Annotated in this window: 45 protein-coding genes, 5 tRNA genes and 1 pseudogene (1 of these 51 cut by a window edge); 26 read left to right on the plus strand and 25 right to left on the minus strand. The window is 68.6% G+C overall.

From position 1 onward, the window contains the following. Together C7H75_RS16025 and C7H75_RS16030 are read left to right on the plus strand one after the other, a co-directional pair. Positions 1 to 412 carry the 3' end of a LysR family transcriptional regulator gene (locus tag C7H75_RS16025; protein WP_064077176.1) on the plus strand. Its footprint begins 545 nt before the window's first position, so 412 of the gene's 957 nt are visible here — the last part of the coding sequence; its start codon lies beyond the left edge, outside the window; it ends in the stop codon at positions 410 to 412. 48 nt (positions 413 to 460) lie between these two features. Then, a tRNA-Arg gene (locus C7H75_RS16030) sits at positions 461 to 537 on the plus strand. Positions 538 to 566: 29 nt separating this feature from the next. Here C7H75_RS16030 and C7H75_RS16035 read toward each other — a convergent pair. Further along, positions 567 to 1,529 (minus strand): esterase/lipase family protein, encoded by a 963-nt coding sequence (locus C7H75_RS16035; protein ID WP_081120743.1) that lies wholly within the window; start codon positions 1,527 to 1,529, stop codon positions 567 to 569. Between the two features lie 139 nt (positions 1,530 to 1,668). Next, entirely contained in the window at positions 1,669 to 3,081 is a 1,413-nt protein-coding gene (locus C7H75_RS16040) for a glycoside hydrolase family 183 protein (protein ID WP_081264291.1), read from the minus strand. A gap of 356 nt (positions 3,082 to 3,437) precedes the next feature. On the opposite strand from C7H75_RS16040, the gene gdhA reads away from it, so the two are divergent. After that, complete coding sequence (gdhA, locus tag C7H75_RS16045) at positions 3,438 to 4,781, plus strand: NADP-specific glutamate dehydrogenase (protein WP_172504590.1); 1,344 nt, start codon at positions 3,438 to 3,440, stop codon at positions 4,779 to 4,781. Positions 4,782 to 4,849: 68 nt separating this feature from the next. On the opposite strand, the gene C7H75_RS16050 is transcribed toward gdhA, so the two are convergent. From C7H75_RS16050 to C7H75_RS16060, 3 genes are read right to left on the minus strand one after another with little or no spacing between them, the layout of a single operon-like run. Further along, positions 4,850 to 5,062: a hypothetical protein gene (locus C7H75_RS16050; RefSeq protein WP_013416549.1), complete on the minus strand. Its 213-nt coding sequence runs from the start codon at positions 5,060 to 5,062 to the stop codon at positions 4,850 to 4,852. A 14-nt stretch (positions 5,063 to 5,076) separates the two neighbouring features. Continuing rightward, positions 5,077 to 6,261 (minus strand): fatty acid desaturase family protein, encoded by a 1,185-nt coding sequence (locus C7H75_RS16055; protein WP_106851585.1) that lies wholly within the window; start codon positions 6,259 to 6,261, stop codon positions 5,077 to 5,079. 33 nt (positions 6,262 to 6,294) lie between these two features. Further along, a complete protein-coding gene (locus C7H75_RS16060; RefSeq protein WP_175280041.1) occupies positions 6,295 to 7,380 on the minus strand; it encodes a ferredoxin reductase in 1,086 nt (361 codons plus the stop codon). Between the two features lie 133 nt (positions 7,381 to 7,513). Between C7H75_RS16060 and C7H75_RS16065 the strand changes: the two genes are divergently transcribed. Together C7H75_RS16065 and C7H75_RS16070 are read left to right on the plus strand one after the other, a co-directional pair. After that, entirely contained in the window at positions 7,514 to 8,161 is a 648-nt protein-coding gene (locus C7H75_RS16065) for a TetR family transcriptional regulator (RefSeq protein WP_044991252.1), read from the plus strand. Between the two features lie 21 nt (positions 8,162 to 8,182). Beyond that, complete coding sequence (locus C7H75_RS16070) at positions 8,183 to 9,028, plus strand: alpha/beta fold hydrolase (protein WP_106851587.1); 846 nt, start codon at positions 8,183 to 8,185, stop codon at positions 9,026 to 9,028. Positions 9,029 to 9,035: 7 nt separating this feature from the next. On the opposite strand, the gene C7H75_RS16075 is transcribed toward C7H75_RS16070, so the two are convergent. Further along, positions 9,036 to 9,605, minus strand: coding sequence for a TetR/AcrR family transcriptional regulator (locus tag C7H75_RS16075; protein ID WP_037084038.1), 570 nt, complete (start codon positions 9,603 to 9,605; stop codon positions 9,036 to 9,038). A gap of 89 nt (positions 9,606 to 9,694) precedes the next feature. Here C7H75_RS16075 and C7H75_RS16080 point away from each other — a divergent pair, with 89 nt between their 5' ends. Beyond that, the gene (locus tag C7H75_RS16080; RefSeq protein WP_106852024.1) at positions 9,695 to 10,522 is read left to right on the plus strand and encodes an acyl-CoA thioesterase; all 828 of its coding nucleotides are present in this window, start codon (positions 9,695 to 9,697) and stop codon (positions 10,520 to 10,522) included. Between the two features lie 60 nt (positions 10,523 to 10,582). On the opposite strand, the gene C7H75_RS16085 is transcribed toward C7H75_RS16080, so the two are convergent. Continuing rightward, a complete protein-coding gene (locus C7H75_RS16085; RefSeq protein ID WP_064078607.1) occupies positions 10,583 to 11,929 on the minus strand; it encodes an MFS transporter in 1,347 nt (448 codons plus the stop codon). A gap of 577 nt (positions 11,930 to 12,506) precedes the next feature. On the opposite strand from C7H75_RS16085, the gene C7H75_RS16090 reads away from it, so the two are divergent. The 7 genes from C7H75_RS16090 to C7H75_RS16115 all read left to right on the plus strand — a co-directional run bounded on the left by C7H75_RS16090 (position 12,507) and on the right by C7H75_RS16115 (position 20,628). Further along, entirely contained in the window at positions 12,507 to 14,195 is a 1,689-nt protein-coding gene (locus C7H75_RS16090; RefSeq protein ID WP_106851588.1) for a sodium:solute symporter family protein, read from the plus strand. A 47-nt stretch (positions 14,196 to 14,242) separates the two neighbouring features. After that, positions 14,243 to 14,374 carry a putative transporter small subunit gene (locus C7H75_RS26080; protein ID WP_037084035.1) on the plus strand — a complete coding sequence of 44 codons (132 nt, stop codon included), beginning with the start codon at positions 14,243 to 14,245 and terminating at the stop codon, positions 14,372 to 14,374. Between the two features lie 100 nt (positions 14,375 to 14,474). After that, on the plus strand, positions 14,475 to 15,029 hold the full coding sequence (locus C7H75_RS16095) for a PadR family transcriptional regulator (protein WP_005512143.1): 555 nt from the start codon (positions 14,475 to 14,477) through the stop codon (positions 15,027 to 15,029). A gap of 19 nt (positions 15,030 to 15,048) precedes the next feature. After that, entirely contained in the window at positions 15,049 to 17,079 is a 2,031-nt protein-coding gene (locus tag C7H75_RS16100; protein ID WP_106851589.1) for an NADPH-dependent 2,4-dienoyl-CoA reductase, read from the plus strand. 45 nt (positions 17,080 to 17,124) lie between these two features. Beyond that, complete coding sequence (gene cmrA, locus C7H75_RS16105; protein WP_084845796.1) at positions 17,125 to 17,928, plus strand: mycolate reductase; 804 nt, start codon at positions 17,125 to 17,127, stop codon at positions 17,926 to 17,928. 140 nt (positions 17,929 to 18,068) lie between these two features. After that, on the plus strand, positions 18,069 to 19,412 hold the full coding sequence (gene lysA / locus C7H75_RS16110) for a diaminopimelate decarboxylase (protein ID WP_081182134.1): 1,344 nt from the start codon (positions 18,069 to 18,071) through the stop codon (positions 19,410 to 19,412). A 97-nt stretch (positions 19,413 to 19,509) separates the two neighbouring features. Further along, complete coding sequence (locus tag C7H75_RS16115) at positions 19,510 to 20,628, plus strand: NDMA-dependent alcohol dehydrogenase (RefSeq protein ID WP_013416558.1); 1,119 nt, start codon at positions 19,510 to 19,512, stop codon at positions 20,626 to 20,628. A gap of 19 nt (positions 20,629 to 20,647) precedes the next feature. On the opposite strand, the gene C7H75_RS16120 is transcribed toward C7H75_RS16115, so the two are convergent. Then, positions 20,648 to 22,252, minus strand: a complete 1,605-nt coding sequence (locus tag C7H75_RS16120) for a helicase HerA-like domain-containing protein (protein WP_106851590.1) — start codon at positions 22,250 to 22,252, stop codon at positions 20,648 to 20,650. A gap of 83 nt (positions 22,253 to 22,335) precedes the next feature. Between C7H75_RS16120 and orn the strand changes: the two genes are divergently transcribed. Beyond that, complete coding sequence (gene orn / locus C7H75_RS16125; RefSeq protein ID WP_013416560.1) at positions 22,336 to 22,935, plus strand: oligoribonuclease; 600 nt, start codon at positions 22,336 to 22,338, stop codon at positions 22,933 to 22,935. Between the two features lie 83 nt (positions 22,936 to 23,018). Next, positions 23,019 to 23,091: transfer RNA gene (locus tag C7H75_RS16130), tRNA-His, on the plus strand. A 663-nt stretch (positions 23,092 to 23,754) separates the two neighbouring features. Here the strand turns inward: C7H75_RS16130 and C7H75_RS16135 are convergent. Both C7H75_RS16135 and C7H75_RS16140 read right to left on the minus strand, forming a co-directional pair. Then, the gene (locus tag C7H75_RS16135) at positions 23,755 to 23,982 is read right to left on the minus strand and encodes a hypothetical protein (RefSeq protein ID WP_005512131.1); all 228 of its coding nucleotides are present in this window, start codon (positions 23,980 to 23,982) and stop codon (positions 23,755 to 23,757) included. A 52-nt stretch (positions 23,983 to 24,034) separates the two neighbouring features. Further along, the gene (locus C7H75_RS16140; RefSeq protein WP_390892591.1) at positions 24,035 to 25,279 is read right to left on the minus strand and encodes a L,D-transpeptidase; all 1,245 of its coding nucleotides are present in this window, start codon (positions 25,277 to 25,279) and stop codon (positions 24,035 to 24,037) included. A 272-nt stretch (positions 25,280 to 25,551) separates the two neighbouring features. Here C7H75_RS16140 and C7H75_RS16145 point away from each other — a divergent pair. Both C7H75_RS16145 and C7H75_RS16150 read left to right on the plus strand, forming a co-directional pair. Next, a tRNA-Lys gene (locus C7H75_RS16145) sits at positions 25,552 to 25,624 on the plus strand. Positions 25,625 to 25,659: 35 nt separating this feature from the next. Further along, a tRNA-Lys gene (locus C7H75_RS16150) sits at positions 25,660 to 25,732 on the plus strand. Between the two features lie 145 nt (positions 25,733 to 25,877). Here the strand turns inward: C7H75_RS16150 and C7H75_RS16155 are convergent. Next, positions 25,878 to 26,099 carry a DUF3618 domain-containing protein gene (locus C7H75_RS16155; protein ID WP_013416562.1) on the minus strand — a complete coding sequence of 74 codons (222 nt, stop codon included), beginning with the start codon at positions 26,097 to 26,099 and terminating at the stop codon, positions 25,878 to 25,880. A gap of 144 nt (positions 26,100 to 26,243) precedes the next feature. Between C7H75_RS16155 and bcp the strand changes: the two genes are divergently transcribed. Continuing rightward, positions 26,244 to 26,714 carry a thioredoxin-dependent thiol peroxidase gene (bcp, locus tag C7H75_RS16160; protein ID WP_022596838.1) on the plus strand — a complete coding sequence of 157 codons (471 nt, stop codon included), beginning with the start codon at positions 26,244 to 26,246 and terminating at the stop codon, positions 26,712 to 26,714. A gap of 11 nt (positions 26,715 to 26,725) precedes the next feature. Here bcp and C7H75_RS16165 read toward each other — a convergent pair whose 3' ends face one another. The 3 genes from C7H75_RS16165 to C7H75_RS16175 all read right to left on the minus strand — a co-directional run bounded on the left by C7H75_RS16165 (position 26,726) and on the right by C7H75_RS16175 (position 30,643). Next, a complete protein-coding gene (locus C7H75_RS16165) occupies positions 26,726 to 28,096 on the minus strand; it encodes a dipeptidase (protein ID WP_106851591.1) in 1,371 nt (456 codons plus the stop codon). A gap of 77 nt (positions 28,097 to 28,173) precedes the next feature. Continuing rightward, the gene (locus C7H75_RS16170) at positions 28,174 to 29,880 is read right to left on the minus strand and encodes a DEAD/DEAH box helicase (protein WP_084923058.1); all 1,707 of its coding nucleotides are present in this window, start codon (positions 29,878 to 29,880) and stop codon (positions 28,174 to 28,176) included. A gap of 1 nt (position 29,881) precedes the next feature. Continuing rightward, positions 29,882 to 30,643 (minus strand): TetR/AcrR family transcriptional regulator, encoded by a 762-nt coding sequence (locus tag C7H75_RS16175; protein WP_005512123.1) that lies wholly within the window; start codon positions 30,641 to 30,643, stop codon positions 29,882 to 29,884. Between the two features lie 110 nt (positions 30,644 to 30,753). Here C7H75_RS16175 and C7H75_RS16180 point away from each other — a divergent pair, with 110 nt between their 5' ends. The 3 genes from C7H75_RS16180 to C7H75_RS16190 all read left to right on the plus strand — a co-directional run bounded on the left by C7H75_RS16180 (position 30,754) and on the right by C7H75_RS16190 (position 33,253). After that, positions 30,754 to 31,707 (plus strand): ATP-binding cassette domain-containing protein, encoded by a 954-nt coding sequence (locus C7H75_RS16180; RefSeq protein ID WP_084923059.1) that lies wholly within the window; start codon positions 30,754 to 30,756, stop codon positions 31,705 to 31,707. Beyond that, positions 31,704 to 32,492: an ABC transporter permease gene (locus C7H75_RS16185; protein ID WP_049799549.1), complete on the plus strand. Its 789-nt coding sequence runs from the start codon at positions 31,704 to 31,706 to the stop codon at positions 32,490 to 32,492. Before C7H75_RS16180 ends, C7H75_RS16185 begins: the two co-directional genes overlap by 4 nt. 107 nt (positions 32,493 to 32,599) lie before the next feature. Continuing rightward, a complete protein-coding gene (locus C7H75_RS16190; protein WP_013416568.1) occupies positions 32,600 to 33,253 on the plus strand; it encodes a TetR/AcrR family transcriptional regulator in 654 nt (217 codons plus the stop codon). Between the two features lie 110 nt (positions 33,254 to 33,363). Here the strand turns inward: C7H75_RS16190 and acpS are convergent, their stop codons facing one another. Beyond that, positions 33,364 to 33,777, minus strand: coding sequence for a holo-ACP synthase AcpS (gene acpS, locus C7H75_RS16195; protein ID WP_005512119.1), 414 nt, complete (start codon positions 33,775 to 33,777; stop codon positions 33,364 to 33,366). Continuing rightward, positions 33,777 to 43,076 (minus strand): type I polyketide synthase, encoded by a 9,300-nt coding sequence (locus tag C7H75_RS16200; RefSeq protein ID WP_106851592.1) that lies wholly within the window; start codon positions 43,074 to 43,076, stop codon positions 33,777 to 33,779. The genes acpS and C7H75_RS16200 overlap by 1 nt, the downstream gene beginning before the upstream one ends. Before the next feature lie 444 nt (positions 43,077 to 43,520). On the opposite strand from C7H75_RS16200, the gene C7H75_RS16205 reads away from it, so the two are divergent. Together C7H75_RS16205 and C7H75_RS16210 are read left to right on the plus strand one after the other, a co-directional pair. Beyond that, the gene (locus C7H75_RS16205; protein ID WP_106851593.1) at positions 43,521 to 44,186 is read left to right on the plus strand and encodes a DUF8548 family protein; all 666 of its coding nucleotides are present in this window, start codon (positions 43,521 to 43,523) and stop codon (positions 44,184 to 44,186) included. A 77-nt stretch (positions 44,187 to 44,263) separates the two neighbouring features. Further along, positions 44,264 to 44,348, plus strand: a tRNA-Leu gene (locus tag C7H75_RS16210). A gap of 20 nt (positions 44,349 to 44,368) precedes the next feature. On the opposite strand, the gene C7H75_RS16215 is transcribed toward C7H75_RS16210, so the two are convergent. Beyond that, on the minus strand, positions 44,369 to 44,977 hold the full coding sequence (locus C7H75_RS16215) for a TetR/AcrR family transcriptional regulator (RefSeq protein ID WP_233281780.1): 609 nt from the start codon (positions 44,975 to 44,977) through the stop codon (positions 44,369 to 44,371). 71 nt (positions 44,978 to 45,048) lie between these two features. Between C7H75_RS16215 and C7H75_RS16220 the strand changes: the two genes are divergently transcribed. Both C7H75_RS16220 and C7H75_RS16225 read left to right on the plus strand, forming a co-directional pair. Continuing rightward, positions 45,049 to 45,984, plus strand: coding sequence for an aldo/keto reductase (locus tag C7H75_RS16220; protein ID WP_084866360.1), 936 nt, complete (start codon positions 45,049 to 45,051; stop codon positions 45,982 to 45,984). 29 nt (positions 45,985 to 46,013) lie between these two features. Continuing rightward, complete coding sequence (locus C7H75_RS16225; protein ID WP_175280042.1) at positions 46,014 to 46,721, plus strand: hypothetical protein; 708 nt, start codon at positions 46,014 to 46,016, stop codon at positions 46,719 to 46,721. A gap of 44 nt (positions 46,722 to 46,765) precedes the next feature. On the opposite strand, the pseudogene yidC reads toward C7H75_RS16225, so the two are convergent. Then, a pseudogene (gene yidC, locus C7H75_RS16230) lies at positions 46,766 to 47,624 on the minus strand (membrane protein insertase YidC); the annotation flags it as partial. Positions 47,625 to 47,747: 123 nt separating this feature from the next. Next, entirely contained in the window at positions 47,748 to 48,068 is a 321-nt protein-coding gene (locus tag C7H75_RS16235; RefSeq protein WP_005512109.1) for a DUF6412 domain-containing protein, read from the minus strand. A gap of 152 nt (positions 48,069 to 48,220) precedes the next feature. Between C7H75_RS16235 and C7H75_RS26085 the strand changes: the two genes are divergently transcribed. Further along, the gene (locus C7H75_RS26085) at positions 48,221 to 49,207 is read left to right on the plus strand and encodes an ester cyclase (protein ID WP_233281781.1); all 987 of its coding nucleotides are present in this window, start codon (positions 48,221 to 48,223) and stop codon (positions 49,205 to 49,207) included. Position 49,208: 1 nt separating this feature from the next. Here the strand turns inward: C7H75_RS26085 and C7H75_RS16245 are convergent, their stop codons facing one another. The 6 genes from C7H75_RS16245 to C7H75_RS16270 all read right to left on the minus strand — a co-directional run bounded on the left by C7H75_RS16245 (position 49,209) and on the right by C7H75_RS16270 (position 57,608). Then, positions 49,209 to 50,435: a winged helix DNA-binding domain-containing protein gene (locus C7H75_RS16245; RefSeq protein ID WP_233281782.1), complete on the minus strand. Its 1,227-nt coding sequence runs from the start codon at positions 50,433 to 50,435 to the stop codon at positions 49,209 to 49,211. A 124-nt stretch (positions 50,436 to 50,559) separates the two neighbouring features. Beyond that, on the minus strand, positions 50,560 to 51,654 hold the full coding sequence (locus tag C7H75_RS16250; protein ID WP_064078423.1) for an amidohydrolase family protein: 1,095 nt from the start codon (positions 51,652 to 51,654) through the stop codon (positions 50,560 to 50,562). A gap of 6 nt (positions 51,655 to 51,660) precedes the next feature. Further along, positions 51,661 to 53,241, minus strand: coding sequence for a signal recognition particle protein (ffh, locus tag C7H75_RS16255; protein WP_013416574.1), 1,581 nt, complete (start codon positions 53,239 to 53,241; stop codon positions 51,661 to 51,663). Positions 53,242 to 53,365: 124 nt separating this feature from the next. After that, a complete protein-coding gene (locus C7H75_RS16260; RefSeq protein WP_106851595.1) occupies positions 53,366 to 55,903 on the minus strand; it encodes a [protein-PII] uridylyltransferase in 2,538 nt (845 codons plus the stop codon). After that, the gene (locus tag C7H75_RS16265) at positions 55,893 to 56,231 is read right to left on the minus strand and encodes a P-II family nitrogen regulator (RefSeq protein WP_005512103.1); all 339 of its coding nucleotides are present in this window, start codon (positions 56,229 to 56,231) and stop codon (positions 55,893 to 55,895) included. The genes C7H75_RS16260 and C7H75_RS16265 overlap by 11 nt, the downstream gene beginning before the upstream one ends. Positions 56,232 to 56,234: 3 nt before the next feature. Next, positions 56,235 to 57,608, minus strand: a complete 1,374-nt coding sequence (locus C7H75_RS16270; RefSeq protein WP_013416576.1) for an ammonium transporter — start codon at positions 57,606 to 57,608, stop codon at positions 56,235 to 56,237. Positions 57,609 to 57,671 lie beyond the last annotated feature (63 nt).

Below are 57,671 nucleotides of genomic sequence, written 5' to 3' on the forward strand. Positions count from 1 at the left end.
GCGGCAACTGCGCGAGCAGCAGTGGTTCCTCGGACCGTCCGCGGCCGGCGGCGACGGCGTGATGCGGCACATGCTCCGCGCACTCGACATCCCCCACGAGCGGCAACGGATCTTCCAGAGCGACGCCGCCGCGGTGGAGGCGGTCCGGCGGTCGTCGGCGCTGACGCTGGCACTCGGCTTCGCGATCGACGACGAACTGTCGGCCGGCTCTCTCGACCTCGTCGAAGGTCCGGAACTGCGCGCGGCGGGCGAATGGTGCGCCACGACCCTGCACCACCAGCACCTCCAGCCCGCCGCGACCGAACTGCTGCACTTCGTCAGCACACCGCGATGCATCCAGGCGATGATCCGCGGCACCGGCGTCGACGTCGCCCACTTCAAACCCAAGGTGCACGTCACACTCTGGAGCTGACCCCGGATGCGCGAATCACCCCGAATCAGCAGGTATGCTCTTGGCCGCGCCTCCGTAGCTCAGTTGGATAGAGCAAGAGCCTTCTAATCTCTAGGTCGCAGGTTCGATTCCTGCCGGGGGCACCACAAACTGCAGCGACCGAACCGGCATGTGATCATCCCACCGGCGTACCGGTGAACGGGGCAACCATCACGCACGGCACCGGTTCCGGGTACTGCGGATCGAGCGCGTTGAGCACATATCCGGCTGCGACGGGCGAGGCGGCCAGCGCTGCATGCTCCGAGTAGTCCTGTGGGCACCGATCCTGGACGACGATGTTCGTCACGTTCGGACCGGGGACGAGACCACTGGTGTACGGCACGACGAGCTCGTCGTACCTGGTGGCGATGTTCGTGTACGCGACGCCGGGCGCATACGGACTGCCGCCCTCGTTCATCTTCTCGATGAAATCGGCGCCCGGCGCCATGTCCAGGCAGGACGCGCACAGCCGTCCGAACGTCTGCTCCTGCAATGCCTTCAGCCCGAACTGCTCGACGAGGGCCGTGATCTCGCCGGCGCCGAAGGAGCCGGCCCCACCCCAGAGCGGAGCCAGTGACACGTACTTGTCCACCTTCGCCGCGCCGCCGAGGAACTTCACGTAGTAGTTCGGCATCAGGGTGCCCTGCGAGTGGCCGACGATGTCGACGTTGCTCGCGCCGGTGGCGGCAAGCACCTCGTCCACGAAGACCGACAACTCCTGTGCGCTCTGCTCGAGCGGCGTGAGTGCGCCGAAGGCACTCATCGGCCACGTCGCGTCCGGACGCGTGCCGTAGGTGGGCGCGAAGACGCAATAGCCTTCGTTCTTCAGCAGGGGACCGTATGTGGCCCAATTCGTCTGCCGATTCGCACCCGTGCCGTGGACGAGGATCACCGGATTCGGGTGGGCCTCGGTCGGCACACAGGCCCAGTCGTTCGAACCCGGAATCGAGCCGCCAGGGTTTGCCGTCTCGAGCGCGATACCTTCGAAGAAATTGTGCGGCACGGGTAGCGGATCGGCCCCGACGCCTGGCGTCGCCACAACGGACAGGGCGAGCGCCCACAACGCTGACGCACAGACCGCGGCGAAGAACGCACGCATGTAGATCCCCCTCGGCTGTTCCACCAGAACCCCGACCGACCGACCGAAACCTAGCACCCGCGTGAGGTTTCGGACGCGAACTGCAAGCGGCCCGCCCCCGGTGGACGGGGACGGGCCACTTGCTACGAACTGCGATCGATCACTCGACCGCGTCGGGCTCGACGAAGCCCTCGGGGGTCTGGAAGCCCTCGAGCCTCTGCTCGCCGGTGATCGCCGGGTCCGGGCGATCGAACGTGTCGGTGGACGCCACCCGCATGCCGCTCAGATCGGTCTTCATGTAGATCACGTTGTAGCGGTCCCACGTGGTCAGCACGAAGTAGAGATTCTTGTCGGTGCCGTTCTTGTTCGTCCACGGATGCATGAAACCGCCGTACAGCGACGGCAACGCAGTCGAGCCGATCAACGTCTGCGTGCCACTCCAGTTGATCAGGTCCGACGACTGCCGGATCTTCAGACCGCCCATGTCGGTGTACATCGCGACGTACTTGCCCAGGTACGGATTCCATTGCACCGACAGTTCGCTGACGTTGCCGCGGATCACCGGAACGGCGTCGGCGATGTCCTGGCTCCACCCCGAACCGGTTCGGTACTCGTAAGCGTTGAGGTTACGAATGTCCGCCTTCGGTACACGGGCGAGGCGCGCCTCCCCCGATCGACCGGAGGGCGTTCCGAACTCGTAGACGTAGTTGCTGTCAGCACCGCGCCCCGGAACAAAGGCACTCATCTGCCAGTTCTTGTTGCTGGTCGCCAGATTCGGGACGCCGGGCAGGTCGAGACCGTCCAGCACGCCCTCGCGGTTGAGGCGGACGGTGGCCGGATCCGTGGTCCAGTTCTCACCGTTGTCGGTGGAGAAGGCCAGGCCCGAGTAGTTGGTGGTCCACTCTCCCGGCACGTCCCACGAACGGACCGACATCCAACGCACGTACTGCACGCCGTCGACCGCGACGCCGCCGGTCGGGATCACCGTGAACTCGGGCATCGTTCCCGGAGGCAGGTTCAGCAAACCCTTGATGACCTGTCGCGAGAAGTTCCCGCCAGGGGTGTCGAGCGGAGAACTGTCGATGCGCATGCCGTCGGCCAGATTGGCGTCGTTGCTGCGGAACAGGACGTTGCTGCGCCACTGGTCGCCGTCGATACCGCAGTCGCCCACGGTGTCACCGAAGGCCATCAGCACCTGACCGGCCCCGTTGTCCCACATGATTCCGAGGTCGGTGCCGGCGACGCTGAAGCGGTCGATCGTGTCGTTCGGGCTGCCCGGTCCCGTCACCATCTCGAGTGCCTTGGTGGGGCCGGACAACACCGGTAGCGCGCCGTTGGGCGCGCCGGTGATCCACGGCAGCGAGTTGGCCAGCGATCCCGTCGCGCTTCCGAGGCTGCCTGCGCCCAGACTGCCCATCAGGCTGCCCGTCAGCCCAGAACTCCCGAGGCTGCCGCCGCCCTGACCACACGGGCCACCGACGGCAGCGGCCGGCGTCGCCATCGCGACCGACAGTCCGGCGGTGACCGCGGCGGCCGACAGGGCTGCCGCCCACCTCCGATTTGCTTCTCTCACAGACCGATTCCCTTCCACAGGTGGAGACGGAGGGAGACAACCCCAGTGCGGCCCGACCGCTGATTCCCCCGAATACGTTCGTCGGTCAATGATCAAACCACGGAAAAGCCCCGATCACGACGTTTCCTGTGTGACTGCTGGGGAAACTGTGACTCTGCCCGACCCTCGGACGCCGGACTCGAACTCGTGCCACCGGCCCCGACACGGGTCTCCTAGCAATCTTCGCAACCACGTAACACGATGTTCACACGTGGCTAATCTCACTTTCCGCAGGTAACCGTCGAAGTCGTGCAGCCTCGCGGACTATCGTGTAACGGAAAGATTAATAAGTTCTCACGGAATCAGGTAGGTGAATGTTGTCTGTACGCGACCGCGTTGAGGAGATCTACAAGCAGGTACTCCTTCGCAATGCTGGCGAGCCGGAGTTCCACCAGGCGGTCGCCGAGGTCTTCGAGTCGCTCACCGTGGTTCTCGATCGGCACCCGAACTACGCCGACGGCGCCCTGATCGAGCGTCTCTGCGAGCCCGAGCGGCAGATCATCTTCCGTGTGCCGTGGCAGGACGACAACGGCAACATCCACGTCAACCGTGGTTTCCGCGTGCAGTACAACAGCGTGCTCGGCCCGTACAAGGGCGGCCTGCGCTTCCACCCGAGCGTCAACCTCGGCATCGTGAAGTTCCTGGGCTTCGAGCAGATCTTCAAGAACTCCCTCACCGGCCTGCCCATCGGTGGCGGCAAGGGTGGCTCGGACTTCGACCCCAAGGGCAAGTCCGAGTCCGAGATCATGCGTTTCTGCCAGTCCTTCATGACCGAGCTGCAGCGCCACATCGGTGAGTACACCGACGTCCCGGCCGGTGACATCGGCGTCGGTGGACGCGAGATCGGCTACCTGTTCGGCCAGTACAAGCGCCTCAACAACTCGTACGAGTCGGGCGTCCTCACGGGCAAGGGCCTCACGTGGGGCGGTTCGATGGTCCGCAAGGAGGCCACCGGCTACGGTGCCGCCTACTTCGTCGCCGAGATGATGGCCGCCAAGGGCGACTCCATCGAGGGCAAGAAGGCCGTCGTGTCCGGCTCGGGCAACGTCGCCATCTACGCGATGGAGAAGATCCACCAGCTCGGTGGCACGTCCATCGCCTGCTCCGATTCCTCGGGCTACATCGTGGACAACGCCGGCATCGATCTGGAACTGCTCAAGGAGATCAAGGAGGTCCGTCGCGGCCGCATCTCCGAGTACGTCGACGAGCGTCCGGACGCGCAGTACTTCCCGGGCGGCAACATCTGGAACGTGCCGTGCGACATCGCGCTGCCGTGTGCCACGCAGAACGAGCTGGACGACGTGTCGGCGAAGGCCCTGGTGAACAACGGCGTCAAGGCCGTCGCCGAGGGCGCCAACATGCCCACCACGCCGGGTGGTATCGCGGTGTTCCGCGAGGCCGGCATCGCGTTCGCGCCGGGCAAGGCAGCCAACGCCGGTGGCGTCGCGACCTCCGCGCTGGAGATGCAGCAGAACGCGTCGCGTGACTCCTGGAGCTTCTCCTACACGGACGAGCGCCTGTCGAAGATCATGCGCGGCATCCACGAGCGTTGCTCCACCACGGCCGAGGAGTACGGCAAGCCGGGCGACTACGTCCTGGGCGCCAACATCGCCGGCTTCGTGAAGGTCGCCGACGGAATGTTCGCCATGGGCGTCATCTGATCGACCCGCAGACAGAAGTCGGGCCCGGCACCTGTGACAGGTGCCGGGCCCGATTCGTTTGTCAGGGATCAGCTCTCGTCGGCGTCCGGCCGCTCACCGTCCTCGCGCGCTTTCCGTGCTGCCTCGCGCATCTCGATGCCGTCGGTGATCCAGTCGCCCACCTCCCGGGTGACGTCCCGGACCGCACCGGCGATGATCACCGCGATCGCGCCGACGTGTGTGGCCGCGGACTCGGTCAGTTCCTGCACCGTGTCCTTACCTCGCTCGAACTTCCCCACCATGTTCGACGTGCCTCTCATGCAGCGGTCTTCCGACGCTCGACGATAACACCGCTCACCGGCGCCCGGCCGACGAGCGACGGCGGCAACGCGAACCGGAAGATCTTGGCCCACACGGTGCCGATCTGCCGGAAGAAGCCGCCGGTGTTGTACGGCAGGTCGTAGCGTTCGCACAGTTCCCGGACCCGCGGCGCCATCTCCGGGTACCGGTGCGCCGGGATGTCCGGGAAGAGGTGGTGCTCGATCTGGTGCGACAGGTTGCCCGACATGATGTGGAACAACGGGCTTCCGGTGATGTTGGCGCTGCCGAGCATCTGCCGCAGGTACCACTGGCCGCGCGTCTCGTCGGCGGTCTCGTCCTCGGTGAAACTCTGCACGCCGGACGGGAAGTGACCACAGAAGATGATCGAGTACGCCCACACGTTGCGGACCACGTTGGCGGTGACGTTACCGAGCAGGGTCGAGACGAACAGCGGGCCGGTGAGTGCCGGGAACAGCACGTAATCCTTGAGCACCTGACGGCCGGCCTTGCGCCACCAGCCCCGCACGAGCGGTTTGACGTCCGACCACCTGCGCTTGCCCTGGATCACGTTCTCGGCCTCGAGGTCGTGCAGCATCACGCCCCACTCGAACAGGAACATCAGTGCGGTCGCATACAGCGGATTGCCCAGGTAGTAGGGGTTCCAGCGCTGCGCCTCGTCCATCCGCAGGATGCCGTACCCGATGTCGCGATCGCGGCCGACGATGTTCGTGTAGGTGTGGTGCATGTAGTTGTGCGAGTGCTTCCACTGATCCGCCGGGCACACGGTGTCCCACTCGAACACCCGCGAGTTCAGGCCGGGCTCACGCATCCAGTCGTACTGGCCGTGCATGACGTTGTGCCCGATCTCCATGTTGTCGAGGATCTTCGAGATCGACAGTGCCCCCACTCCCGCCAACCAGAACGGCGGCAGGAATCCCAGGTACATCAGGCCGCGGCCGGCGACCTCGAAACCGCGCTGCGCCTTGATGATCCGGTAGATGTACTCGCGGTCTGCGGCGCCGAGATCGGCGACGACCTCGTCACGCAGCGCGTCGAGTTCCCGGCCGAGTGCCTCGACGTCGTCGTAGCCGATGACGGTGACCTCGGGCTCGGGGTCGCGGCCACCGAATTTCAGAAACCCGGGCAGGGCCAGGAACCCGGGAACGCTCAGTCCTAACATGGGTTTCTCCTCTGGTCGTGGTGGACCGGTAGGTCAGACATCGATCTCGACGTCCCCGACCGGCGCCGAGATGCACAGTTGGATCGACTGCTCCGGGTCGTCGTGGGTATCACCGGTGCGCAGGTTGCGGGTGCGCCCGGACCGTTTGACCGCGGTGCACGAGAAGCAGATGCCCATCCGGCAGCCGAATTCCGGCTGCAGACCCGCGGCCTCGGCCTGGTCGAGCAGGCTGGCTCCGGTGTTCTCCGCGGTGACGCCGCTGCGCGTGAAGGACACGACGCCGTCCGCCGGTCCGGAGGCCGCCGGCGGGTCGCTCCGAAACCGTTCGGTGTGCATCTGTTCACCGAATCCATCGGCGTCGAGCATCTCCTCGACCGCCGCCGAGAGCGTGTCCGGACCGCACACGAACACCTCCGATTCCGGCCCGAACCACGGCGCCACGGCGTCGAGGTGCTCGCGCCGGAACCGCCCGTCGACCGAGGTCTCGACGACGCGGACAGTCACGTTGTCGTGCGCCCGGTCCATCGCCCGCAACTCGCCCGGGACGGGAACGTCGTCGTGCGTGCGGGTGTAGTGCAGGAACGCGACAGACCCGGCGAACCCCTCGTCGACGAGGGTGCGCAGCATCGACAGCACCGGAGTGATCCCGCTACCGCCGCTGACGAGGACCACCTGCGCCGGTCGCGGCTCGGGCAGTGTGAATTCGCCTGCCGCCGTAGACAGGTCGAGCACCATGCCCACGGCCGCCTCGCGGACGAGATACTGCGAGACCAGCCCGCCGGGGTGCGCCCGCACGATCAGCCGGATCGAGTCCCGCGCCCCGCCCTGGGCACCGGTGGGCGAATAGCACCGGGTGTGCCGCACGCCGTCGATGACGACGCCGAGTTGCACGAACTGGCCCGCCGCGAAGCCGCGCCACTGCCTGGTGGGCCGCAGATCGAGCACCACCGAATCCGATGTGGGGCGCTCGACCCGCACGACGCGGGCCCGCATGTCGCGAGCGGTCGCCATCGGGTCGAGCAACTCGAGGTAACGGTCGACCGTATGGGGGGTGGCGAGCGCCTCGAGCAGCGACAGCAGCGGCCGTCGGCGCGCTCGCTCCGGGGAAGTCGTCGTCATGATCATCTCCTCACGAGAGATTTTCAGTGCACACTCGTACACTGATTAGTGTGAACGCGATTACCCCCTACCTGTCAATCCCGGAGGAGCGTGACGGCGATCACTGCACGACCCGGACGGTGCCCGGGACCCGATGCCTAGACTCGACGCCGTGACCGAACCGGTGGAGACCCGCGCACAGCGCAAGGAGCGCACGCGGCAGGCCTTGCTGGACCGGGCACTCGAACTCCACGCCGACCGCACTTTCGCGAGCGTGAGCCTGCGTGAGGTCGCGCGCGCCGCGGGCATCGTGCCCACGGCCTTCTACCGGCACTTCGCGTCGATGGACGAACTCGGCGTCGTGCTGGCGGAGGACAGCATGCGCGTGCTGCGCCGAATGCTGCGGGACGCCCGGCGCACTCCGAGCAGCAGAAACGCCCGCGACTCCCTCGACATCCTCGTGCGCCAGGTGCGCGCCCACGAGGCCGAGTTCCGGTTCGTCGCCCGCGAACGGTACGGCGGCGTCCCGGAGGTGCGGCGCGCGATCGCGACCGAACTGCGCCTGTTCGTCAGCGAACTCACCATCGACCTCGGACGCATGCCGGCGCTGGGCGACTGGGATGCCCCGGACCTCGAGATGGCCGCAGACTTGATCGTGCAGGCGATGCTGGCCGCGGTCGTCGATCTGCTCGAGGTCGATCGCCCCGGTTCGGCCGACGAACGGGCGGTGATCGACCGCACCGCGAAGCAACTGCGGCTGATCACGATCGGCATGGGCGGGTGGAAACCGGCGCGCCCATAGCGATTCCGCTACCGTGGCGCAATGACCGACGACTCACGGACCGATCGCGTGCGCCTGGGCGAACTGACCTTCGATGTCACCGTCGCGGGCCCCGACGACGGAACCCCGATCCTCCTGCTGCACGGTTTCCCGGAGAGTTCGGCGTCGTGGCGCCCGGTCACCCCGCGCCTGGTGCGCGCCGGTCTGCGGGTCATCGCCCCGAACCAGCGCGGTTACTCCCCCGACGCCCGGCCGGAGCGGGTGGACGAGTACCGCTTCGACCGTCTCGTCGGCGACGTCGTCGGACTGCTCGACGCCTACGACATCGAGTCGGCGCACCTGGTCGGCCACGACTGGGGTGCGGCCGTCGCCTGGCAGGTCGCCGGGGGCCATCCGGAACGGATCCGCAGCCTCACCGCGGTCTCGGTTCCGCACCCGGCCGCGTTCGGGTGGGCGCTGAGGGAGGATGCCGATCAGCAGCGCCGGTCCGGCTACATCGGCCTGCTCCGCCAGGAAGGGAAGGCCGAAGCCGTTCTGCTCGAAGACGATTCGCGTCGCCTGCGCGCCATGTTCGGCGACGGGAACGACCCGGAACTGGTGGAGGAGCACGTGCGTCTGCTGTCGCAGCCAGGTGCGCTCACGGCAGCGATGAACTGGTACCGCGCTATGACCCGGGCGTTCGGCGATCTACTGCCCGTCCGGGTGCCGACGACGTATGTGTGGAGTACCGCAGACCCGGCACTCGGGCCGGCGGCCGCCAAGCGGTGCGCCGAGTTCGTCGATGCGTCCTACCGTTTCGTGGTCCTCGACGGCGCGAGCCACTGGATCCCGGAGGAGCATCCGGACGCGCTGGCGGACGCGATCCTCGCCCGCGTGGCGCAGGCCTGACCTACGGTCACGCGCGCAGCAGCACCTCGAGTTCGTCGACGACGGCGTCGAGTGGCGCCGACGTGCCCTGCGCCTGGGCCATCACGAGCGCGCCCTCGAGAGCACTGACCACCAACACCGCCAGCGACGCCGACCGGTCCTGAGGCACCCCGTCCTCGACGAGACTCGCGGCGATCAGCTCGCACCACTCGGCGAAGGTGACGCCGGCGACCTCACGCGCGCCGCGCTCGGTGCCCAGAGCCGCCGCGACGATGGGGCATCCCGCCTCGTAATCCGTTGCCTCGAGCCCGCGGCGCCACAGATCGACGAGCGCCCGCAGCGCCGACACGGTGTCACCCGACTCGAGCACCCGGGCCACACCGCGGCCCAGGTAGGCGGCGGCGGACCGGGTGGCCTCCTCGACGAGCTGCGACTTACCGCCCGGGAAGTGGTGATAGATCGAACCGCGGGGCGCGCCGCTGTGCGCGAGCACGTCGGCGAACGACGTCGCAGCGACGCCCTGCTCACGGATGAGCGCGACCGCGCTGTCGATCATTGCGGCCCGGGGCCCGGCCCCGGGGTCCTGCCGCCTCGCCATGTCGTCACCTTCCGCCGTCGCACGGTTGCCGTCCGCTTCTATGTATGTTGTCATACTTAGAACCGGATCGTCAGCCGTCAGGAGTGGTCGTGACCCAGATCGTCGCACCTACGCACCCGTTCGACGTGGCCGTCGAACTCTCCCCCGAGTTGGGCGCACCCGGCGTCTTCCTGGGCCACACCTCCCCCGCGTACGCGAACATGGTGGGTCCGTTCGGTGGCATCACCGCCGCGACCCTGCTGCGCGCGGTCCTGCAACATCCCGAACGTCTGGGCGACCCGCTGTCCCTCACGGTGAACTTCGCGGGTCCCATCGCCGACGGCGCGTTCGAGGTGTCCGCCCGCCCGACGCGGACGAATCGGTCCACGCAGCACTGGAGCATCGAACTCGCCCAGGACGGCGTCGTCACGACGACGGCCACCGCGGTATTCGGCAATCGCCGGGATACGTGGGCGTCCACCGAGATCGAGGCGCCCCCGGCCCCGGCCGCCGACGACGTGGCCGCTGCAGGTTTCCCCGACTTCATCGCGTGGGCGCGCAATTACGAGATGCGGTTCGTCACCGGGGAGCTCCCCACTCCCGAAGCGGGCGGACAGCCGGATTCGACGACCACGATGTGGGTGCGCGACGCCCCGCCGCGAGCGCTGGACTTTCCGGCACTGACATCGCTGTGCGACGTCTTCTACCCGCGCGCGTTCCTGCGTCTGGGTCGGTACCTGCCCGCGGGCACGGTCTCACTCACGGTGTACTTCCACGCCGACGCGACGTTGCTCGCCGCGCAGGCCGACGACGCCCTCCTCGCCACCGCCCGAGCGCAGCGGTTCGGGAAGGGCTACTTCGACCAGTCCGGTGAGATCTGGGGCCACGACGGAGCCCTGCTCGCCACCACCCACCAGCTGGTGTACTTCAAGGACTGATCTCCGGTGACCGCATGTCACACACGGTCAGTTGAACTGGACGCGTGTGACATCCGGCCGTCACGTGGGGAGGGACTCGGCCGTGTCGCGCTCCGGTGCCCGCACCGCGGCCAGCGCGGCGAGGCCGATCCCCAGGACGACGAGCAACCCGACGATGCCCGCCCGGTCGGCGCCGAACCACCAGGCGAAGAAACCGAACAGTGTCGGCGCGAGGAACGACACCGCGCGGCCCGTGGTGGCGTAGAGACCGAACAACTGACCTTCCCGGCCCGGCGGGGTGATGCGCGCGAGGAAGGTGCGAGCCGACGACTGTGCGGGCCCGACGAAGAGGCACAGCAAGAGGCCGAAGATCCAGAAGAGCAGCGTCCCCGAGACACCGATCAGCACGACTCCGACCGCGATCATGGAGACCAGTGACGCGACGATGACCGCCTTCGGGCCGACCCGGTCGTCCAGACGCCCGGCGACGATCGCGCCGAGTGCGGCGACGACGTTGGCAGCGACTCCGAACAGCAGGACGCTGTCCGACGCCATCCCGTACACGTTGACCGCGAGCACGGCACCGAACGTGAAGACTCCGGCCAGCCCGTCGCGGAACAGTGCACTGGCGATCAGGAACCAGACCGTCCGCCGGTCCGCCTCCCAGAGGTCCTTCAGATCGCGCCACAGGACGCGGTACGACTCGACGAATCCCGCCTTGGCGGCGCCGGGATCGGCGGCACTGCGGGGAAGTTCCGGCACCGCGAAGAGAACCGGCAAGGCGAACACCGCGAACCACGCTGCCGCGAGGAGCGCGACGAGCCGGATGTTGAGGCCACCTTCGGTGGTCAGCCCCAGCAGTCCGCGGCTGTCGCCGTCGCCCGCGATGAACCCGAGATAGCACACGAGCAGCAGGACGATGCCGCCGAAATAGCCCATGGCCCAGCCGAAACCGGATACCCGGCCGATGTTCTCGGGGGTGGACACCTGCCGCATCATCGCGTTGTACGGCACACCCGCCAGCTCGAAGATGACAGAGCCGACACCGAGCAGCACCAGTCCGAGCCACAGGTAGTGGTAGTCGTCGACGACGAGGAACATCGCCGCCATGGTCGCGACCGTCAGGAACGTCAGCACGGCGAGCGACCGTTTGCGGCGCCCGGTCGCGTCGAACCTCTGGCCGCTGACCGGCGCGAGGACGGCGATGAAGAAGCCTGCGATGCCGAGTGACCACCCGAGCCAGGTGCTCGCCGAGATCGATCCCGGGAGGTCGTCACCCACCGCGTCGGTGAGGTAGACGGAGAAGACGAACGTGACGATGACGGCGTTGAAAGCCGCGCTGCCCCAGTCCCACAGTCCCCACGCCGCGACCTGCCGGCGGGACGCCGCCTGCCCGATGCCTGCTTCGCCGACCACTTCCGCACCCATGGCGGTGAGCCTACGTAGTCGGGCGAGAACCGCAGGACGACGTGCGCGTCCGTGTCGCCGACCGACGTCGGCGCCCGATCACCCGCATCCCGGAACCACCCCCAAAAAGGGAATCCATCCTTCTATCAAATTTCTGCAGGCCTTTCAATTTCGCGGGACGAAATCCCGGAAACAATTTTGTGCGTGTTACACTTCACGACGACTGATGGGAATGCTTCGACGATTCTGTGCACAATACGCGCGGACTCCTGATCCGGAACTCGTCGATCCTCGCGCACGACCTGCGAATACCGCACCTCGTGCGCATCCGCACGCCCGTCGGCGCAGGCAACTCCCGCGCCGACGGGCGTCGTGTGCCGCCTCGGCCCCGTCGGTCCACGAGCCGCGTCGAGGGATATGACCCGCTCGGACCGAACAGATTTCGCACTCCCGGAGTCGCGAACACGGCTGCGCACCGGCACCGGCACCGCCCCGTGCGCAGCGCCACCGCGCGGCCCACGGCACCCCTCGCCGGCGCCGGCTCGCGTCGGAATTTCGCGACCCGTTTTTGTGCGAATAGATGTCAAGGAGGTAACGAATGGACGTTCCCGAACTCGTCCAATTCAGTGCCGTGGCAATTGTCCTGCTGCTGCTGTTCTTCTACGGAGGAACATTTCTCATATCCCTTCGCATCGGCAGGAAGAACGAGAACGCCGACAACTTCATGACCGCCGGAAACCACGTCGGTTTCGGCATCTCCGCCGCCAGCATGACGGCCACCTGGATCTGGGCGTCGTCGATGTACGCGTCGGCGACCTCCGGATACACCTACGGGATCTCCGGCCCCATCCACTACGGGTTGTGGGGCGCACTGATGATCCTGTTCATCTATCCCTTCGGCCGGCGGATCCGGACGCTGGCGCCTCGGGCGCACACGCTCGCCGAGATCATGTACGCGCGCCACGGTCGGTCCAGCCAGCTCATGCTGGCCGGCTCCAACGTCGTCGGCAGCCTCATCAGCCTGATGTCCAACTTCATCGCGGGCGGCGTGCTGATCTCGTTGCTGTCGCCACTCAACTTCATCCAGGGCGTGCTCGTCATCGCGGGCGGCGTGCTGCTGTACACGCTGTGGTCCGGATTCCGCGCGTCCGTGCTGACCGATGTGATCCAGTTGCTGGGAATGCTCGGCGCCGTCGTCGTACTGATCCCGATCGTGTTCTTCGCCGCCGGGTTCCCGGCCGCGTTCGAGACGGGCGCGGCGAATCTGACTCCCGCCCAAGGCAATTTCTTCTCCAGCGAAGCCTTCTTCAACCAGGGGGCGCCGTACATCGCCGCGGTACTCGCGTACGCGATCGGCAATCAGACGATCGCGCAACGGTTGTTCGCGGTCCGCGAGGACCTCATCAAACCGACGTTCGTCACGGCCGCCGTCGGGTACGGCTCGACCGTGATCGGGATCGGCATGTTCGGCGTGCTCGCGCTCTATCTCGGCATCGAACCGCTGGACGGCGATGTCAACAACCTCATCCCGCAGATGGCCGGCACCTACCTGCCCGCGATTCTCGTCGCTCTGTTCTTCCTGCTCGTCCTCGGCGCGTTGTCCTCGACCGCCGACTCGGACCTGGCGGCGCTGTCGTCCATCGTGATGACCGACGGCTACGGCCACACGGTCGCCGGCAGGTCGAAAGCCGATCCGCGCCGAATGCTGCTGATCGGCCGCGCGACCATGATCGTCGCGACCGCACTGGCCGTCGCGTTCGCCAGCATGAGGCTGAACATTCTGGATCTGCTGGTGTTCGTCGGCGCACTCTGGGGCGCACTCGTCTTCCCGGTCATCGCCAGCTTCTACTGGAACAAGGTCTCCAACAAGGCGTTCACGGTGGCGACGATCTCCGCCGTCGCAACCTTCCTGCCGGTGCGGTTCGGCTGGCTTCCCACGGACGGCGCGTCCGGGTTCCTCATCGACGTCGCTTCGATCGTCGGCGTGGGTGTGGTCGCGGGATTGATGGCGTTCGGCTTCTTCGGACTCCGAATCGCCAAGATCGTCGGCATCGTCGCCGTCGTCGTCACCGCGCCCTTCGGCATCGGATTCCTCCACGACTACGCGACCCTCAGCGGCTCACTCGTCGCCTACGCCGTGAGCACGGTCGTCTGTTTCGCGATGTCGGTGCGCAATCCCGACACTTTCGACTTCGCGACGATCGAGCAACGAGTGGGCGACTTCGATCGGCCGACCGGCGCAGACGACGACCGCCCGACGCGGGACGAGACGCCGGCGGGCAACTGACCACCGCGTCTCGTCCGATCCACTCGATTCGCCCCAGGAGGCTTTTCGTGAATGCTGCAGTGCTGACCGTGTACGTCCTGATCTGGCCGGTTCTGGTGGCCGCGACACTGTTCGTCATCACGCGCGGTGTGATCCGCGAGTGGGTGGCAGCCCGCCGGACGGGTCGAGACCTCGTCTGACGACTCTTCCCGGAGAACGGGTGTCCCGGAGAGTTCCGGGACACCCGTTCTGTTTATACGCCCGATTGCATATTCACCTCGTTGCATAGAGAATGGGCGTGTGGCACTCGAACACGCGATCCTCGTGTCCCTCAGCGAGCAGTCCGGCTCGGGGTACGAACTCGCGCGCCGGTTCGACAGATCGATCGGCTTCTTCTGGAGTGCCACCCACCAGCAGATCTACCGCGTACTCAAGCGGATGGACGACGCAGGATGGGTCACGGGCGAAGCGATCGCACAGGACGGCCGCCCCGACAAGAAGGTGTACCGCGTCTCGACCGCCGGACGGGCCGAACTTGCCCGCTGGATCGCCGAGCCCACCGAACCGGGACACCTGCGCAACGAACTCGCCGTGAAGATCCGCGGCGCCTCGTACGGGGACCCTGGTTCGTTGCTCGCCGAGGTGCGCCGGCACCGCGACGAGCACGCCGCGCGCCTGGACCTGTACCACCGCATCGCCGACCACGACTTCCCCGAGTCCCGCCCCCGCAGCGGCCGCGCCCTGCACCAGTTCCTCGTCCTGCGCGGCGGCATCCGCGTCGAGCAGGGCTTCGTCGACTGGTGCGACGAGGTGCTCGCCGCCCTCGGGTCCGAAGCGGACTCGGAACAGCCCTGACCCGACCGAAAGGCCCGGCATGACTTCCCCGTTCCCGCATCTGCTCGCACCCCTCGACCTCGGATTCACGACGTTGAGGAACCGTGTCGTCATGGGTTCGATGCACACCGGACTCGAGGACCGCGCGAAGAACACCGCGCGTCTGGCCGAGTTCTACGCCGAACGCGCCCGCGGCGGCGTCGGCCTCATCGTCACCGGCGGCTACGCCCCCAACCGGACCGGGTGGCTGCTGCCGTTCGGCGCCAAGCTCACCAACCGGTTCGAGGCCCGCAGGCATCGCACGATCACCCGAGCCGTGCACGATGCGGGCGGCAAGATCGCGCTGCAGATCCTGCACGCGGGCCGATACAGCTACCAGCCTTTCAGTGTCAGCGCGTCGTCGATCAAGGCGCCCATCAATCCCTTTCGGCCGCGCCGACTGACGAGCCGCGGCGTGCGGTGGCAGATCCGCAACTTCGTACGCTGCGCCCGCCTGGCCCGCTCGGCCGGGTACGACGGAGTCGAGATCATGGGCGGCGAGGGCTACTTCGTCAACCAGTTCCTGTGCGAACGGACCAACAAGCGCACCGACGAGTGGGGCGGTACACCGCAGAACCGCCGCCGGATGGCCGTCGAGATCGTGCGCCGCACTCGCGCGGCGGTGGGGCCGAACTTCGTGATCCTCTTCCGGCTGTCGATGGCGGATCTGGTCGAGGGCGGCCAGGGCTGGGACGAGATCGTCGCGCTCGCACAGGAAGTCGAGGCCGCGGGCGCGACCGTCATCAACACCGACATCGGCTGGCACGAGTCCCGGGTGCCGACCATCGTGACGTCGGTGCCACGGGCCGCGTTCGTGGACGTCACCGAGAAGCTTGCCAAGCACGTGTCGATTCCGGTGGTGGCGTCGAACCGGATCAACATGCCCGAGATCGCGGAGGAGATCCTCACGCGCGGTGAGGTGCAACTGATCTCGATGGCACGGCCCATGCTGGCGGACCCGCAGTGGGTACGCAAGGCCGAAGCGGGCGCAGCCGACCAGATCAACACGTGCATCGCGTGCAACCAGGCGTGCCTCGACCACGCGTTCGTCAACAAGCACGTCTCGTGCCTGCTCAATCCGCGAGCCGGCCGGGAGACCGAGCTGACGCTGCTGCCGACACGGCGCAAGAAGAACCTCGCCGTCGTCGGCGCCGGACCCGCCGGGTCGTCCGCGGCGCTCAACCTGGCCCAGCGTGGGCACGCCGTCACGCTGTTCGAGGCGCGCGACGAGATCGGTGGCCAGTTCGGGATCGCGCAGAAGATCCCCGGCAAGGAGGAGTTCGCCGAGACCATCAGGTACTTCCGGCGTCAGCTCGATCTCGCGGGCGTCGACGTGCGCCTCGGCACCCGCGTCGACGCGGTGGACCTGATCGACGCCGGCTACGACGAGGTGGTGATCGCGACCGGCGTCACCCCGCGCGTGCCCGCCATCCCGGGCATCGACCACCCGAAGGTGCTCTCGTACGCCGAGGCGGTCCGCGACGGCAGGCCCGTCGGCCGGTCCGTCGCGGTGATCGGTGCGGGTGGCATCGGCGTCGATGTGAGCGAATTCCTCACCCACGCGCACTCCCCCACGCTCGACGTCGCGGAGTGGAAGCGTGAGTGGGGGGTGACCGACCCCGAATCGGCGCCCGGCGCACTCACCTTCCCGCAGCCGTCGCCGTCGCCCCGTGAGGTGTTCCTACTGCAACGCAAACCCGGCCGTATCGGCGCCGGGCTCGCGAAGACCACCGGTTGGGTGCACCGCGCCGCGTTGAAGGCCAAGGGAGTGCAAGAACTTTCCGGCGTCAACTACGAACGCATCGACGACGCGGGCCTGCACATCACCTTCGGCGAGAAGCACGAGAATCCGCGCACACTCGAGGTGGACACCGTGGTGGTCTGCGCGGGTCAGGAGTCGGTGCGCGACCTGGTCGACGAGTTGACCGTGGCCGGCGTCACGACGCACGTCATCGGTGGCGCCGACGTCGCCGCCGAACTCGACGCCAAACGCGCAATCGAACAGGGCACGCGTCTCGCGGCGCGGATCTGAGCGCGTGACCACCGCCTTCCCGACGACCCGCTACGCTGCACTGTCGTGAGCCTGCCGAATCCCACCCCTGACGCCCGCGCGGTCGTGACCGGCGCCTCCTCCGGCATCGGCGAGGCCCTCGCCGCCGAACTGGCCGCGCGCGGACACTCGCTGATTCTGGTCGCCCGCCGCGGCGACATCATGGAGAAGCTCGCCGCCGAGTTGCGCGAGAAGCACGGCGTGGAGGTCGAGGTCCGCGCCGTCGACCTGTCCGACCGCGACGGTCGGGCCCCGCTCGTCGCCGAACTGGCCGAGCGGGAGATCTCGATCCTGTGCAACAACGCGGGCATCGCGACGTTCGGTCCGGTCGTCGACCTGGATCCGAGCTACGAGCGCGACCAGGTCGAGCTCAACGCCGTCGCCGTGCACCACCTGACGCTCGCCGTTCTGCCGGGCATGGTCGCCCGCAAGTCCGGTGCGATCCTCATGGTGGGCTCCGCCGCCGGAAACATGCCGATCCCGAACAACGCCACCTACGCGGCGACGAAGGCGTTCGTGAACACGTTCTCCGAGTCGCTGCGCGGCGAACTGAAGGGCAGCGGCGTCAACGTCACCCTCCTCGCGCCCGGCCCGGTGCGCACCGAGACTCCGGACCCGGCCGAGGCGTCGATCGTCGACAAGCTGGTACCCGACTTCCTGTGGATCTCCAGCGAGTACGTCGCGAAGGTGTCGCTGGACGCGCTCGCGGAGAACAAGATGCGCATCGTGCCCGGCATCCTCAGCAAGGGCATGTCGGTCGCGGGGCAGTACAGCCCGCGCGCCGCGATCGCACCCATCGTCGGCACGTTCTACAAGAAGCTGGGCGGCTGACCGCGGCGTCAACCGCGCGTCAGGGCTGCCGCGGCCCCCGTCAAGTCCCCGTCAAGAACCGACCACCGAGCAGGGCGTCGGCGTAGTCCTGAAGGTGAACCCGCTCCGACCGGAACGCGGGCACCCCCCAGGAGACGCCGGTGACCCTGCTCGACATATTTCCCTCGCTCCGCGCCGCGATGGCCCCGCGTCTCGATCCGGCACTGTGGCCGGTCACCACGGATCACGACGAGCGCGGCCGGATCCGGGTGGGCGGCGTCGCGCTCGACGACATCGCCGACCAGTACGGCACGCCGACGTACGTGCTCGACGAGGACGACGTCCGCCACCGGTGCCGCGCCTACCGAACCGCCTTCCCCGAGTCCGAGATCGCCTATGCCGCCAAGGCACTGACGACCCGCGCCGTCGCCGACTGGGTGACGAGCGAGGGCCTGTCCCTCGACGTCTGCTCCGAGGGCGAACTCGCGATCGTGCGGTCCGCAGGGGTGGATCCCAGCCGGATCATCCTGCACGGCAACGCCAAGACGGCGACGGAACTTCGCACCGCGGTGGGCGTCGGGGTCGGGCGGATCGTCGTCGACTCGCACACCGAGATCCGACTGCTGGCCTCCCTCGCCCGACGCCGGCAGAGGGTGCTCGTCCGTGCGACTCCGGACATCGACATCCACGGCCACCCGGCGGTCACGACCGGCGTCGACGACCAGAAGTTCGGGTTCCCGATCAACGGCGGTCACCTCGACGCCGCAGTCCGCCTCGTGCTCGAGCAACCGTCTCTCGAACTCGTCGGACTGCACTGTCACCTCGGTTCCCAGATCACCGACGTCGAACTCTTCACATCGGCCGTCGAGCGGATGATCGGCCGGATGGAGCAGATCCGACGCGATCACGGGGTGATCCTCACCAACCTGAACCTCGGTGGCGGGCACGCCGTCCCGTATCTCCCGGGCGATCCGCAGATCGATCTCACCCGCCTGGCGGGAGTCCTCGACGACGCGCTCGACGAGGCGTGCGCCCGCAATCGGTTCCCGCGACCGGACATCACCCTCGAGCCCGGACGCGGAATCGTCGCACGCGCCGGCGTCACGCTGTACCGCGTGGTGTCGATCAAGACCGGTTCGGGTGGAAGGACATTCGTCGCGGTCGACGGCGGTATGAGCGACAACCCCCGGGTGGCGCTGTACGGCGCCCACTACGACGTCGCGGTCGCCAACCGGCATCCGACCGGCGCTCACATGCCTGTGACGGTCGTCGGACGGCATTGCGAGGCCGGGGACGTACTCGCCCGCGACGTGTCCCTGCCGTGCGATCTGCATCCCGGGGACGTCTTGGCGGTGCCGTGCACCGGCGCCTACCACCACTGCCTCGCGTCGACCTACAACAGCGTCGGGAGACCGCCGATGGTGGCAGTCCGCGGGGGCTCCGCGCGCGAACTGATCCGCCGGGAGACGGCCGCGGATCTGCTGTCGCGCGACGTCGGACTGTAACCCGGTTCCAGTGAGTGAGACCGGTCATACGGAAACAGACCGTCCGGGCAGATAGTGATGCGCACCACAACATTGCGATCCAGCCAGGAGGAACCCTGTGAAGACCCGCGCCGCCGTCATCACCGAAGCGCCCGGCACCTACAAGGTGGTCGAACTCGAACTCGAGGGCCCCCGCCAGAACGAGCTCACCGTCAAGATGGTCGCGTCGGGCCTGTGCCACTCCGACGATCACATCGCCAAGGGCGACCACGGCGTGGGCCGCTACCCGATCTGCGGCGGCCACGAGGGCGCCGGCATCGTCGTCGAGGTCGGACCGCACACCGTCGGCTGGGAGGTGGGCGACCACGTCATCTTCTCGTTCCTCGCCGGCTGCGGCCGCTGCCGCTGGTGCGCCAAGGGCCTGCAGAACCTCTGCGACCGCGGCGCCGCGATCATGACCGGCGGCCGCCCCGACGACCCGAACAGCTACCGGCTGACGCTCGACGGCGCACCCGTCGCGCAGACCTGCGGACTCGGCACGTTCAGCGAATACACCACGGTCAGCATCGATTCCGCCGTCAAGGTCGACAAGGATCTCCCCCTCGAGACCCTGTGCCTGCTGGGCTGCGGCGTCGGCACCGGCTGGGGCGCCGCCGTCAACTCGGCGGAGGTCTACCCCGGGCACACGGTCATCGTCATGGGCATCGGCGGCATCGGCATCAACGCCGTCCAGGGCGCGGCGCACGCGGGGGCGTCACACATCATCGCGGTCGATCCGGTCGAGTTCAAGCGCAATGCGGCTCTCGAGTTCGGTGCCACCCACGCTGTGGCCACGATGGAGGAGGCCACCGAGATCGCGCGCTCGTTCACCAACGGGCAGGGCGCGGACGCGGCCGTCGTCACGGTCGGTGTCACCACCGGTGAGCATGTCGCGCAGGCCTTCTCGTCGATCCGCAAGGCCGGCACGTGCGTCGTCACCGGTCTCGGCAAGATGGAGGACGTCGGGCTGCCGATCAGCCTGCTCGAGCTGACGCTGTACCAGAAGCGCATCCAGGGGTCGCTGTTCGGCGCCTCCGCCCCGAGCGCGGACATCCCGTGGATGGTCGAGATGTACAAGGCCGGCAAGCTCGAACTCGACAAGCTCGTCACCACCACCTACAAGCTCGACGACATCGCCCAGGGCTTCATCGACATGCACGAAGGCAAGAACATTCGCGGCGTCGTGCTGTTCGACTGATCGCGTTCGGTACCGGGCGTCACCGCCGTCGGCGGCGCCCGGTACCGAAGATGCTCCGCGAGATCTCTCGTCCCGCCGCCGACGCGGCCGACCGCAGGAAACTCTTCACGGCAGCGTTACCGAGGATCTGCTCGGTCACACTCGGTTCGTCCGGCGCCGGCGGCAGGTCGGGAAGGTCCGGCAACGGTGGCACGTCGAGCGCCGGGTCTGCGTTCGGCGCCCCGGCCACCTTGGCGCTCAGGAGTTCGTACGCCGACTCCCGGTCGACCGTCTGCCCGTACTTCGGCTGCAGTGTGCTCGCCGCAACCGCGGAGCGGATGCCGTCGTCGCCGATCGTGCCCATTAGAGAGCGCGGTGGCCGCATCCGGGTCCACGCCACCGGCGTCGGTGCACCCCGCTCCGACAGCACCGTCACGATCGCCTCGCCCGTGCCCAGCGATGTCAGCGCCTCCGCGAGGTCGTAGTGCGCGGTCGTCGGATACGTGCGCACCGTCTTCGTGAGCGCCTTCTGATCGTCCGGGGTGAAGGCGCGCAGCGCGTGCTGCACCCGGGCCCCGAGCTGCGACAGGACGGCATTGGGCACGTCCGTCGGCAACTGCGTACAGAAGAACACGCCGACGCCCTTGGAACGGATCAACTTCACGGTCTGCTCCACCTGCGCCAGGAACGCCTTCGACGCGTCCGCGAACAGCAGGTGGGCCTCGTCGAAGATGAAGACGAGCTTGGGCTTGTCGAGATCCCCGGCCTCGGGCAGCGTCTGGAACAGGTCCGCCAGCACCCACATCAGGAACGTCGAGAACATCACCGGTCGTGCTGCCTGGGCGCCGAGCTCGAACAGCGTGACGATCCCGCGGCCGTCGTCGGCGAGGCGGAGCAGATCCTCCGTCTCGAATTCGGGCTCACCGAAGAACGTGTCACCGCCGTCCGCCTCGAGGTTCACGAGCGCCCGCAGGATCACCCCCGCGGTGGCCGCCGACACTCCCCCGATGCCCTTCAGGTCGGCCTTGCCCTCGTCGGACGTCAGGTGCGCGATCACCGCCCGCAGATCCTTCAGGTCCAGCAGCGCCAGCCCGCGGGTGTCCGCCCAGTGGAAGATGAGCCCGAGGGTCGACTCCTGCGTCGCGTTGAGTCCGAGCACCTTGGCGAGCAGGATCGGCCCGAAGCTGGTGATCGTCGCGCGCACCGGAATGCCGCTCCCCTCCGTGCCGAGGGAGAGGAACTCCACCGGGTAGCGCGCGGGAGACCAGTCCGCGTCGCCCGTCTCGCGGGCGCGCGTCACTATGGCGTCGTTCGAGGCCCCCGCGACGGACAGCCCGGACAGGTCGCCCTTCACATCGGCCATGACGACGGGAACCCCGGCGGCCGAGAGCTGTTCGGCGATGCCCTGGAGTGTCTTGGTTTTGCCGGTGCCCGTCGCCCCCGCCACGAGTCCGTGACGGTTGAGGGTGGCGAGCGGAATGCGCACGCGCGCGGACGGATCCACGACGTCGTCGACGACGATCGCTCCCAGTTCCACGGCCGCCCCGTCCGACGCGTAGCCGGACGCGATCTCGGCAGCGGCGGCGGCGATTCGGCCGTTCTCCGCGGGCGACTGCGCGCCGTCGGCACTCGGATCAACCGTCATGGACGTCCTCCTCGAGCAGAAAGCGTGCGGGAAGTTCTCCACCGTGGACAATATCCCGACGGTCCCTGACTACTGTGTTTCTCGTGCAAGACAAATTGGTATGGATCGATTGCGAAATGACGGGGCTTCGGCTCGGTTCGGACAAGCTCATCGAGATCGCGGCCCTCGTGACCGACAGCGACCTCAACATCCTGGGCGAAGGCGTGGACATCGTGATCCACGCCGACGACGAGGCGCTGGCGGACATGCCGGACGTCGTGACCCAGATGCACGCGAAGTCGGGACTGACGGAAGAGGTGCGCGCGTCGACGGTGACGCTCGCCGAGGCCGAACAGATGGTGCTGGCGTACATCCGCGAGCACGTACCCGTCGCCGGCACGGTGCCGCTGGCCGGTAACTCGATCGCGACCGATCGCGGTTTCATCGCCCGCGACATGCCCGAACTCGACTCTCACCTGCACTACCGCATGATCGACGTCAGCTCCATCAAGGAACTGTGCCGGCGCTGGTACCCCCGGATCTACTTCGGTCAGCCGGAGAAGGGCCTGTCGCACCGCGCGCTGGCGGACATCAAGGAGTCGATCCGCGAACTGCAGTACTACCGCCGCACGGCGTTCGTCGCCGATCCGGGTCCGTCGACCACCGAGATCGCCGCCGTGGTGGAGGCCCTGGGCCCCGCCTGACCTGCCGATTGGCACTTTCCTCGATCGACAGGCTAGTATTCATCTCGCTGCAGCAACCGGCCCCGCCGGAAGTTACAGCGATGGTGACTGTAGTTCAGTTGGTAGAGCACCAGGTTGTGATCCTGGCTGTCGCGGGTTCGAGTCCCGTCAGTCACCCCGAAGAAAAGCCCCGGCATCCGCCGGGGCTTTTCTCGTTTCCGCGCCGCCCCCGGGACTCTGTGTCGGCCCCAACCCGCGCTCGTGCCGCGCGACAGCCGCCTCCCAGCCGCCTCCCAGCCGCCTCTACCCCACTCCCGCGTTTTGCGCACTTGTCGCGCGTGCGGGACCCCGCATCGCGCGACAAGTGCGCAAAACGCGAGGTAGAACAAGAAACGTGACCTATTTCACCGTTCGTTACCGGACAGTAGGAACAAATGCGTCTGACCAGGAAAAACTCACAAGTCCCACTCAGTGAGACCTGTTCTTAACCGTATGTTCATCCGTTCTCTACTGTGACGCGCAGCATCTTCGATGCACGGCAGTGACTTTCCTCACTGACGCAGCCCGACAGCATCAACAACAGGAGAAAACATGCCTACCTTCGGTTCCTCGACCCCCGAGATCCGCAACTACTTCGGCATCGGCGCCGGCCTCGTCAGCGGCATCGGTGGCGTCATCGGCCTGCTCGCCCTGCTGGGCGTCATCTGATCCCGTCCTGACGGATCAGAACCGCAAACTACGAAAGTGGCCGGCACCATCTGGTGCCGGCCACTTTCGTGTCGCCGGAGCGACGGGGCGCGCATCGACTCGTCGCGCCCCTCCCGATCGAACGGCGTGGGACTAGTCGAACAGCGTGGGCGACTCACCGTCGCTGTCGGCCGATTCGGCCGCCGGGGCGGCGGGACCGGGCTGCGCCTTACGCACCACGGTCAGCGAAGTCGTCCGACGCGACAGCCGGTGGCCGTCGGCGTGTTCGAGGAGTGCCATGCCGTGTCGGACCTCGAGGACGGTCCACGGGCCCGCATGTCCCGCCGCCTGCACCAGGTCCCCGACTCCCACCGATTCCACGTTCAGCTCCCGTTCCTTCGGACGATTCGGTCACACCCAGATTAATCGGCGGTCATGCGTTGCCGGCGCGCCAGGTCTCCCAGGGGATGTTCCAGTCGCCCAGGCCGTCGGTGCCCGACAAGGTCCCCCCGACGGTGTTCTCGACGATCACGATGTCGCCGCGCTTGGTGTTGTCGTAGATCCACTTCGCGTTCGACGGGCTCAGGTTGAGGCACCCGTGGCTGGTGTTGGTGTTTCCCTGCTCGCTGAGAGACCAGGGTGCGGAGTGGAAGAAGATGCCGCTGTAGGACATTCGCGTGGCCCAGTCGACGGGCGTGCGGTAGCCGTCCGCCGAGTTCACCGGGACGCCGTAGGTGGACGAATCCATCACCAGGTGGTCGAAGCGATCTCCGATGATGTAGACGCCGTTGTCGGTGGGGGTGCTGTTCTTGCCCATCGACGTCGGCATCGTCTTGACGTCCTTACCGGCCACGTTCACCGTCACCTGCTTGGTGTCGTCATCCGCGGTGATGACGACCGCATCCCCGATGGTGAACGAGGAGTGGACGTCCTCCTGCCCGAACATCCCCTTGCCGAGCTCGCGGCCGTAGACCTTGACGTCCACGGTCACCTTGGTTCCCGGCGCCCAGTAGTTCTGTGGACGCCAGCGGACCTCCCGGTTGTTGAGCCAGTAGAACGCGCCTTCGACAGGCGGCACCGTGACGATCTCGATCGCCGCCTCCGCCGCCTTGCGGTCCGGGATGTTCTCGTCGAACTGGACCGCGACCGGCTGCCCGATGCCGACGACGCTGCCGTCACCGGGCATCACGTACGGCTTGGTGAGGTTGCCCGGCGCACTCGTGGTGAAGGTGAGCGTCGTCGACGTCGAGCCGCCGAGCCCGTAGGCGTCGGCCCGCAGCGTGTACTTGCGGTTGTAACCGAGCGGCTCGGTGTTGGTCCAGGACAGCCCGTCCGGGGCAACCACGCCCGCGACGGCGCGTCCCTCTGGGTTGCGCAGCTCCACGTCGACCAGGCGACCGTCGGCGACGCGCACCGCTACCGGGTCACCGGGCGAGTAGCCCACGGCTCCGTCGGTGACCGTCGTGGTGACGACCGGCTTGATCAACGACAGGAGCGGATTCGAGTCGATGGGCGCGTCCGACGACGTCGACGCCCCGGCCGGCCCGGTCGAGATGGTGCAGCCGGTGACGAGCATCACCGCCCCGAGCGCTGCGGCCACCGCCGCAACCACGACCGGAACCTTCGAACGTCCGACTAGCCCGCCGCGCCGACTCTCGACCCCGCGACCGATCTTCATGAAAACCCCACTTCACAACCACAACAACCACGACACACCCGCCTGGCGTGCCCCGCCCCGGCGCCGGAACCCGACCGGTCCGTCGCTCGCGCACCTGCATGATGCCAGTCCGACGACGCGCCCTCCGACGACGTGCCGGACAGTCGAGTAACGGTCGAATACCAATCGCTACCTGCGCCGCAGTGGTTACAGAGGGACTGATTTGCTTTCGTCGGAAGCGGTCCGTTAATGTTCTCCTCGCACCGAGCGGGGACACCCCGCCGAGGCAAAATGCGCCGCTAGCTCAACTGGCAGAGCAAGTGACTCTTAATCACTGGGTTCGGGGTTCGAGTCCCTGGCGGCGCACGCTGGATCGTCCACTGGACGTTCGAGCAGAGCTAGCGCCTATAGCTCAGTTGGTAGAGCAAGTGACTCTTAATCACTGGGTCCGGGGTTCGAGTCCCTGTGGGCGCACCGAGAAGGCCCCCGCACATCGTGCGGGGGCCTTCTTCGTGTCTCGGGAATCCGCCGCCCGCCGAACGACGAACGGGACATCAGGTACGCACCGTGACGCGGATGCGTGCCCCGACGTCCCGTTCGGAGATCGAGTGCGGATCGATCAGCGGAAGATCTTGCGCAGCACGAGCAGTCCGACGACGGCACCGGCACCGATGAGCGCCGCCTTGACGGCGGGCTCGTTCAGCTTCGCGAGCACCGTGTGCTTGGTGGTCTCGACCAGCCGCTTCGGATTCGTGCGGACGGCCAGCACGTCGAGTGTCTGCGCGAGCTGATTGCGGGCGTTCTCGATGTCCCGCTCGATGGCCTCGGTGTCCCTGGGCACGTGTCCTCCAACTGGTTCGAATGATGCGGCTGTGATGCTGCTGTGCCGGTCACGCTACCGGCCCGGCTCGACACAACCGTAGAACAGAAGAGCCGCCGCGGCGCAGACCGCACCCGTCAGGCCCCTTCGGTAGCCTCACTCGCTGTGACCGACAACAGGCTTGCCCCCGGAGACATCGCTCCCGAGTTCACCCTGCCCGACGCCGACGGCAACGAGGTGTCCCTCGCCGACTACCGCGGCCGCAAGGTGATCGTGTACTTCTACCCGGCCGCCAGCACGCCGGGCTGCACCAAGCAGGCGTGCGACTTCCGCGACAGCCTCGACGAGCTCAACGGCGCCGGCCTCGACGTCGTCGGTATCTCTCCCGACAAGCCGGCCAAGCTCGCGAAGTTCCGGGACAACGAGGGCCTGACCTTCCCGTTGCTGTCGGACCCGGAGAAGACGACGCTCACCGCGTGGGGCGCGTTCGGCGAGAAGAAGATGTACGGCAAGGTCGTCCAGGGCGTCATCCGCTCGACGTTCCTCGTCGACGAGGACGGCAAGATCGAGGTCGCACAGTACAACGTGCGCGCCACCGGTCATGTCGCCAAGCTGCGCCGCGACCTGTCCGTCTAGGCCCGCCCCGTTCACTCCCCCCGTTCGCCGAGGCCCAGCAGGAACAGGGCCTCGGCGACGGCGAGGTTCTCGATCTCCGACGGGTCGACGCTCTCGTTGGGCGCGTGGATGAGGGCCTGCGGCTCCTCCACTCCCAGGAGCACTATCTCGGCGCCCGGGAACTGTTCGGCGAGCACGTTGCACAGCGGGATGGTCCCGCCCTGCCCGGCCACGGCGAGCGGATGGCCGTACGCGGTCTCCAGTGCCGCCTGCAGCGCCGCGTAGCCCGGGCCCGACGTCTGCGCCTGGAACGGGGCACCGACGACCTCACGCTCGACCCGCACGTGCGCGCCCCACGGGGCCGCGCCTTCCAGGTGGGCGACGAGCGCGTCCTGGGCCCGCTGAGGATCCATGCCGGGCGGCACCCGCAGGTTCAGGCGCGCCGATGCGCGCGGTTGGATGGCCGCCGCCGACCCGATCACGGGCGGGGCGTCGATGCCGAGGATGGTCAGCGCCGGCCGTGCCCAGACGGCGTCGGCGACCGATCCCGATCCGGTCAGCCGCACCCCGTCGAGCACGCCGGCGTCCTTGCGGAACTGCTGTTCCGGATACTGCGCGCCGTCCCAGTCCTGCGCGGTGTCGAGTCCGTCGACGACGGTGTTGCCGCCGTGGTCACGCAGCGTCGACAGCATCTGCACGAGCGCCGCGAGCGCGTCCGGCGCGGAGCCGCCGTACATTCCCGAGTGCAGTTCCCCTTCCAGGGTCTCCACGTGCACCACGACGTTCGCGATCCCCCGCAGACTCGTGGTGACCGTCGGCTGCCCCACGGCGACGTTGCCGGTGTCGGCGATCACGACGACGTCGGCGGCGAACAGGTCGGGACGGTCCTGCACCAGTTGCTCGAGACCACCGGTGCCGGTTTCCTCCGAGCCCTCCGACACGATCCGGATTCCGACCGGGAAGGTGTCCGCGACCGACGCCAGCGCGCGCAGCGCCAGCAGGTGCATGACGACGTTGCCCTTGCAGTCCGCCGCGCCGCGCCCATACCAGCGCCCGCCCCGCTCGGTGAGCTCGAACGGCGGTGAATGCCAGAGTGCCTCGTCGCCGGCGGGCTGGATGTCGTAGTGGCTGTACAGCAGGACGGTGGGGGCGCCGTCCGGTCCCGGATGGTGCCCGACGACGGCCTTCGATCCGTCGGACGTCTCCACGAGCTCCACGTGCTCGATGCCGACCGACCGGAAGGCGTCGGCGACCCATTTCGCCGCCCCGGTGCACTGTTCCGGCGGCGCCTGGCGCGGATCGGCGATGGAACGGAATCCGACGAGCGTCGCGAGTTCGTCGCGCGCGGTCGGCATGAGCTGCCTCACCCGGGTCCGGATCTCGTCCGACTTCTCCACCACCACCGCACCTCCAGGACTCTCGACGTGACGCTCCGAGCCTACGAGCCCGGACGGACGCGCGTGAGCATCCGCGCGTTCCGCTAGGCCAGGGCGTCGGACGGCAGCCATTCGGCCCCGAACAGTTCCGCGATCGCCCCGAGGGTGCTCAGGTCGCCGTCGACGGACGCGGCAGCCACCAGCAGCCGCTGCACCATCGTCGTGGCGGCCCGTTCCTCGACGGTGCCCTCGCTGTAGAGCAGGAACCACGGGCACACCTGGTAGTCGCGGTGTGCGCGGCCGACCGTCTGCCGGGCAGCGATGCCGGAGTACCGCGGCTGATGGAACAGGCCGATCCGCGGCGTCGCGGTTGCGGACGTGCCGTCCGAGAGCTGTTCGTTCGCGTGGAGGCTGATCGCGGTGGTGGTCGTGAACACGCAGACCGGCGCCAGTCCGCGTTGGAACCGCAACCGCTGCTCCTCCGCGTCGGTGCGACCTCCGAAGATCCGTGCCACAGGGACACCGCGGGCCTCGAGTGCTTCCGCGATCGGTGCGGCCGCGGTCGACACCATCTCCGCGGCGATCACCACCTGATAGCCCCGTGCCACGTACGCCGCGGCGAGATCGACGGTGTGCGGGACCCGGATCATTCCGGCCTTCTGCCGGAACCTGAGCAGCGCAGCGAGACCCCGTGCGGTATCCGATCCGGTACGGGCCACGCCCATCTCACGTCGGAACTCGCCCCACTCGAGGTCGTACTGCTGTTGCTCCGTGGGTGTGAGCTCGACGCCGAGCCCGTCGATCGGTGCCGGCCCCCACGGAGAGTTGCGGTGCAGCATCAGGGGTGGATCGTGCGCGGTGAGCCAGCCGCGTACGACGGCGACGGCCTCGGCCTGCAACGCCACCCGCTCCAGGGCCTCCGGTGACCACTGCCAGGAACCGAATCTGCGGGCCAGCGGGAGCCCGGCGCGGGCGAGCCTCGCGCCGAGGTCGTCCCACTCCGCCGGGTCCTCGCCGTGGATCTGCGCGAACAGCGACGACAGGTATCGCCACTCGCCGGGGTGGTGTCCCGGAGTCGCCGTGACCGCGATGAGGAACGGCGCCCTGTCCGGCGGAGCGAGCATCTTCGTGATGCGGCGCATGTAGTCGGTGCGCTGGGACGTGTGCCGAAAGTTCTGCGCCTCGTCCGCAATGACGACGTCGAAAGCGAACTTGGGCCGGCCGTTGGCGGCGATCAGCTTCTTCAACTGGTCGGGAGAGCAGATCAGCCAGCGGTAGCCGCCGTCACCGACCGCAGCGATCGTCGAACGCCACGACGGGATCGTGATCGCCGTCGGTCGGTCGACGATCACCAGCACGTTCGTGCCGCCGCGCTGCGCGAGTACCTCCTTGGCGCCGAGGACCGCCGAGATCGTCTTGCCCATGCCGACGTCGTCGAACAGAGCCATGCCGCGCATCCCGTGCCGCGCGGCGTCGGCGATCGCGCTGCCGGCCGCGAGTTGCTCCGGGCGCGGAGTCTTGGCAGCTGCCTTCGCCGAAGGCCCCCGCGTCCCGGCGAAGTCGTCCGCGAGCCACTGTTGGTAGCTGTAGGGCTTCGCGGCGAACGGCGCGAGCGACGCCGGCAGGTCACGACCGACGTACACGTGGCAACGGAGCTTCTTGTTCCAGGTGGCGCCCGCCGCGCTGACGCGGTGCGGGACGTCGAGCATCCACACCCGCTCCCCCGCCGCGGGTACGGGGAGAGCCGGGGCGGAAGCGGCCTTGCGCGCGGTCTTCTTCGCCGGACGTCGGCGAACGGTGCGGCCGGCCACGTCAGGAATCAGAGTTCGCGTCGTCGCCGGCGGCACCGGACTCGTAGCGCGAGACGATACGTTCGACCCCGTCGAGGAGGAGGCCCAGCGCGAACCGGAAGTCGGAGTCCTCCCAGTCCACGTCGTCCGCGGCGAAGGCAGCGCCGTCGAGGGCCGCGGTGAGAGCGGGAAACCGGGTCGGATCGATCAGCCGCGGCAGGATGGCCGCGTAGTTGTCCGACTCGGCGTTCACGACGAGATCGGCGGTGAATCGCGCCCGTCCGATGACATGGACCGAGACGTTCAGCGCGACCTGCACCTTGAGCGCCTCGGGTAGCCGCGTCGACGCGAGACAGCGGAGGGCGGCCTCGAGCCAGGCAATGTTGTTGGGCCCCAGCGGCGCCCCGTCGATCGGCAGGCGCAGCCACCAGCGGTGGCGCATCAAAGCGTCGTACTCGGCGCGCGCCCAGGTCTCGAGTCCGGCCCGCCAGGACACGTTCGCCGGGATGTCCGGTGGGGCTCCGATCACCCGGTCGGCAATCAGCTCGAGTAGCTCGTCCTTGCTCTCGACGTACCGGTACAGCGACATCGTGGTGAAGCCCAGGCGTTTGGCGACCCGCGCCATCGACAGCGCCGCGACGCCCTCCTCGTCCGCGAGTTCGATGGCGGCATCGAGGATCTCGTCGAGAGACAGACCCCGTTTGGGGCCGCGCCGACCGGACTCGTCCAATCCCCACGCCAGTTCCACGAATCGAGGCAGCGCCGCCTCCCCTGTGGTCTCCATCCGCGTCGTGCTCCTGCCTGTCACCCCGGTCGCTCTTGCGCTCATCCTAAAACTGCGTATGGTCTAAGCAGTTGTATATGTCATACACAGTTATGGGGAGGAGTGTTCGGATGAACCCACAATCTCTCGACCACGCCGTCGCGGTGACCGGGCTGCGCAAGGCTTTCGGCGAGCGAACGGTGCTGGGCGGAGTCGATCTGCACGTGCCCACAGGGTCGGTGTTCGCGCTGTTGGGAGCCAACGGCGCCGGCAAGACGACTACCGTCCGCGTGCTGTCGACGCTGCTGCCGTTCGACGCAGGACAGGTCCGGGTGGCCGGGCACACACTCCCGTCGCAGGCTCGCGCGGTCCGCACCGACATCAGCGTCACAGGCCAGTACGCCTCGGTCGACAAGCTCTCGACCGGACGCGAGAACCTCGCCCTGATGGGCGAACTCCATCACCTCGGTCGCCGCGGAGCTCGGGCCCGCGCCGACGAACTGCTGCACCGGTTCGACCTCGTGGACGCCGCCGACCGCCGCGCCGACACGTACTCCGGAGGCATGCGGCGGCGCCTCGACCTCGCGATGAGCCTGGTCGCCCGGCCCAGGGTCCTGTTCCTCGACGAGCCGACGACGGGGCTGGACCCGCGCAGCCGCCGGGACATGTGGGACATGGTCCGGGAGCTGGTGCGCGAGGGCACCACGATCCTGCTCACCACCCAGTACCTCGACGAGGCGGAGGCCCTGGCCGACCGCATCGCAGTGCTCGACGAAGGCCGAATCGTGGCAGAGGGGTCGGCGGACGAACTGAAGCGGCTCGTCCCCGGCGGTCATGTCGAACTGCGGCTCCAGGACGGCACACAGGCCGCGGCGGCCGCCGCCGCACTGCCCGAGGCGGTCGTCGACTCCGAGACGGCGACACTCACGATCCCCACCGACGGCAGCATCGGCTCCCTCGGGCGGATCCTCGCCCGCCTCGACGACCGGACGCTGTCCGTCGAACGATTCGCCCTGCACACGCCCGATCTGGACGACGTGTTCTTCGCTCTGACCGGCTCCGAGAAGAAGGAAGCTGTCCGATGACGACGCCCCTCGACGCGCGGCACGACGGCCGGACCGTGATCGCGGATTCGTGGGCTATGTTGCGGCGCAATCTCACCCACCTCACGCGCAGCCCGGACACGATGATCACCGCGCTCGCGCTCCCCGTCATGCTGATGCTGCTGTTCGTGTACGTCTTCGGCGGCGCCATCGACACCGGCAGCGCGTACATCGACTACGTGGTGCCCGGAATCATCCTGCTGTGCGCCGCATTCGGTTCGGCGACGACGGCGGTGAGTGTATCGGCCGACATGACCGACGGCATCATCGACCGCTTCCGTACACTCCCGATCGCGCGTTCGGCGGTGCTCAACGGCCACGTGCTCGCCAGCGTCACCCGCAATCTCGTCACCAGCGCCCTCGTCGTGGCGGTGGCCCTACTGATGGGGTTCCGGCCCACCGCGAATCCCGTGCGCTGGCTGGGCGTGGTCGGTGTTCTGGCGTTGTTCGTGTTCGCGCTGTCGTACCTGGCGACCGCACTCGGCCTGCTCGCAAAGAATCCCGAGGCGGCCAACGGTTTCACCTTCGTCATCCTGTTCCTTCCGTACGTCAGCAGTGCGTTCGTGCCGGCGGAGACCATGCCGACGTGGCTGCGGTGGTTCGCGGAGAATCAGCCGGTCACGCCGATCATCGAGACCGTGCGCGGGCTACTGATGCAGACCCCGGTCGGCAACAGCGCATGGCTCGCCGTCGGGTGGTGCGTCGCGATCGCCGCGGTGGGGTACGCGGCCGCCACGACGCTGTACCGCAGGCGCACCGCCCGGTAGGCGGTACCGGAGGAAACACCAGAAGCGGGAACCTCGTCGAATCCGAACGAAAAGACAGATAACCTGTGCTCGTGGAGTCCACTACCAGCCGCCGTCCCCCTCGCCGGGTGGACCCCGCGCTGGAGGTCCAGAGCGACCCCCAGGAACTGATGCCGCGGAAGCGTCCCACCCAGGAACGCAGCCGTCGCAAGTTCGACGCATTGCTCAACGCGTCCCGCGAGTTGCTCGTCGACGTCGGGTTCGAGTCGTTCACGTGCGAGGAGGTCGCGGCGCGCGCCGACGTCCCCATCGGCACCCTCTACCAGTTCTTCGCGAACAAGTACGTGATCGTGTGCGAACTCAACCGGCAGGACCTGGTGGGTGTGCAGCAGGAACTCGAGGCGTTCGGTGGCGAGGTTCCGTCGCTCGACTGGCTGCGGTTCCTCAACACGTTCGTCGACCACATGGCCGGACTGTGGACGTCGGATCCGTCCCGCCGCGAGGTGTGGCTCGCGATGCAGTCGACGCCGTCCACCCGCGCGACGGGTGTGATCCACGAGAAGCAGTTCGCCGAGCGGGTCACGCGCATGCTCGCGCCTCTCACTCCCCACACGCCCCGCGAGCGCCGCACGATGATGGCCGAGGTCCTCGTCCACGTCGTGTACTCGATGCTCAATTTCTCGGTACAGGACGGGCAGAGCCACGCCGACGCGGTCGCCGAACTCAAGCGCCTGATGGTCGCGTATCTGCTTGTGGCCGAGAAGGAATCCCGCTCCAAGTAGCCGGGTACCGCGCCGCACGCGTGGCCGGTACCCGCTGCCCCCTGTAAACGAAGAACGAGGCCGGCCGACGGATTGTGTCCGTCGACCGGCCTCGTATTTTCCGTGCTCGATCAGCCGATGGGCGCGATCGGGTCAGGTTCTTCGATCACCACCATCGCGCCCGCGACGTCGCCGTCGTGGGTCAGCGACAGGTGGATCTTGGCGCTCGGCAGGAACTCCGCAGCCTCACCGTGCAGCTTGATGGTGGGTCGACCCCACGCATCGTTGACGACCTCCACCAGCGCGTAGGCGTTGTCACCGACGGCCGGCGGGCGAGCGAACCGCGATGCCGCCCAGGCCTTGATGACCGCCTCCTTCGCCGCCCAACGGACCGCGTAGTGCCGCGCCGGGTCGGTACTGCGGGACTCGCAGTACCGACGCTCGGCCGGTCGGAAGCTCGACAGCATCGCGGTGCCGGGTCGCTTCATCTGCTCTTCGAACTCAGAGATCGTGACGACGTCGAAGCCGATTCCGAGAACCGCCATCACTGGCACCCGGGCTTTCCGGCGCGGTACACGTGATCGGTACCCAGGCGCGCCTCCTCGGTGAGGAGCATGTCCGCCTCGAGCTGACGAGCAGCCTTGGCGGGCACCGCATCTCCACCGAATCGGCGGTCTGCGGGACGCTCGTACAGGGCTTCGCCACCGCACATCGCCGACGCCAGTCGGCGCTGTCCGTCGATGGTGCGCTGCTGCGCCTGCGCCAGGTACGCCTCGCGCTGATCCGCCGGGATCGACTCGACGAACGCCTGCGGGTGGACCACCGCGATCAGACCCGACACGTGACCGAAGCCGAGGCTGGTCAGCAGGCCTGCCTTGAGCGCGAACTCGTTCCCGAAGCGCAGCGGGGTCCGCGGCCACACCAGGTGCGAGAACTCGGCCATCTTGTCGTCGACGCAGTCCAGGCTGCGGTTCGGCGGGATGACGCCCTGACCGAGGACCTGGCACAGGCCGATCAGCTGGAACGCCGCCGCGCCACCCTTGGCGTGACCGGTGAGCGTCTTCTGCGAGATGACGAACAGCGGGGCACCCTCGCTGCGGCCCAGGGCCGCCGCCAGTCGCTCGTGCAGTTCGGCCTCGTTCGGATCGTTCGCCGCCGTCGAGGTGTCGTGCTTGGAGACCACCGAGATGTCGTCGGCAGTGATACCGAGCGCGTTGAGCGACAGCGCGAGCTGCGAATCCTGTCCCCCGCGACCGGCGCCGAGGGCACCGATGCCGGGAGCCGGGATCGAGGTGTGGACGCCGTCGGCGAAGGAGCCGGCCCACGCGACCACGCCGAGGACCGGCAGGCCCATCTCGAGCGCGAGATCACCGCGAGCGAGCAGGATCGTGCCACCGCCGGCCGACTCCACGAAGCCGCCGCGACGTCGATCGTTGGCCCGCGAGAAGCGGTTGTCGGCAATGCCCTTCGCGGCCATCTCGTCCGACTTGGCGGTCGCCGACATGTCGCCGAAGCCGACGATGCCCTCGATACCCAGGTCGTCGAAGCCGCCGGCCACGACCAGCTTGGCCTTGCCGAGCTTGATCTTGTCGACGCCCTCCTCGACGGAGACCGCGGCCGTGGCGCACGCCGCGACCGGGTGCACCATCGCGCCGTAGCCGCCGACGTACGACTGCACGACGTGCGCCGCAATGACGTTCGGCAGGGCCTCCTGCAGGATGTCGTTCGCGCGGGACTCGCCGAGCAGTGTGTCGATGTACAGCGAGCGCATCGACGTCATGCCGCCCATGCCGGTGCCCTGCGTGTTGGCGACGAACGCCGGGTGCACCCAGCGCAGCAGCTCGGACGGGGTGAAGCCGCCGGTGAGGAACGCGTCGACGGTGGTGACGATGTTCCACAGCCCGACGCGGTCCACGGAGCCGGCCATGTCGGCGGGGATACCCCACTTGGTGACGTCGAATCCGGTCGGGATCTGGCCGCCGACCGTGCGGGTCAGCTTGACCTTGCGCGGCACGCGGATCTCGGTGCCGGCCTTGCGGGTGACGGTCCAGTCGCCGCTCTCCGGGTCCACCGCCGCGACGGTGTTCTCCGGGTCGGAATCGACGAACGCACGGGCCTCCGCCTCGGAGCCGACCACGAAGGACAGGTCCTTGTCGATGAACACCGACGTCAGCAGCGGCGCCGTGTTGTCGACCATCGCGCCCTCGTCGCCGTAGGTGCGGATGCCGCAACGCTCGACGACAGCGTCGTGGTAACGCTCGGCGATCTCTTCCTCGGGAACCAGATCGCCGCTCTCGACGTCGTACCAGCCCGGCTTGGGATCGTTCTCCCACGCAACCATTCCGGTGTTCCACGCCAGCTCGAGCACGCCGGCCGCCGACAGCTGCTCGTCGACCTCCATCTCGAAGCGGGTGCGCGCGGAGCCGTACGGGCCGAGCTCACCGGCGCCGACGATGACGACCAGGTCGGCCGGGTCGACATCCAGCTCGGGCCAGGACGGGGCGTCGAGCGCGTCGACGATCCGCGGCGGAGCAGGCAGGGCGGCAATGGAATTCGCGTCCTTCGACGCCTCGTCCTCGGCCTTGCCCGCAGCCTCGGCCGCCTCGGCGGCCTCCTTCGCGAGCGCCGGCAGGTCCAGGTCCACCTCGGCGAGCCCGCCGGTGAGATCCACCAGGCGCGGCGCGTCCGCAGCGGCGCGCTTGACCTCCGGGGTGCACGAGAGCAGCAGTTCGGTCGCCATCTCGTCGGTGGACCAGGTGCGCACACCCTTGGCCTCGACGGCCTCGACCATCGGGTCGTTGCCGCCCATGAGGCCGGTCCCGCGCACCCAACCGATCAATGCATGGACGAGCGTGACCCGCTCGGCCCACGTGCGCTCGGCCGACCAGCGTCCGACGACCGCGTCGAGCGCCGCCTTCGACTCGCCGTAGGCACCGTCGCCGCCGAACAGGCCGCGGTTCGGCGAGCCGGGCAGCACGACGTGCAGGTGGGTGTCGACGTCACGGTCGTAGCCGATCTGCGACAGTCCGCCGATCAGGCGCTCCACCGACCACAGCAGGACCCGCATCTCCATCTCGGCGCGGGCACCCGCGTCGGACAGCTCGCCGGCCACTCGCGGTGCGGCGAACGGGAACAGCATCGTCGGCGTCATCGCCTCCTTGACGAGCTTCTTCGCGCCACCGGCCGTTTCGGTCTGGACATTGCCGACCCACTCGACCAGCGCGTCGACGTCGCTGTACGACGCCATGTTCGCGGGCACCACCCACAGGGCGGCACCGGCGCGGGCGTTCGCGGCGTAGAGCTTGCGGTAGAAGCCGAGTCGGTCGCTGTCGAGGCGCGAGGTGGTCACGACGACCGTCGCGCCGCCGCCGAGCAGCTTGCCGGCGACCGATGCGGCGATCGAGCCCTTGCTGGCACCGGTGACGACCGCGATCTCACCGGTGTACTGCCCGGTCTCCTCGATCGGGGCGACCGCGACCTTTGCGATGCGGCCGTAGATCTCGGCCAGCGTCGTGCGGCCCTCCGCGGTGGCGCGCTGCTGCCACCACTGCGCGTGGGCGGCCACGGCGGCACCGGCGCCGTCGAAACGCTCGACGGTCAGGTCGATCTCACCGGTCCAGCCGCGTGCGAGGTCCTCGCGGGCGGTGGCCCAGCGGTCGTCGATCAGGACGGCCTTCTTGGCGTCGAACGCCGGGGCGACCAGGCGCGGCCAATCGGAGCCGAGCTCGGCCGACACGAGGTCGACGAGCGCGGTGTCGTCCGCGGCGACCGCGGCAGCGGCCGACTCGCTGAAGCCGAGCTGCTCGAGCACCAGACGTGCGGCCGAGGCCAGCACGCCGTTGCGGCCGGTGATGGCCTCGGTGAACTCACCGAGCGCGGCAGCGTCGACGGTTCCGCCCGCTCCCCCGCCGGCAGCCGGCATGGAGACGGCCACGCCGCGGCGGGATGCGACGGCCTGGACGGCGGCGTCGACGAGGGCGTCGACGGCAGCACCGTCGGCGACAGCACCCTCGTGCAGCCCGCCCATCGCGCCACCGCGGACGCTCGAGCCGTCACGGGTACCGAGGGCCACCTCGGCGGTCACGTGGGTGGCCCAGCCGTCGCCGAGCTCCCAGACCTTCTTGACGCGATCCGCGATGGCGGCCGGACGCTTACCGGACGGACCGAAGACCTTGCGCAGGTGATCGCCAATCGAGTCGGACAGCACCGGGCCGAACGGCTTGTACGTGCGGGCCAGGCGATCGACCGTGACCGCGAGCGATCCCATGTCGGCGTCGGCGGCGCCGTCGATGGCACCGAGCGACAGCTCCGACCCGAGGTCGACGAGCAGCTGGTTGCGGCGCGAGGACACGCCGTCGCACAACGCCTCGATGGTGTCGGCGGGACCGATCTGGTCCGGGCGCAGCTTGGTCCAGAGCGCGATGAGCACCTTGGTGGCGTCGGCGGCCTTGAACGCGATGTCGTCGGGGCGCGGACCACCGGTGGGTGCGGCCGGGGCCGCGACGGGAGCAGCAGCAGCCGGAGCCGCGGCAGGCGCGGCACTTTCCACGGGCTCGTCGTCCTCCACCGGCGCCGGATCGACGTCGGTGCTGTAGACGATCGACGCCTCGCGCTCGATGTTGAGCACCTCGACCTTGGTGTTCGCGTGCTCGTCCAGCTTGAGGGTCTGCGACGCCAGGTTCGCGACGGTCGGGGTAGCCCCCAGACCGATCTCGACGAAGCGCTCGACACCGAGTCCGCCGTCGGCCTCGTCGGTGAACAGCAGGTCCTGCGTCTCGATCCAGCGGACCGGGCTCGCGAACTGCCACGCCAGCAGCTCGACGAGGATGACGCGGGTCAGCGCGACGGGACGCTCGCTCCAGCTGTCGAAGTCCGCCAGTACCGCCTGCAGCTGCTCGGACGGCACCAGGTCGGCGATCTCCTGGACGAAGTCGCGACCCAGGTTGAACAGCCGGGGCACGAGGTTCGGGATGTAGCGGCCGATCAGCAGCGACGGGTCGATGTCCTGCGGCAGCAGCTCGTCGAGCTTGGCGCGGAAGTCGTCCACGCCGCCGCGCAGGACGGTCGAGTGGAACGGCACGTCGATGCCGGGCACCAGGATGAACGCGCGCTTGCCACCGAACGCCTCACGGCGGATGTCGATCTCACGCTCGAGCGCCTCGAGCCCCTTGACCGTGCCGGCGATCGCGTACTGCGAACCCTTGAGGTTGAGGTTGACGATCTGCAGGAATTCCCCGGTCGCGTCGGCGACACCGCCCACGAACGCCTGCAGCTCGTCGTCGGCGACGCCGATCTGCGACGGGCGGATCGCGGCCATGCGGTAGTCGCTGCGGCCCGCACCGTCGCGGGGCACCAGTTCGTGCATTGCCGATCCACGCTGGAAGACCACCTCGAGGAGCGCCTCGAGCGGCAGCACGCCGGCGACCGCGGTGAGGGCGTTGTACTCGCCGACCGAGTGACCGGCCAGGTAGGAGCCCTCGACGAACGCGCCGGACTCGCGGAGTTCGGCGACCTGCGCGACACCGAGGGTCGCCATCGCGACCTGCGTGAACTGGGTCAGGTGCAGCACGCCGTCCGGGTGCCGGTGCTCCACCCCGCGCGCCTTGACGAGCGTCGGGTTGTCGCGGACGACGGCCAGGATCGAGAAGCCGAGTGCCTCGCGGGTGTGCTTGTCGGCACGCTCCCAGACCTCACGCGCGGCCTTGCTGCGCGAGCGGGCGTCGAGGCCCATGCCCGGGCGCTGGATGCCCTGGCCGGGGAAGGCGTACACGGTCTTCGGCGCCGCGGTGCGACCCGTCGCGACCATCACCAGGTCACCGTCGACGCGGCAGCCGACCTCGACGATCTCGTCGCCGTGATCGGTGGCGACCCGGTCGACGCGGACGTCGATCTCGGCGCCGGGGCGGACCATCCCGAGGAAGCGGGCGGTCCACGCGGTCAGGCGACGGGTCGGCACCTTCGATGCGGGGTCGACGGCGACGACGGCCTGCTGCGCGGCGGCCGACAGCCACATGCCGTGCACGATCGGGCTGCCCAGACCGGCGAGCAGCGCCGCGGCGTCGGAGGTGTGGATCGGGTTGTGGTCGCCGGAGACGCGGGCGAACGCGGCCATGTTGCGCGGCGCCACCATCTTCAGATCGCGGCGGCGACGACGCGGGGTTTCCGCGACGTCGGCGGACAGCGATCCGCCGGCGCGAGCCGGATCGGCCAGCTCGCCCTTGCCGGTGCGGCCACGAATCGCGAAGCGCTCGGTGAGCGTCGCGACGGCGGGAGCCTCGAGGCCCTCACCGAGCATCGCGCCGACCTCGACGCGGACCTCGACGACACGACCCATGTCGGTGTCGATGACATCGCCGGCCTCGGCACGGACCACGAGAATGCTCGTCTCCGTGGGCAGTTCGCCGACGAGGTCGACCGCGTGATCGAGGTGGACCAGGTCGAGCATGCCCTCGATGACGTGCACGCCGGACTCGGTGGCGGCGGCGCCGAGCGCCGCGAACACGGCCGGCCAGCACGCGCCGACGACGACGTCGGGCACGGCCTTGCCGCTGGTGCTCACGGTCTGGGGCAGGCCCACACCGGTCACGCCGGCGTGGTCGGCGACCAGATCCGGGGTCCACGCCAGGTTGATGTGCGCGACACCGTTCTTCACCTGCGGAAGCTCCTGCCCCGCAGCGACACCCAACAGTGCCGACATCGACGCCTCGGCGTCGGCCTGGGTCACGACGGGGGCGCCGCCGTCACGGACGGTGACGGGCACCGTGATGCGGATCTCGACGGCCTTGCCCTGCGCGAGCGGCACGGTCAGATCGACGTGCTCGGCGTCGGCGACGACGAGGCGGGCGCCGGTCTTGTCGTGGCTGGCGACGGTGTCGGACTCGATCGTCCACTCGTCGACGGCGCCGAGACGGCGAACCGGGTTCTGCGTCAGGCGCGCGGCCCACAGGACGTCCGGGGCGGTGAGGACGGCGTCGAGCAGTCCGGTGCCGAAGCCGCCGTGACGACGACCGGCGATCGGGGTCGGGGTGGCGCCGGCGGCGACCAACTCGTCCGCGGTGGCCTTCTCGAAGCGGTCGAGCAGCTCACCGACCGGCTCGTCGACGCGGGTGATGCCGGCGACCGCGACGGTGCCGGGAATGATGCACACCTGGTCGGCGGTGTAGCGCGGGTCGTGGGCCTGCCACAGCGAATCCGAACGCCACCAGCGTCGGACGTCACCGTCGACGACGGGAACGAAGTTGACCGGCTTGCCGGGGGTCTTGCACAGCGCGACGAAGAACGGGACGTCCGCCGGGTGCAGCACCGTGGTGGCGTAGTCGGGGTACGCCGCCTCGAGAGCGCAGAGCGCTGCGAAGGGCTGGTCCAGCGTCGCAGGATCCGCGAACAGCGTCTGGATGGGGCCGCGGTCGTTGCGGTGCAGTCGGGCCTCGGCGCGCTGCAGCATCTCGCCGAAGCGATCCCGCCACGACACGTCCAGCCACACCGACTGCGTGGCGTCGACGATCGCGTCCTGCACGTCGCCGCCGCAGTCGAACGCCTGCGCGGAGTCGACGCCCACGGCCAGCTCCAGGTAGCGGCGCAGCCACTGCTGGTAGGTCATCGAGGCGACGTCGCCGAAGTACGGCTTGGCGGTCACGTCGAGCGCGGCGATGATCTCGTCGCGGCGGGCCGCGACGGCGTCGGCGTCACCGGCGACCTCGTCGAGCAGACGGCCCGTGCGCGACGCGGCGTTGTCGATCTCGTGGATGTCGGCACCGAGCTGGCTGCGGCCGGAAGCCATGCCGCCCTGCGCGGTTCCCGCACCGACCCAGTCGGGGGTGCCGGGGGTGTCGACGAGCATCTGCTTGACGTCGGGCGAGGTGGTGGCCTCGAGCGTCGCCATCGCGGCGGTGCCGACGAGGATGCCGTCGAGCGGCATCGCCGGGAACCCGTGCTCGGTGGCCCAGCGTCCGGTCAGGTAGTCGGCGGCCCGCTCAGGGGTGCCGATGCCGCCGCCGACACACAGCACGAGGTTGTCGCGGGTGCGCAGCTCGGCGTACGTGGCGAGCAGCAGGTCGTCGAGGTCCTCCCACGAGTGGTGGCCACCGGCGCGGCCGCCCTCGATGTGGACGATGACCGGGAAGTCCGGGACCTCGTTCGCGATGCGGATCACCGAGCGGATCTGCGCGACGGTGCCCGGCTTGAACGCGACGTAGCTGAAGCCGGCCTCGGTCAGCTCGTCGATGATCGTGACCGCTTCGTCGAGCTCGGGGATTCCGGCGGTGACGACGACGCCGTCGAACGGCGCGCCCGCGGCGCGGGCCCGCGGGACGAGCCGCTTGCCGCCCACGTGCAGCTTCCACAGGTACGGGTCCAGGAACATCGAGTTGAACTGGACGGCACGGCCCGGCTCGAGCAGACCCTTCAGGCCCTCGACGTTGTCGGCGAAGATCTGCTCGGTGACCTGGCCGCCACCGGCGAGCTCGGCCCAGTGGCCGGCGTTCGCGGCGGCAGCAACGATCGCGGGATCGACGGTGGTGGGGGTCATGCCCGCGAGCAGGATCGGCGAGCGTCCGGTGAGCTTCGTGAACGCGGTCTCGACGGCGACGCGGCCGTCGGGCAGGGTAACGGCCTTGGGCGCGAACTCCGTCCACGCCCGAGCGACCTCGGGGGTGGCACCGGGGGTGAGCAGGTTGCGGTGGCCACCGCGGGTGGAGGCGGCGAGGATGCCGACGCCGTGACCACGCAGGCCGGCCGAGGTCATGCGGGTGAGCAGATCGCCGGGTCCGAGGTCCAGGATCCAGCGGGCGCCGGACTCGACGGCGCCTTCGACGGCGTCGACCCAGTCGACCGGGTCGACGAGGACGGCCTGCGCGAGCGCGCGCACCTGGTCGGCGTCGAGACCACAACGGGTGGCCCAACCACCGATGATGTCGACGGCCTCGGCCAGCGCGGGGTGGTGGAAGCCGATCTCGACCGAGAGCGACTCGAAGACAGGCGAGAAGACTGCGCCACCACGGGTCTTGGCATCGCGTTCACGGGCCTCGTCGGCTGCGATCTGCTCGCAGCGCTGCTGGACCCGTGCGAGCTGAGCCGGCGGGCCCGACAGCACGACGCGACGACGCCCGTTGCGGATCGCCAGGACGGCGGCGCGCTCGGGCGCCTGGCCCTCGGCCAGCTCGGCGACGATGACGGCCAACCGCTCGGGGTCGACGTTGGAGACGGCCAGCATCGGCGAGCGGTCGGCACCGGCGATGATTCCGCGGCGACGGCCGACGAGACCCGCAGCGGCACCGATGAGCTGGGCGGTTGCGAGCAGCGCGCCGTCCGCGGCACCGCCGCCTGCGACGGCAGCGGCAGCGATCAGGCCCTGCGAGTGGCCGATGGTGGCGACCGGGGCGTTCACCGCGGGGTCGAGGCCCTGCTGCTGCAGCGCGCGCAGCGCGGCCAGCTGGGTGAGGAAGACGCCGGGCAGCGAGACCGCGGCCGACGTCAGGGCAGCCTCGGACGGTCCCGCGGGCGCGGTCTCGTCGTCGGCGAGTTCCTGTTCCAGAATCCACGCGATCGGATCGAAACCGACCGGGCGGACGACGAGGAGATCCTGCGCGACCGGCTCGAGCATCGCGGCAGCCTCGTTCACGAGCTCCGTGAGCGTCGGCTCCAGACCGCTGTCGCGGGTCAGTTCGGCCAGTGCGCTCAGCCACGGGGCACCCTGCCCACCGAACGCGAGCGCGTACGGCTCGCCGGCACGCAGACGGTCCACGAGGGGTCCCTGCGCCGCGGAACGGACCGGAGTCCGATCAGCACCGAACTGGCTCTGCTCCTTCGAGGTTCGTCCGTTTCCTGCAGTGTCGTCGATCGTCACTGAAGTTGTGTCCTCTCCTGGTTCCCTCACGGGAGGTAGGTCTTGGTCGGCCGCCCTCGGCAGAGCTGACGCGTGGCATCCCGAGACACCCACGGCACCCCTCGAATTCACTTCGGAATCCAGCGAATCCGGGCGTGTAAAGGTTGGCACAGAATCATGAGGAAAGCCTCACGTTTGTCCGCCGACCCCGTTCCTACCAGCGAGTATCGAGTGACATTGCGCACACCGTCGCCCTCAAGTGACTCGTGAGTAGACCTCGTAACCGCGGGTCAGGTGGCATGCGAGGACGTCCATAAACCTGAGGGAACCCTCACGTTGATTGTTACCAATTCGTGATCACCTTGACGGCGGCGCCCAGACGTGCGGCAGGCGCTGTCGGACCGTCCCCGTTGTCGGAGGACGCCGCTACCGTGCGACGCGTCAATCGAAATCCAGGGGGGATTCATGACCGACAATCGGATTCGCGCACTCGTCGAATACATCGGCACCGCGCTGCCGCCCGACCGCTCACACTGGCCGGCCGGCTGGCCACGCGAGGCCGAAGCAGCGCTGCTCGACGCGATCTTCGCGGCCCGCGCCACCTACGGCACCCCGACGTCCGGCGTCCGGCGGGTCGTCGCCAACTGGCGCGCGCACCGGAAGCACGAGCTCGACGATCTTGGCGCGCTGGCTGCCTTCGCCGACGCCCCGGACCACCTCGCGGAAATCCTCGACAACCGGCAGCGAGTGCCGGGCAACTACACCACCAAGGCCGAGGCGGCGGCCCTCGCGGCGGCGGCATTGATCGACGCCGGAATTCCCGGCAGCGAACGGATCGGGGACGGCCGACGCGCGCGGGAGGCGATCACCGCGGTTCCGGGACTGGGGGGCGCCACGTGGGAGACCTTCGTCCTGCAACTCGGGCTGGTCGGCCCCGCAGCGCTCGGTGCAGTGCACGGGTTCGTCGCGCAGGCGCTGGGCCCCGCCGAACCACCGGTGAGCGAGGCATGCGCCCTCGAACTTCTCGCCTCCGCATCCGAGACCGAGAACATCCCACCGGCCGCCCTCCTCAACGCCGTGTGGCGGTACGGACGAGCCCGGTCGATCAGACCGAAACCGTTGTCCGCGTAGCTGAATCACCTCACGGGTGCGGTCGGCCGGTCCTGCGGTTCAGGACCGGCCGGCGGTGGCGTAGGCTGACATCGCTCGCGCGAGTGGCGGAATTGGCAGACGCGCTGGATTTAGGTTCCAGTGTCTCAGGACGTGGGGGTTCAAGTCCCCCCTCGCGCACCACGGCGGCCGTGTCGTCGCCTCTACGCCACGTTCTCTGCGGCAAGGGTGGCGAAGGATCGGCGCAGGAGGTCGACTGCGTCCACCCCCTCGGATTCGGCCCAGGTGCTCAGGGCGATGTCGAAACAGGCGAGTGCGGACTGCACGAGCGTCTGTGCCCGAAGTTCCGCATAGTCGCCGTTCAGACGTGCCTCCACAACGGGAACCAACATCTTCGCCCAACCCAGGTGCTTCTCGAGGTTTCGGGCACGAAGTGACGCGGTGCTGGTGAGCACCCGCATGGTCCGCTTGCTCCGCTCTTCCTCACCGGCGTTGCGCGGGCGAGACAGCAAGGCTTCGAAAGCGATTCGCAACGAGACCAGGGGCGGTTCGTCGGTCGGGCGCGAGGCAAGCCCGTCGCGGACGAATTCACCCCAGCGAGTCAGGTCCCCGATGACCGCATCCTCCTTGGCGGGGAAGTACCGATGGAAACTCCGCGCGGAGATCCCGACCTCGGCAGCGATCTGTTCGACGGTGACGGACTCGAAACCGTGCTCGGCGAACAGGTCGATCGCGACATCGGATATGCGCGTGCGCACAGCTTCACGGGTGATGTCGCGCAAACGCGGGGCGGGTGCCGGGGAACTGTCCACATCGGCAGCATACATGGACAAACTTGTCAGCCTCTGACACATTGGTCTGCAACCGCCAGCGAGGAGGATCCATGGAAGAACGCACACTCGGCAAACAAGGACTCACGGTCTCCGCCCTGGGCTACGGCGCGATGGGCACGGCAATCGGCTACGGCCCGACCGACGACGTCGAATCGATTGCCGCGATCCGTGCCGCACACGATCTCGGCGTGACGATGTTCGACACCGCCGAGATGTACGGCTGGGGCGAGGGCGAGAGGTTGCTCGGCCGCGCCTTGGCTCCGGTGCGTGACGACGTCGTGATCGCCACGAAGTTCGGACTCACCCGGTCGTTCGGGGCCGACTCGCGTCCCGAACACATCCGCGAGGTCGTCGACGCCAGCCTGCGCAACCTCGGCATCGACACGATCGATGTGCTCTACCAGCACCGTCCGGACCCGACTGTGCCCATCGAGGACGTGGTCGGCACGATGGCGGAGTACGTCCAGGCGGGCAAGGTTCGGTATCTGGGTCTGTCCGAGGCCGACGAGGCGACGATCCGCAAGGCGCACTCGGTTCATCCGATCTCGGTCCTGCAGAGCGAGTATTCGATCTTCACCCGTGAGGTCGAGTCGCTCTTCCCCGTGCTCGAGGATCTCGGTATCGGTTTCGTCGCCTACTCGCCTTTGGCCCGGGGGTTCCTCAGCGGCGCTGTCTTCTCCCGAGACCACTACGACGCGAACGACTTCCGTCGACACCTGCCGTGGTGGGACCCGCAGAACTTCGATGCCAACCTCGCGATCGTCGACGGCCTCGACGCTCTGGCCCGTCGAAAGGATGCCACTTCGGCCCAACTGGCGTTGGCCTGGCTCCTGACCCGTCGGGACTACGTGGTCCCGATCCCCGGTTCCCGCAACCCATCCCGGGTCGCACAGAACATCGCCGCCTCGGACCTGGTACTGGACGCCGAGGATCTGCGTGCCGTCGACCGTGTCGCCGGCGGAGGCGGGATCGGCAACCGGAACTGAGCATCGCCGTCCTTCCCTACGATGAACGCATGGCACGGACACCGGACAGTTCGTCTCCGCACGTGGTCACCTACGACGGGCTGCCGGCATCCGCCGGCGGCGCGCACTCGCTGCGAGCCAAAGATCCCGACAAGGCATTTCGGCGGGTTCGGAGCTTCATCGAGGAGTGCACCGCACAGGCGTCGCCCCCGTCGTGGGTGTTCCGGGTCGCGGCCGGTGGCCCACCCGCAGCGACCGAGCACCTCGTCGCCCTCGCCACCGACCGTTTCGGCGGCCCCCGTCACCGCGCGCGAACCCACACGGAATGGAAAGTCGCGCCCGGCGCCGTGGACCACGCCCTCGACATGCTGGGAACCGCCGGGCCCGACGCGGTGACGAGCCACGGGCATTCGCTGGCCGCGCTGACCTGTGGCATGCGTGTCGATCTACTCGACCCGCTCGCCCGTGCCCCGTACCCCGACATCACCCCCGATGCCTTCGGCCGCTTCGCGGTCGACGGGTACGGCCGTCTGCTGGGCGCCTCCGGCGTTCGTGCAACCGTCGGCACCGCGGCGTCCTCGGTGTCGCTGTGGCTGAACCTGCCGGCCGACGACCGTCTGGCCCCAGCCGCGCGTCATCTGCAGGACCACCTGCCGTTTCGTCTGTCCGCGAAGCACTGGCGCCTTTGGCAACCGACGCGCAGCGGCGACGCATACCGCTCCACGAAGATCCCGTCGCCGGTGCACACCCGCGACTGATCCGCGCGTCGCGGTGTCCGGTCAGCGCCTGTTCTGCCGTTCCTGCGCGAGCGCGCGCTGCTTCACTGCCGTCTCCCGGTCCAGCCGAGCGAACACGAGATGCTGTTGCGCGTAGGTCCAGATGTTGTTGCTCACCCAGTACAGCAGGATCGCGATCATCAGGAACGGACCACCTACGAGGACGCCGAGCGGGAACACCCAGAGCATGAGCTTGTTCATGATCGCGGTCTGCGGGTTCGCCGATGCGTCCGGCTCCTGCCTGGCGACGGAGGCACGCGCATTGAAGTGCGTGGCGAGCGACGCGATCACCATCAGCGGAATCGCCACGGCCGCGATCGTGGCCACGGTCGGCACGCCGCCGTGCGCCGCGAAGGACTCGAGGGTGCTCTGCGGAGAAGTGATCGCGGTCGAGATCGGTGCACCGAACAGGCGCGCGCTCAGGAACGACTGCACGTCGGCCGGACTGAAGATGTAGTTCGCGGTGTTCGCGTTGTCCTGCGCAGTCATCCCGAGCCCACCGTGACCGGTTCCGGTGCGGTTGAAGGAACGCAGCACGTGATAGAGCCCGATGAACACCGGCGCCTGCACCAGCATCGGAAGACAACCCATCAACGGGTTGAAGCCGTGTTCCTGCTGCAGTTTCTGCATCTCGAGCGCCATGCGCTGCCGGTCACCGGCGTACTTCTTCTGCAATGCCTTGATCTGCGGTTGCAACTCCCGCATCTGGAGGCCGGTACGGATCTGTCGGATCGCGGGTCCGAGCAGCAGCAGACGCAGGGTGAAGACCAGGAACATCACCGCGAGCGCCCACGCGAAGCCGTTGTCCGGACCGAGTGCGGCGCCGAACGCTTTGTGCCAGAACCACAGAATCGCGGAGACGGGATAGTAGACGAAATCGAGCATCGAGCACCTCTTCGTCGCGTGACACGACAACGGGTCGTATCACGCGGGTGTTTGCCGCGCCGGGGTCCTTCGGACTGTTACGGGCGCTGGACGGACAGGGATCATCTGTGCGGCACAGCGAAGCTATGCGGCGGCGAGAGCCTGTCCGGGTGCTCGGGGACGACGGGGACGGCCGGGGGTGTTCGGCGCGCTCTGCCTGCGGAACGCGCCACGCAGGTGCCGCTCCTCGCGCGGTGGTCCGGCGGCCGGCGCCGCCAACCGGTGCAGTTGCGACAGCGCACCGTCACCGCTGACCGCGAAGATCAGTGCGATCGCCAGGGCAGTGCCCGCGAGGGCGGCGGGACCGTCGACGGCCGTCGTCGCGATCACCAGGGTCAGCACGCCGACCCAGGTGAGCTGAACTGTGTTCAGCCTCTCCGCGAGTGCCGACCGGAACGGTGCCATGACAGGCACAGTACCGGCACGGCGCCCACCCGGTGTCGATGCTGCAACCATTCCCGCGACACGCGAACTCCGCACCCGTTCGCCGCGCTAGCGTTCGGGGTTATCGCGGCACCACCGTCGCGACACCGTTCCGCGGCAGACAGGGGACGACGGTGTCCACACGTGTTCTCTCGGACTCGACCTGTACCCACGTCGTCGACGTGGCCGCCGAGAGGGTCGACATCACCGACTGGCTGTTCTCGCTACCCGAGGCCGAGTACCGACGATGCTGTCCCCCGGACCACATCACGATCGGCGTCGGCACCGCCGAGGACGGGCATCCGCTGTCCATCGGTGTCGAGACGATCGGCGACGCACTCCTGATCCACCACTTCGCCACCGAGGTCGTCGAGCCTCACCACTGCCGGATGCTGTCGACGTCGGACGTCGTGTCCGCGGAAGGCCGGACGACGGTGGACGTGACCTGGGAGTTGCGGGCCCAGCCCACCGGCGACGGTCGGTGCACCGTCACCGACCGGATCCTCGTCACCCCGACCGGGGACTACTTTGCCTTCATCGAACGACACGGGATCGTCTTCGAGGACGCAGCGGCCTCCTGCCACGCCGCGTGCGGTGACCACGTCCGACGCGAGACTCCTCTGCTCGCGGGCAGCATCGCCCGCCGGGCGTCGAACTCGAACGGGCGCCACGCCGCCGACTCCACTGCCCTCGGGAGGCTTCCGACGATCCCGGACAGCGACGGCGACACCGCGAAGGCCGTCGTCCGCCGGACCACCGAGCAGGTGCAGGGCGGTGGCGACTTCACAGTCTTCGACGAGCTGTTCGCCGACGACTACGTCGACCACACCCCGCAGCGGGGACTCACCCCCGACAAGTCCGGCACGAGACTGCTGTACCAGTCGATGCGCGCGGCCTTCCAGGACTTCCACGCCGAGATCCACTGGCAGTCGGTCGACGGTGACCTGGTGACCACCTACAAGACCTACCGCGGAACCCGACGGGGGACGTTCCCGGGCGTCGAACCCACCGGCCGCGCAGTCACGTTCGACACCGTGGACGTCATGCGGGTGCGTGGCGGCCGGATCGTCGAACATTGGGGTGCCGCCAACCTGCTGTCGCTGATGGACCAGCTCGGCTAATTCAGCACGCAGTCCCGTCCCCGAACTCGACCTGTACCGCCGACGCCCCGCGCAGCACGGCCACCTGTTCGGCCTCCGCACGCAGCTGCTCGCGGACCGCAACGTCCAGCGGCTCGAAGGTTTCGAGCGTCAACGTCAGCGTGCGGCCGCTCTTGCGGGGGCGCCACGTTCCGACGATTCTGCCGTCCGCGAGCACCGCACCGGGTCCTCCGACCGTCTTCCACACCTGCGCGTGATGCTTCGTTCCGACGATGGACGCCCGATCCCGCATCTGCAGGTAGGGGTCGTGCGGCGGGAGCAGCCGCACCCCGGCCGCCGGCGGCGGTGACCGCAGGGCGTCCAGATCCTCGACGAGGGTCCACGCCGATCGCCCGTCCACGTCGACAGGAACCAGCTCGGATTCGAGCGTCGACCACCACGGCTCGACGTCACCAGTGCGCACACCGAGCCAGGAAGCGAAGTCCTTCCGGCTGGACGGGCCGTAGCAGTGCAGGTAGCGACGCGAGAGGTCCGCGCGGGCTGGGCCGGGCTCCACCTGCGGCAGCGCCCGGCCCAGCCATTCGTCGAGCAGAACGAACGGAACCTTGTTCCCGGTTCTCGGTGCGAGGCAGACGATTCCGCGTAACGCCAGGATCCGGAGGCAGAAGTGCACGACGGCCTCCCCCAGCGGCTGGCGCATGCCGTAGGGTCCGTCCGCCAGCCACTTCTCGCGGCGCATTCGAGTCAGCCTGGGTGCAACACCCTCGGCCAGTTCCGCACCGAGTTCTCCGATCGCCAACTGCCTGCCCGCCAGTACGGTGGCGATCTCTTCGGCGATGAGGTCGACAGTCTCGTCCAACCCCAGTCCGAGCGTGTCGAGCGCCTGCCCCACGCCGCTGATCAGGTGCAGCCGTGCCGTCTCCGTGGCCGGCAGAACGCCCGCGGTGAAGACCGGAGCGTCCGCGCGCGGAAAGTGGAACGGTGCCCCGCGCATGGACCACGACTGCAGCAGGCTACGCTCCTCGCCCTCCAAGCGGTCGACGAACTCTCGCCTCACACCCTCGACTCGGGCATGCAGCGCGAGCAGGACCGACCCGGGCGGGCTGTTCTGGATGCCGCATGCGCCGGCCACATCGAGCAGATCGGTCAGTGGGCGCCGGCCGGTCAGGTGGTGTGCATGCAAGCGGTACGCGACGACGTCGTCGGCCTGCACGATGGCGGCGTCCCCGCGGCCCTGACGCACTGTCACCGATCGCCTCCCGTCGGTCGCCGTCGACTCCCATCACACACCCTTTATCGGCATCACACACCCACTGCGCACGGAACGGGTGTGTGAACCCGACAAGTCGTGTGTGACGCCGGCGGCAGCGAACTCAGGCCAGCGAACCCCGCGTCGTCACGACTTCGCCGCCGACCATCACGAGCGACGGCTGCGCCAGGACCTGCGGCCCGGTACGTGGATCCTGCTCGTACACAACCAGGTCCGCGGATGCACCCACCGCCAGTCCCCCGCCGCCGAGCCAGGCCTGCGCATTCCAGCACGCGGCGCCGAGGGCTTCGGTGGGTGTCATGCCGACCTTGCCGAGCGAGGCGACCTCGTCGGCGACGCGGCCGTGCCGGACGTGTCCGCCGGCGTCGGTACCCGCGTAGATCGGGATGCCGGCGTCGCGGGCGGCGCCGATGGTGTCGTTCACCCGCGCGTACAGGTCCCGCATGTGCGCGGCGTACACCGGGAAACGTGTTGCGCCGTCGGCGATCTCCGGGAAGTTGTCGATGTTGATCAGCGTCGGCACCAGGGCGGTGCCGCGCTCCGCCATCATCGCGATCGTGGCATCGGTCAGTCCGGTGCCGTGTTCGATGCAGTCGATCCCGGCATCGATCAAACCGGGGAGCGCATCCTCGCCGAACACGTGCGCGGTGACGCGGGCGCCCTCACGGTGCGCGGCCTCGATCGCCTCGACGAGGATGCGGTCGCTCCACAGCGGGGCCAGGTCACCGACCTCGCGGTCGATCCAGTCCCCCACCAGCTTCACCCAGCCGTCACCGGCACGGGCCTGCCGCACCACCTCGTCGGGCAGCTGCGACTCGTCCTCCAGGTCGACGGGCAGGCCGCGGATGTAGCGCTTGGGCGCGGCGATGTGCCGTCCGGCGCGGATGATCCGCGGCAGTCCGGGGACCTCGTCGAGCGAGCGGGTGTCCACCGGCGATCCGGCGTCGCGGACCAGCAGGACGCCGGCCTCCCGCTCGATCCGGGCCTGCGCCAGCGCCCCGTCGAGGTCCTCGGCACCGCCGCCGTACCGAATCCCGATGTGGCAGTGCGCGTCGACGAGGCCGGGCAGGATCCAACCCTCGGTGCACAGGGTCTGTGCGTCCGGCACCGGCTCGTCGGTGAACTTGCCGTCCCGGATCCACAGCTCGAACGGCTGCTCGTCCGGCAGACCGGTGCCCCGCAGGTGGTAGGACGTCACGCGGACCTACTTCTTGGGGAGCTTGAGCTGCGACAGGTCGATGCCGTCGAGACCCGGAGGCAACTGATCGAGGCCCTTGGGCATCTTCGACAGGTCCGGGAAGCCGGCCGGCATCCCGCCCGGCATGCCCGGCAGACCACCCGGCATCCCGGGGAAGCCGCCCTTGATCTTCGGCTGCGTCGGGCCCTTGCCGCCCTTCTTGCCCTTCTTCCCCTTCTTGCCGCGCACCTGCTTACGCGCGCCGGGCATGCCCATGCGGCCGGCCATCGCGGCCATCATCTTCCGGGCCTCGAAAAAACGGTCGACGAGCTGGTTGACGTCGGAGACCTTGACGCCCGAGCCGTTCGCGATGCGCAGGCGGCGCGACGCGTTGATGATCTTGGGGTTCTCGCGCTCCGCGGGCGTCATGCCGCGGATGATCGCCTGGATGCGGTCGAGCTGCTTCTCGTCGACGTTGGCGAGCGCGTCCTTCATCTGTCCGGCACCGGGCAGCATGCCCAGCAGGTTGCCGATCGGGCCCATCCTGCGGACGGCCATCATCTGCTCGAGGAAGTCCTCGAGGGTCAGCTCGCCCGAGCCGATCTTCGCGGCGGTGGCCTCGGCCTGCTGGGCGTCGAACACCTGCTCGGCCTGCTCGATGAGCGTGAGCACATCGCCCATGCCGAGGATGCGGCTCGCCATGCGGTCCGGATGGAAGACGTCGAAGTCCTCGAGCTTCTCACCGGTCGACGCGAACAGGATCGGCTCGCCGGTGACCTCACGGACGCTCAGCGCGGCACCACCGCGGGCGTCGCCGTCGAGCTTGGTGAGCACGACACCGGTGAAGCCGACACCCGACTTGAACGCCTCCGCGGTGTGCACCGCGTCCTGGCCGATCATGGCGTCGAGCACGAAGATCGTCTCGTCGGGCTGGACGGCGTCGCGGATGCCCGCGGCCTGCGCCATCAGCTCCTCGTCGATGCCGAGGCGGCCGGCGGTGTCGACGATCACGACGTCGTACTGCTTGTTGCGGGCCTCTTCGACACCGGCGCGCGCGACCTCGACGGGGTCGGCGGCCGAGATGCCGAGCGGGTTCTCGCCACCGCCGATGGAGGTGCCGGGGTGCGGCGCGAACACGGCCGCGCCCGCGCGCTCACCGACGATCTGCAGCTGGCTGACGGCGCCGGGACGCTGGAGGTCACACGCGACGAGCAGCGGTGTGTGGCCCTGATCCTTCAGCCACTTGGCCAGCTTGCCGGCGAGGGTGGTCTTACCGGAGCCCTGCAGACCGGCCAGCATGATCACGGTCGGCGGCGTCTTCGCGAACTGCAGGCGTCGCGTCTCACCACCGAGGATGCCGACGAGTTCCTCGTTGACGATCTTGACGACCTGCTGCGCCGGGTTGAGCGCGGCCGAGACCTCGGCGCCCTTCGCGCGCTCCTTGATCTTGGCGATGAAGGTGCGGACGACGGGGAGCGCGACGTCGGCCTCGAGGAGCGCGAGACGGATCTCGCGGCACGTGGCGTCGATGTCGGCTCCGGAGAGTCGACCCTTGCCACGCAGATCCTTGAGGGCTCCGGTCAACCGGTCGGAAAGGGATTCGAACACCGAATGCGCTCCTGAGCTCTGTGCTGGTCCGCCCGCAGGCCGTGAATAATTCTCGGAACCAGGGTAACCGTTCCAGCGCCCGCATCCGCGCGGCAACCCCGGAGGCGCGCGGCCGGTCGACGGCTCACTCCGTCGCCGGTTCCTCCTTCTTCGGCTCCGGCGCCGGTACGACCGACAGGATCGCGTTCTCGATCTGCTCCCGGCGTGCCCGCGTGCCGCCGCCCTCCATGCTGATGCAGAACGCGTCGACCACCGACGATCCGAGCGTGCTCACCCGCGCCCAGCGCACGTCGGCACCGTTGCGTTCCAGGACCCGGGCCAGCCGGCTGAGCATTCCGAGCCGGTCCTCCGCCCGCAGTTCGACGATCGCGTCACCCTGGGCGTCCTCCCCGCCCACCACGTCGAACCAGATCACCCGCGGAGGTGCCAGCGCGTACTGCACCGGCACGGCCGCGACCGTCCGATCCTCGAGCACCTGGTTCTCGCGCACTTCGCGTTCCTTGGCGTCGAGTTGCTCGAGCACGTCGATCTCCCCCGCCATCGCCCGGATCAGCTCCTGCCGCAACAACCCCGCCTGGGGCGGCGCACCGAATCTCGGGGCCACGACGAACGAGTTGATCGCCGAGTCCCCGTGGCTGCCGAGCGAGGCCGACAACACCCGCAGGGAGCTGAGCGCCAGCACCCCTGCTTCGTGCGACAGCAGCCCGGGCGTGTCCGGGGCGACGACGGTCACCACATAAGTGTGCGCGGCGGTCCCCGGGTCGAGCGCGACGTGCACACCACCCTGCGTCGCGACATCGATGAGCGCCGGATCGATCGGGTCGGGTACCGGCAGCTGATCGCCGGCCATCGCGAGCCGGCAGCGGCGCACCAGCTCGCCGATGAGCGACGACTTCCAGTCGCCCCACACCCCCGGCCCGGTGGCGAGCGAATCCGCCTCCGCCAGCGCACTCAACAACTCCAGCAGCACATGGTCGCCGCCGAGTTTGTCGACGACCATCTGGACGGTCGCCGGATCGTCGAGGTCGCGGCGGGTGGCGGTCTGCGCCAACAGCAGGTGGTGACGCACCATGCCGGTCAACAAGGCGATGTCCGACGGCCACAGCCCGAGCCGGGCCCCGATCTGACCCGCCAGTTCCGCGCCGACGACGCTGTGGTCCCCGCCGCGTCCCTTGCCGATGTCGTGCAGGAGCGCACCGAGCACCAGCAGGTCGGGACGTGAGACCCGCGTCGTGAGGGCACCGGCCTGGGCGACGGTCTCGACGAGGTGCCGGTCGACGGTCCACGTGTGCACCGCGTCGCGCGGCGGCAGGTCGCGCACCGCGCCCCACTCGGGCAGCAGCCGGCCCCACAGACCGGTGCGGTCGAGCGCTTCGATCGTCGGGATCGCCCGATGACCGGAGCCGAGCAGCACCAGGAGGTCACCGAGCGCCCCCTTGGGCCACGGTTCGCGCAGCTCGGGCGCGCTGTCGGACAGTCGCCCCAGCGTGGACGCGGAGATCGGCAGTCCCGTCGACGCCGACGCCGCCGCAACCCGCACCACCAGACCGGGATCGCGCTTGGGTCGCGCATCGCGCGCCAGCACCAGCTCGCCCGACTGCTCCACGACCCCCTCGTCGATGGGCCGACGCAGCGGCACCCGTCGCAGCTTCGACAGCCCCTTGCGGGGCAGCGAGTTGCCGGCGGTGCGCAGACCCACGTCCACCGAGTACCCGATCGTGCGTGCGCAGTCGCTGAGCATTCGTGCGAGATCGAAGCGGTCTCCGATCCGCAGCGCCGCGCCGATCTCGTCGGCATCCTGCGCTCGCAGCTGGTCCCGCGAACGCCCGGCCACCCGATGCAGTTCGGTCCGGACGTCGAGCAGACGCCGGTGCGCCAGCGCGAGACCGCCACCGGGCGTGTCCGGACCGAGCCCGGGCATCCCGTCGGTGAGCTGCGCGATGGACAGCGTGTTGAGGAGCTGGACGTCCCTGAGGCCACCACGGCCGTTCTTGATGTCGGGCTCGGCGCGGTGCGCGATCTGGCCGCTCCGGGCCCAGCGCGCCTGCGCCTGCTCGACGAGTTCGTCGAATCGCGAACGGATCCCGGTACGCCACTGCCGGCGCACACCGCCGATGAGCAGGTGACTCAGCTCGACATCGCCGACGATGTGCCGGGCCTCGAGCATGCCGAGGGTGGCGGTGAGGTCGCTCGCGGCCACCTGGAGCGCCTGCGGCACCGTCCGCACACTGTGGTCGAGCTTGATGTGCGCGTCCCACAGCGGGTACCACAGCTGGTCGGCGACCTTGGCGACCAGCGCGGGGTCGACGTCGTCGTGCAGCAGGATCAGGTCCAGGTCCGAGTACGGCATCATCTCGCGGCGGCCCAGGCCGCCGACCGCCACGATCGCGAAGCCCGAGTCCGGCCGGATGCCCAGCTCGTTTCCCTTTGTGGTGAGCCAGAACTCGTGCAGGTCGACCAGTGCGTGTCGCAGTGACGGTGCGTCGAGGCGGTGGTTTCGAGTACCTCCCGCCAGGAGCTGTTCCCGCGCCCGGGCCAGATCGCGCGCGTCGTCGGTGTGGTTGGCGTCGGGTCCGTCGGACCCGGACGGCCCCGACCCCGTCGCCGTGATGGCGACAGGATCAGGGCCGTCGAATCCGGACCCGCGAGGGTCAGATCGCATCCCCGCCCCGTTCTCCGGTACGTACCCGGACGACCGATTCGACCGGCGTGACCCAGACCTTTCCGTCACCGATCTTCCCCGTGCGGGCGGCCTCGACGATGACCTCGACGACCTTGTCGACTACCGAATCCTCGACGACGACCTCGACGCGAACCTTCGGGACGAAGTCGACCGAGTACTCGGCGCCCCGATAGACCTCGGTGTGCCCCTTCTGCCGCCCGTACCCCTGGACCTCGCTGACCGTCATACCGAGAACACCGGCCTGTTCGAGTCCGGTCTTGACGTCCTCGAGCGTGAACGGCTTGACGATTGCGGTGATCAGCTTCATGACTCATGCCTCCCTGGCGGCAACAGTTGCGGGCGCCGGTACGCGCCCCGGGACCGGGCTACCTGCAAGTGCGACGAAGTCGTAGGCGCTCTCGGCGTGTTCGGCCTCGTCCACGCCACGAGCCTCGGCCTCGGCGCTGACTCGCAGTCCGATCGTGACCTTCACGATAAGCGCGATGACGGCCGTAGCGATGCAGGAGTACACGAGCACGGCGCCCGCGCCGACCGCCTGACGCCACAGCTGGTCGAGTCCGCCGCCGTAGAACAGGCCGTTGACGCCGGCCGGTGCAGCCTCGGTCGCGACCAGGCCGACCAGCAGCGTTCCGACGAGACCACCGACCAGGTGGACGCCGACCACGTCGAGCGAATCGTCGTAGCCGAAGCGGTACTTCAGGCCGACGGCCAGGGCGCACAGTGCGCCGGCGACGACACCGATCACGATCGCGCCGACGACGTCGACGGACGAGCAGGCGGGGGTGATGGCGACCAGGCCGGCGACGATGCCCGACGCGCCACCGAGCGTGGTGGCGTGACCGTCGCGGATCTTCTCCACCAGCAGCCAGGCCAGCATTGCCGCGCAGGTGGCGACGACGGTGGTGACGAACGCCGCAGCGGCGACTCCGTTGGAGCCGACGGCCGAGCCGGCGTTGAACCCGAACCATCCGAACCACAGCAGCGCGGCGCCGAGCATCACGAACGGCAGGTTGTGCGGACGGAAGGGCGTCTTGGGCCAGCCGCGACGCTTACCGAGCATGAGCGCGAGGACCAGACCTGCGACACCCGCGTTGATGTGGACGGCCGTGCCGCCGGCGAAGTCGATCGCGCCGAGCTTGTTGGCAATCCAACCGCCCGTTTCGGCGGTGACGCCGTCGAACGAGAACACCCAGTGCGCGACCGGGAAGTAGACGACCGTCGCCCACAGGCCGGCGAACAGCAGCCAGGCTCCGTACTTCATGCGATCGGCGACCGCGCCCGAGATCAGGGCGACCGTGATGATCGCGAACATCGCCTGGAAGGCGACGAACACCAGTGCCGGGATGGTGCCGACCAGCGGGATCGCGGCGGCCGTGCCGGCCTCGGCGTCACCGAGGTAGTCACCCCCGAACAATCCCTTCAGTCCGAAGAACTCCGTCGGATCCCCGATCAATCCGCCCTTGTCGTCACCGAACGCGATGGAATAGCCGAACAGCACCCACAAAACGCCGACGACTCCCATCGCGCCGACGCTCATCATGATCATGTTCAGCACGCTCTTCGCGCGGACCATGCCGCCGTAGAAGAACGCGACGCCCGGAGTCATCAAGAGCACCAGCGCGGCGCTCATGAGCATCCACGCGGTGTCCCCGGTGTCCGGGGCTCCGATAGTGGGGAAATCCACGGTGAGCCTCCTCGTCAGTCTTGTCGTTCTGATCAGCAAGACTGCTCACCTGGTGTTTCATCC

Source organism: Rhodococcus (subgen. Prescottella) equi, from assembly GCF_003013675.1.
GTDB classification, from domain to species: domain Bacteria; phylum Actinomycetota; class Actinomycetes; order Mycobacteriales; family Mycobacteriaceae; genus Prescottella; species Prescottella equi.

Bases quoted from the DNA above. Each gene is read 5' to 3' on its own strand.
- C7H75_RS16035 (WP_081120743.1), bottom strand. From the start codon at position 1,529: ATGCGTGCGTTCTTCGCCGCGGTCTGTGCGTCAGCGTTGTGGGCGCTC.
- C7H75_RS16050 (WP_013416549.1), bottom strand. From the start codon at position 5,062: ATGGTGGGGAAGTTCGAGCGAGGTAAGGACACGGTGCAGGAACTGACC.
- C7H75_RS16055 (WP_106851585.1), bottom strand. From the start codon at position 6,261: ATGTTAGGACTGAGCGTTCCCGGGTTCCTGGCCCTGCCCGGGTTTCTG.
- C7H75_RS16060 (WP_175280041.1), bottom strand. From the start codon at position 7,380: ATGACGACGACTTCCCCGGAGCGAGCGCGCCGACGGCCGCTGCTGTCG.
- C7H75_RS16065 (WP_044991252.1), top strand. From the start codon at position 7,514: ATGCCTAGACTCGACGCCGTGACCGAACCGGTGGAGACCCGCGCACAG.
- C7H75_RS16070 (WP_106851587.1), top strand. From the start codon at position 8,183: ATGACCGACGACTCACGGACCGATCGCGTGCGCCTGGGCGAACTGACC.
- C7H75_RS16075 (WP_037084038.1), bottom strand. From the start codon at position 9,605: ATGGCGAGGCGGCAGGACCCCGGGGCCGGGCCCCGGGCCGCAATGATC.
- C7H75_RS16085 (WP_064078607.1), bottom strand. From the start codon at position 11,929: ATGGGTGCGGAAGTGGTCGGCGAAGCAGGCATCGGGCAGGCGGCGTCC.
- C7H75_RS16090 (WP_106851588.1), top strand. From the start codon at position 12,507: ATGGACGTTCCCGAACTCGTCCAATTCAGTGCCGTGGCAATTGTCCTG.
- C7H75_RS16100 (WP_106851589.1), top strand. From the start codon at position 15,049: ATGACTTCCCCGTTCCCGCATCTGCTCGCACCCCTCGACCTCGGATTC.
- C7H75_RS16120 (WP_106851590.1), bottom strand. From the start codon at position 22,252: ATGACGGTTGATCCGAGTGCCGACGGCGCGCAGTCGCCCGCGGAGAAC.
- C7H75_RS16140 (WP_390892591.1), bottom strand. From the start codon at position 25,279: ATGAAGATCGGTCGCGGGGTCGAGAGTCGGCGCGGCGGGCTAGTCGGA.
- C7H75_RS16175 (WP_005512123.1), bottom strand. From the start codon at position 30,643: ATGGAGACCACAGGGGAGGCGGCGCTGCCTCGATTCGTGGAACTGGCG.
- C7H75_RS16180 (WP_084923059.1), top strand. From the start codon at position 30,754: ATGAACCCACAATCTCTCGACCACGCCGTCGCGGTGACCGGGCTGCGC.
- C7H75_RS16185 (WP_049799549.1), top strand. From the start codon at position 31,704: ATGACGACGCCCCTCGACGCGCGGCACGACGGCCGGACCGTGATCGCG.
- acpS (WP_005512119.1), bottom strand. From the start codon at position 33,777: ATGGCGGTTCTCGGAATCGGCTTCGACGTCGTCACGATCTCTGAGTTC.
- C7H75_RS16205 (WP_106851593.1), top strand. From the start codon at position 43,521: ATGACCGACAATCGGATTCGCGCACTCGTCGAATACATCGGCACCGCG.
- C7H75_RS16220 (WP_084866360.1), top strand. From the start codon at position 45,049: ATGGAAGAACGCACACTCGGCAAACAAGGACTCACGGTCTCCGCCCTG.
- C7H75_RS16225 (WP_175280042.1), top strand. From the start codon at position 46,014: ATGGCACGGACACCGGACAGTTCGTCTCCGCACGTGGTCACCTACGAC.
- C7H75_RS16235 (WP_005512109.1), bottom strand. From the start codon at position 48,068: ATGGCACCGTTCCGGTCGGCACTCGCGGAGAGGCTGAACACAGTTCAG.
- C7H75_RS16260 (WP_106851595.1), bottom strand. From the start codon at position 55,903: ATGCGATCTGACCCTCGCGGGTCCGGATTCGACGGCCCTGATCCTGTC.
- C7H75_RS16265 (WP_005512103.1), bottom strand. From the start codon at position 56,231: ATGAAGCTGATCACCGCAATCGTCAAGCCGTTCACGCTCGAGGACGTC.